43 protein-coding genes and 1 rRNA gene are annotated in these 45,204 nt (G+C 46.6%); 19 read left to right on the top strand and 25 right to left on the bottom strand.

All coding sequences use genetic code 11. From position 1 onward, the window contains the following. The 3 genes from FTU54_RS11650 to FTU54_RS15320 all read right to left on the bottom strand — a co-directional run. Positions 1-118 (bottom strand): 16S ribosomal RNA (locus FTU54_RS11650); the annotation flags it as partial. A 441-nt stretch (positions 119-559) separates the two neighbouring features. Then, positions 560-2,464, bottom strand: a complete 1,905-nt coding sequence (locus tag FTU54_RS11655; protein ID WP_180074783.1) for a bifunctional UDP-sugar hydrolase/5'-nucleotidase — start codon at positions 2,462-2,464, stop codon at positions 560-562. 107 nt (positions 2,465-2,571) lie between these two features. Continuing rightward, positions 2,572-2,703 carry a hypothetical protein gene (locus tag FTU54_RS15320; protein WP_257220596.1) on the bottom strand — a complete coding sequence of 44 codons (132 nt, stop codon included), beginning with the start codon at positions 2,701-2,703 and terminating at the stop codon, positions 2,572-2,574. A gap of 171 nt (positions 2,704-2,874) precedes the next feature. Between FTU54_RS15320 and FTU54_RS11660 the strand changes: the two genes are divergently transcribed. Next, positions 2,875-3,054 carry a hypothetical protein gene (locus FTU54_RS11660; RefSeq protein WP_180074784.1) on the top strand — a complete coding sequence of 60 codons (180 nt, stop codon included), beginning with the start codon at positions 2,875-2,877 and terminating at the stop codon, positions 3,052-3,054. A 325-nt stretch (positions 3,055-3,379) separates the two neighbouring features. Here the strand turns inward: FTU54_RS11660 and tyrS are convergent, their stop codons facing one another. After that, the gene (tyrS, locus tag FTU54_RS11665; RefSeq protein ID WP_005181149.1) at positions 3,380-4,612 is read right to left on the bottom strand and encodes a tyrosine--tRNA ligase; all 1,233 of its coding nucleotides are present in this window, start codon (positions 4,610-4,612) and stop codon (positions 3,380-3,382) included. Positions 4,613-4,675: 63 nt separating this feature from the next. Here tyrS and FTU54_RS11670 point away from each other — a divergent pair, with 63 nt between their 5' ends. After that, a complete protein-coding gene (locus tag FTU54_RS11670) occupies positions 4,676-5,803 on the top strand; it encodes an anhydro-N-acetylmuramic acid kinase (protein WP_005181147.1) in 1,128 nt (375 codons plus the stop codon). 73 nt (positions 5,804-5,876) lie between these two features. Here FTU54_RS11670 and erpA read toward each other — a convergent pair whose 3' ends face one another. The 4 genes from erpA to FTU54_RS11690 form a co-directional block, all read right to left on the bottom strand. After that, positions 5,877-6,212 (bottom strand): iron-sulfur cluster insertion protein ErpA, encoded by a 336-nt coding sequence (erpA, locus tag FTU54_RS11675; RefSeq protein WP_005181144.1) that lies wholly within the window; start codon positions 6,210-6,212, stop codon positions 5,877-5,879. Between the two features lie 116 nt (positions 6,213-6,328). Continuing rightward, entirely contained in the window at positions 6,329-7,303 is a 975-nt protein-coding gene (locus tag FTU54_RS11680; RefSeq protein ID WP_171066731.1) for a putative solute-binding protein, read from the bottom strand. 346 nt (positions 7,304-7,649) lie between these two features. Next, a complete protein-coding gene (locus FTU54_RS11685; RefSeq protein WP_180074785.1) occupies positions 7,650-8,660 on the bottom strand; it encodes a putative solute-binding protein in 1,011 nt (336 codons plus the stop codon). 257 nt (positions 8,661-8,917) lie between these two features. Next, positions 8,918-9,925, bottom strand: coding sequence for a putative solute-binding protein (locus tag FTU54_RS11690; protein ID WP_034598267.1), 1,008 nt, complete (start codon positions 9,923-9,925; stop codon positions 8,918-8,920). A 232-nt stretch (positions 9,926-10,157) separates the two neighbouring features. Between FTU54_RS11690 and FTU54_RS11695 the strand changes: the two genes are divergently transcribed. Then, positions 10,158-12,095, top strand: coding sequence for an ATP-binding cassette domain-containing protein (locus FTU54_RS11695; protein WP_160242679.1), 1,938 nt, complete (start codon positions 10,158-10,160; stop codon positions 12,093-12,095). Between the two features lie 89 nt (positions 12,096-12,184). On the opposite strand, the gene FTU54_RS11700 is transcribed toward FTU54_RS11695, so the two are convergent. The 3 genes from FTU54_RS11700 to FTU54_RS11710 are packed head-to-tail and all read right to left on the bottom strand — an operon-like array spanning position 12,185 to position 14,812. After that, a complete protein-coding gene (locus tag FTU54_RS11700) occupies positions 12,185-13,567 on the bottom strand; it encodes a transposase (protein WP_160242678.1) in 1,383 nt (460 codons plus the stop codon). Between the two features lie 4 nt (positions 13,568-13,571). Then, positions 13,572-14,171: an IS607 family transposase gene (locus FTU54_RS11705; RefSeq protein ID WP_004280831.1), complete on the bottom strand. Its 600-nt coding sequence runs from the start codon at positions 14,169-14,171 to the stop codon at positions 13,572-13,574. Further along, complete coding sequence (locus FTU54_RS11710; RefSeq protein ID WP_160242677.1) at positions 14,171-14,812, bottom strand: hypothetical protein; 642 nt, start codon at positions 14,810-14,812, stop codon at positions 14,171-14,173. Before FTU54_RS11710 ends, FTU54_RS11705 begins: the two co-directional genes overlap by 1 nt. A 317-nt stretch (positions 14,813-15,129) precedes the next feature. On the opposite strand from FTU54_RS11710, the gene FTU54_RS11715 reads away from it, so the two are divergent. Beyond that, positions 15,130-16,293 carry a zinc-dependent alcohol dehydrogenase gene (locus tag FTU54_RS11715; RefSeq protein ID WP_180074786.1) on the top strand — a complete coding sequence of 388 codons (1,164 nt, stop codon included), beginning with the start codon at positions 15,130-15,132 and terminating at the stop codon, positions 16,291-16,293. Positions 16,294-16,345: 52 nt separating this feature from the next. Here the strand turns inward: FTU54_RS11715 and gyrB are convergent, their stop codons facing one another. The 4 genes from gyrB to dnaA all read right to left on the bottom strand — a co-directional run bounded on the left by gyrB (position 16,346) and on the right by dnaA (position 22,602). After that, positions 16,346-18,814, bottom strand: coding sequence for a DNA topoisomerase (ATP-hydrolyzing) subunit B (gyrB, locus tag FTU54_RS11720; RefSeq protein WP_104470783.1), 2,469 nt, complete (start codon positions 18,812-18,814; stop codon positions 16,346-16,348). A 42-nt stretch (positions 18,815-18,856) separates the two neighbouring features. After that, positions 18,857-19,939 carry a DNA replication/repair protein RecF gene (gene recF, locus FTU54_RS11725; protein ID WP_005181126.1) on the bottom strand — a complete coding sequence of 361 codons (1,083 nt, stop codon included), beginning with the start codon at positions 19,937-19,939 and terminating at the stop codon, positions 18,857-18,859. A 24-nt stretch (positions 19,940-19,963) separates the two neighbouring features. Continuing rightward, positions 19,964-21,112 carry a DNA polymerase III subunit beta gene (gene dnaN, locus FTU54_RS11730; RefSeq protein ID WP_168394138.1) on the bottom strand — a complete coding sequence of 383 codons (1,149 nt, stop codon included), beginning with the start codon at positions 21,110-21,112 and terminating at the stop codon, positions 19,964-19,966. 110 nt (positions 21,113-21,222) lie between these two features. Next, positions 21,223-22,602: a chromosomal replication initiator protein DnaA gene (gene dnaA / locus FTU54_RS11735; protein ID WP_005181121.1), complete on the bottom strand. Its 1,380-nt coding sequence runs from the start codon at positions 22,600-22,602 to the stop codon at positions 21,223-21,225. Between the two features lie 660 nt (positions 22,603-23,262). Between dnaA and rpmH the strand changes: the two genes are divergently transcribed. From rpmH to FTU54_RS11765, 6 genes are all read left to right on the top strand, one after another. After that, complete coding sequence (gene rpmH, locus FTU54_RS11740) at positions 23,263-23,397, top strand: 50S ribosomal protein L34 (RefSeq protein WP_000831329.1); 135 nt, start codon at positions 23,263-23,265, stop codon at positions 23,395-23,397. A 28-nt stretch (positions 23,398-23,425) separates the two neighbouring features. Then, positions 23,426-23,818: a ribonuclease P protein component gene (gene rnpA / locus FTU54_RS11745; RefSeq protein ID WP_005181120.1), complete on the top strand. Its 393-nt coding sequence runs from the start codon at positions 23,426-23,428 to the stop codon at positions 23,816-23,818. Between the two features lie 9 nt (positions 23,819-23,827). Then, entirely contained in the window at positions 23,828-24,148 is a 321-nt protein-coding gene (yidD, locus tag FTU54_RS11750; RefSeq protein WP_045795963.1) for a membrane protein insertion efficiency factor YidD, read from the top strand. 5 nt (positions 24,149-24,153) lie between these two features. Continuing rightward, on the top strand, positions 24,154-25,923 hold the full coding sequence (gene yidC / locus FTU54_RS11755) for a membrane protein insertase YidC (RefSeq protein WP_075168111.1): 1,770 nt from the start codon (positions 24,154-24,156) through the stop codon (positions 25,921-25,923). Between the two features lie 95 nt (positions 25,924-26,018). Further along, on the top strand, positions 26,019-27,374 hold the full coding sequence (gene mnmE, locus FTU54_RS11760) for a tRNA uridine-5-carboxymethylaminomethyl(34) synthesis GTPase MnmE (protein WP_163143529.1): 1,356 nt from the start codon (positions 26,019-26,021) through the stop codon (positions 27,372-27,374). A 274-nt stretch (positions 27,375-27,648) separates the two neighbouring features. Next, a complete protein-coding gene (locus tag FTU54_RS11765; RefSeq protein WP_005181102.1) occupies positions 27,649-27,984 on the top strand; it encodes a DUF1622 domain-containing protein in 336 nt (111 codons plus the stop codon). Between the two features lie 117 nt (positions 27,985-28,101). Here FTU54_RS11765 and FTU54_RS11770 read toward each other — a convergent pair whose 3' ends face one another. Next, positions 28,102-29,244, bottom strand: coding sequence for an MFS transporter (locus tag FTU54_RS11770; RefSeq protein ID WP_104484548.1), 1,143 nt, complete (start codon positions 29,242-29,244; stop codon positions 28,102-28,104). A gap of 139 nt (positions 29,245-29,383) precedes the next feature. Beyond that, the gene (locus tag FTU54_RS11775; protein WP_005181098.1) at positions 29,384-29,650 is read right to left on the bottom strand and encodes a metal/formaldehyde-sensitive transcriptional repressor; all 267 of its coding nucleotides are present in this window, start codon (positions 29,648-29,650) and stop codon (positions 29,384-29,386) included. Between the two features lie 54 nt (positions 29,651-29,704). On the opposite strand from FTU54_RS11775, the gene dmeF reads away from it, so the two are divergent. Both dmeF and FTU54_RS11785 read left to right on the top strand, forming a co-directional pair. Continuing rightward, positions 29,705-30,700 carry a CDF family Co(II)/Ni(II) efflux transporter DmeF gene (dmeF, locus tag FTU54_RS11780; protein ID WP_180074787.1) on the top strand — a complete coding sequence of 332 codons (996 nt, stop codon included), beginning with the start codon at positions 29,705-29,707 and terminating at the stop codon, positions 30,698-30,700. A 90-nt stretch (positions 30,701-30,790) separates the two neighbouring features. Continuing rightward, on the top strand, positions 30,791-31,492 hold the full coding sequence (locus FTU54_RS11785) for a DsbC family protein (RefSeq protein WP_180074788.1): 702 nt from the start codon (positions 30,791-30,793) through the stop codon (positions 31,490-31,492). A 72-nt stretch (positions 31,493-31,564) separates the two neighbouring features. Here FTU54_RS11785 and FTU54_RS11790 read toward each other — a convergent pair whose 3' ends face one another. From FTU54_RS11790 to FTU54_RS11810, 5 genes are all read right to left on the bottom strand, one after another. After that, positions 31,565-31,825 (bottom strand): GlsB/YeaQ/YmgE family stress response membrane protein, encoded by a 261-nt coding sequence (locus FTU54_RS11790; protein ID WP_005181091.1) that lies wholly within the window; start codon positions 31,823-31,825, stop codon positions 31,565-31,567. Positions 31,826-31,991: 166 nt separating this feature from the next. Further along, the gene (hpt, locus tag FTU54_RS11795; protein WP_005181088.1) at positions 31,992-32,519 is read right to left on the bottom strand and encodes a hypoxanthine phosphoribosyltransferase; all 528 of its coding nucleotides are present in this window, start codon (positions 32,517-32,519) and stop codon (positions 31,992-31,994) included. A 70-nt stretch (positions 32,520-32,589) separates the two neighbouring features. Then, positions 32,590-32,745 (bottom strand): hypothetical protein, encoded by a 156-nt coding sequence (locus tag FTU54_RS11800; protein ID WP_005181085.1) that lies wholly within the window; start codon positions 32,743-32,745, stop codon positions 32,590-32,592. Further along, on the bottom strand, positions 32,732-34,048 hold the full coding sequence (gene guaD / locus FTU54_RS11805) for a guanine deaminase (protein WP_180074789.1): 1,317 nt from the start codon (positions 34,046-34,048) through the stop codon (positions 32,732-32,734). Before guaD ends, FTU54_RS11800 begins: the two co-directional genes overlap by 14 nt. Positions 34,049-34,311: 263 nt before the next feature. Beyond that, on the bottom strand, positions 34,312-35,277 hold the full coding sequence (locus FTU54_RS11810) for a TerC family protein (protein ID WP_163143371.1): 966 nt from the start codon (positions 35,275-35,277) through the stop codon (positions 34,312-34,314). 384 nt (positions 35,278-35,661) lie between these two features. Here FTU54_RS11810 and FTU54_RS11815 point away from each other — a divergent pair, with 384 nt between their 5' ends. Together FTU54_RS11815 and FTU54_RS11820 are read left to right on the top strand one after the other, a co-directional pair. Then, a complete protein-coding gene (locus FTU54_RS11815; RefSeq protein ID WP_158650617.1) occupies positions 35,662-36,027 on the top strand; it encodes a GNAT family N-acetyltransferase in 366 nt (121 codons plus the stop codon). Between the two features lie 38 nt (positions 36,028-36,065). After that, complete coding sequence (locus FTU54_RS11820) at positions 36,066-36,347, top strand: GNAT family N-acetyltransferase (RefSeq protein ID WP_180074790.1); 282 nt, start codon at positions 36,066-36,068, stop codon at positions 36,345-36,347. Between the two features lie 95 nt (positions 36,348-36,442). Here FTU54_RS11820 and FTU54_RS11825 read toward each other — a convergent pair whose 3' ends face one another. Together FTU54_RS11825 and mpl are read right to left on the bottom strand one after the other, a co-directional pair. Next, entirely contained in the window at positions 36,443-37,528 is a 1,086-nt protein-coding gene (locus FTU54_RS11825) for a zinc-dependent alcohol dehydrogenase family protein (RefSeq protein WP_180074791.1), read from the bottom strand. A 247-nt stretch (positions 37,529-37,775) separates the two neighbouring features. Further along, positions 37,776-39,143: a UDP-N-acetylmuramate:L-alanyl-gamma-D-glutamyl-meso-diaminopimelate ligase gene (gene mpl / locus FTU54_RS11830; protein ID WP_005181071.1), complete on the bottom strand. Its 1,368-nt coding sequence runs from the start codon at positions 39,141-39,143 to the stop codon at positions 37,776-37,778. A gap of 254 nt (positions 39,144-39,397) precedes the next feature. On the opposite strand from mpl, the gene FTU54_RS11835 reads away from it, so the two are divergent. Beyond that, positions 39,398-39,736, top strand: a complete 339-nt coding sequence (locus tag FTU54_RS11835; protein WP_005181069.1) for a DMT family protein — start codon at positions 39,398-39,400, stop codon at positions 39,734-39,736. A gap of 2 nt (positions 39,737-39,738) precedes the next feature. On the opposite strand, the gene FTU54_RS11840 is transcribed toward FTU54_RS11835, so the two are convergent. Continuing rightward, positions 39,739-41,019: a DUF2254 domain-containing protein gene (locus FTU54_RS11840; protein ID WP_180074792.1), complete on the bottom strand. Its 1,281-nt coding sequence runs from the start codon at positions 41,017-41,019 to the stop codon at positions 39,739-39,741. Positions 41,020-41,307: 288 nt separating this feature from the next. On the opposite strand from FTU54_RS11840, the gene purE reads away from it, so the two are divergent. The 4 genes from purE to FTU54_RS11860 all read left to right on the top strand — a co-directional run bounded on the left by purE (position 41,308) and on the right by FTU54_RS11860 (position 44,980). After that, positions 41,308-41,820, top strand: coding sequence for a 5-(carboxyamino)imidazole ribonucleotide mutase (gene purE, locus FTU54_RS11845; protein WP_005181065.1), 513 nt, complete (start codon positions 41,308-41,310; stop codon positions 41,818-41,820). 15 nt (positions 41,821-41,835) lie between these two features. Continuing rightward, a complete protein-coding gene (locus FTU54_RS11850) occupies positions 41,836-42,957 on the top strand; it encodes a 5-(carboxyamino)imidazole ribonucleotide synthase (protein ID WP_104488335.1) in 1,122 nt (373 codons plus the stop codon). A gap of 14 nt (positions 42,958-42,971) precedes the next feature. After that, positions 42,972-43,214, top strand: a complete 243-nt coding sequence (locus FTU54_RS11855) for a hypothetical protein (protein ID WP_104470775.1) — start codon at positions 42,972-42,974, stop codon at positions 43,212-43,214. 482 nt (positions 43,215-43,696) lie between these two features. Beyond that, positions 43,697-44,980 (top strand): lytic murein transglycosylase, encoded by a 1,284-nt coding sequence (locus FTU54_RS11860; protein WP_075175487.1) that lies wholly within the window; start codon positions 43,697-43,699, stop codon positions 44,978-44,980. The last annotated feature ends 224 nt before the right edge of the window (positions 44,981-45,204 follow it).

Raw genomic sequence — 45,204 nt, forward strand, 5'->3', positions numbered from 1 at the left:
AGCATTACTCACCCGTCCGCCGCTAAGCTAAGGTGCAAGCACCCTCGCTCCGCTCGACTTGCATGTGTTAAGCCTGCCGCCAGCGTTCAATCTGAGCCATGATCAAACTCTTCAGTTAAAATCATTTCGAACTTTATAAGTAAAGTTCTTAAACTTGGCTCATCAATTTTCTGACTTAAATTTCGCTCAAATAAACTTCGAGTAATTTAAACCAATCAATTAATGAAAATATATTCGATTAATCAACCAGTAAAAATCCACACAAGTTGTTCTTCATAATCTCTTAATGATCTTTCCAACACCTCGTCAGTGCCAGAAGCTGGACTCAAAACACTCGACAACTCAGCACTTCGTGCTTCGTTCGTTTTCGTTTATCTCGTCGGTATGGGGTGCATTCTAGAGGATTTCAGAATCATTGCAAGCCCCAATTCACTTTATTTTTCACGTATGTATCTTTTTTCTACGAAACGGCTAAAAAAACCGGTTTTTCACTTATTTTTTGCACAATTCAAAAGAAAAAATCCCGCGAACGGGATTTTTTGCTGTCTTTCTTTTTATCTTATTCAGTAAATTTCTGCGTGCTGTAATCCGCTGTTGGCAATTTACCGAGCGCTTTTTGTCCGGTTGTTCCCGGTAAACGCTCCACATATTGTAAAAACGCTTCGGCATAATCAAGGCCCACGTCCATACGGCGCTCGCCTGTCACCTCTTTCATGCTGCTATAGTAGTCCTGTCCATTGGCCAGGAAGTCGATAGTCACCACTTTATAGGTTCGATCCAAGACCAGTGCTTCATAACTACCGCTTGTATTACGCACTTCCAGCTGGCTAATACGCTGCCCTTTGGCCTGGGTTAAATCTACCTGCCAGCGTAAACCACCAGTATATGGATAACTGCCAGTATTTCTCTGCTCGACCACACCGCTAATCGCATCTTCCAGCGTGGCTTTAATTTCTGCACCAGTCATATCCAAACGGACCAGTGTATTTTTAAATGGCAGTACCTGATAGATTTTCTCTACGGTGACTGGACCTGCCGCGACATCCACACGCACCCCACCACCATTCTGGAATGACAGATCGGCATCAAAGTACACTTTACCTTGTTGCAAGAAGGCTTCGGCAATCATCTGCTGAATATCGCCGCCATGGGCAATGACATGCGGATTCTGGTTACAGATATCGCCCAGACTAGAACGGCTGGTATCACGCTGTATCCCCGGTACACGGCGTAAACACAGGTTATCGGTTGCCTGAGCCACCACCGTGCTGGCAAAATTCTGTTTCTGTTGTTGATATGGCAGCAGCACATTTAAGGTCGCGGTATATGGGCTGACCACCTGCATCGGAATATTCGTCGCTTTAAAACGCTCCAGTAGCGCCGCCTGTTCGGTTGCATTTAAGGCTTCGAACTGTTTGCTCTCGGTATTTTCACGCTTAAAGTCATCGCCCACTAAAATGTGCGGTGTGCCACTACACTGTTCCACCTGACCTTGCGGATTAAACTTGACCTTTAAATCACCCACCACATAGCTGTACTGCCAGGCCTGGGCAATACAGACCAGATCACCATCTTTATTTCGCGCTTGGGTCGGATACGCACCACTCGGACTCAGGCCGACCGCCTCTAAACTGTCCGGACCTAATAAGGTATGTGAATCACCGCCGACAATCACATCGACATCGGTTAAAGCCGCAGCCAGTTGCTGATCCAGGGCAAAACCAGTATGGGTTTGCAGGATAATCTTGTGAATACCCTGAGCTTTCAGACGATCAATTTCCTGTTGAGCCGCTTCAATTTCATTGGCAAACGTAGTGTCACTGTTCGGCTGAGAGGCATTTTTGGTTTTGTCGGCAATGGTCAGACCAATAATGGCAAACTTTTCACCGTCACGTTCAAATATAAAAGACTTTTCAATGCGCTGAGTCTGATACAGCGGCGAAGATGAGCCGAAATTCACATTGGCCGATACAATACGGGTCGGTGTGGCACAGTTACCGGCATCCAGATAGTTAATAAATTTCTGTAGGCCTGCATCTTTGGCATCAAATTCATGATTACCCAGCACAAAACTGTCAAAGCAGACCGTATTCATGGCATCTGCATCCGCCTTACCTTCAGAAAGGTTGAAATACAGATCACCAGTAATCGCATCACCACTGTGCAGTTTAATCACATTCGGATATTCCTCTGCCAGACGGTTGATTAAACCGGCGACGCGGGCAAAACCACCCCGGCTGACGCTATAATTTTCTTCCTCAGCCCCTTGTGCCAAGCTAAAGTTCCAGTGCTCTTCATCTAAATGGGAGTGATGGTCATTGATATGCAGAATATTCAGTTCAACGGCTTTACCCTCGACTACTGGTGTCGGTGTAGTAGTCTGACGGTCATTATCCCCGCAGGCTGTCATGAAAACAGAAAGACAGGCTATTGATAATATGGTTTTTTTATTCAATACGTTCATCTGGCAATTACCCTGAGACTCAGTGTTTTAATCGGAATTGTCTGATTGAGTCTGTGGCCTGAACATGTAAGACAGATGAAAAAACGATCAAGATTTCATGACAATAGTTAAACCCGTTCGCGAATATGCTGCATGACTTCTAAGACCAGTGCCTGTTTACCGCGATAATCTTCGGCAGCAAACAGCAGTCTGGCTTTGCGCGGCAGTTGCTCGTGAATCAGGGCAAATAGCTGATACATGGCCGACAGCTCTAATTGCTCAAACAGTGTCTTGACCGGTTGATAGGCAAACTGCTTTTCACTTTGCGGCTGATATTAAAAAAGAGCTAACTCGCCCTTAAAAGAGCGAGAATGCGCTCTTAGTTTTGGTCATTCAAACAGGAAACGTAAAATGGCATCCAGCTGCTGATCATGGGTATCGGTATTATAGGAATACATACGCTCCCTCTGGCTCGAGTTTATTTTTTATATGGAAATGATGATCCGGATTTATTTATACGCCGGATTTTTGCAGCGGGCAACCATGGGCAGACACCGCTCGAGCTGCTCAAAAAACCGCTTTTTTCAGGTCAAAGGCTAAATTTTGGATAAAAAAAAGAAAGAGATCTCTCCCAAAATCTCTCCCTCGGAGTTGAATCTTTTACGGATCCATATGTTATTGTCATTATTATTTTCAGCTATTTCCGCGCTTCTTGGGGATGAAACGTCATCAAATAGCAATTTACCCTCTAGATATGTAGACACCACATATTTAGACGGATAAATCTTAAACATAAAATATGACAAAATCAAGACAATCGGAAAAATTTAATTCTTGTTTTTATAAGGTTTTTTTTAAATTTAAATATCTTATAAGCAATATCATAAAAAAAGCAGACCGAAGCCTGCTTTTTAATTCAAATACTTAACTGCATTTTTAGTCGGTAAAGGTGACTTTGGCAATGGCCTTTTTACTGGCCTGCACAATCAAGGTCACGTTTTCTTTTACCGAGAATGAGGCATCGACTGGTTGCCAATCAACTTTCACTGCACCACGACCGACAGCATCTTTAGCCTGTGCCGCGTTTTTGGTTAAACCTGCTGCACGTAAAATAGAAGCAATGAAAATCTCGCCGCCATATTCGCCACGTGAAATGGTCACTTCTGGTGTGCCTTCTGGCAATTCACCTTCGGTAATCAGGTTACCGGCACCTTTATGCGCATTGGCTGCAGCTTCCGCACCGTGGAAACGCTCGACCAGTTCCAGCGCCAGAATCTTTTTCACATCCTGCGGGTTACGACCTTCAGCCACTTCTTTCAGTAATTGCTGGATTTCTGCCACAGACTTGAAGCTGAGCAGGTCAAAATAACGCTCAATCAGTGAATCCGGCATAGACAGCACTTTTTGATACATCGCGCCTGGGGCATCAAATACACCAATATAGTTGCCTAATGATTTCGACATCTTGTTGACGCCATCTAAACCTTCCAGAATTGGCACGGTAATACACACCTGTGCTTCCTGGTTATAACGGCCCTGTAAGGTACGGCCCATTAGCAGGTTAAAGGTCTGGTCGGTGCCACCCAACTCTACGTCAGCTTCTAAAGCCACCGAGTCATAGCCTTGTACCAGCGGATACAGGAATTCGTGAATCGCAATTGGTTGCTGGTTGTTATAACGCTTGGTGAAGTCATCACGCTCCAGCATACGCGCCACGGTTTGCTGTGAGGCCAATTGAATTAAATCGGCCGCAGTTTTGCTGGCAAACCATTCCGAGTTAAACACCACTTTGGTTTTGTTTGGATCGAGAATCTTGAACACCTGTTCCTGATAGGTTTTGGCATTTTCCAGTACCTGCTCGCGTGACAACGGCGGACGGGTCGCGCTCTTACCGGTCGGGTCACCAATCATGGCAGTATAGTCACCAATCAGGAAGAAGACCTCGTGCCCCAAATCCTGGAACACTTTCAGCTTGTTAATTAAAACCGTATGACCCAAATGCAGGTCAGGTGCAGTCGGGTCAAAGCCCGCTTTAATTTTTAAAGGACGGTTCTCTTTTAATTTCTTTAGAAGATCTTCTTCAGAAATAATTTCATGCGTACCTCGTTGGATGAGGGCAAGTTGTTCTTCAGCTGGCAAGAAATTTGACATCACAAAACCCAAACACATCAGTTATTCAATTTGTGCGATATACTAACACTTTTTCAGCACATTGCAGGCTTAAGAATAACCATGACAGCGATCTATATTGGGGTAATGACCGGCACAAGTATGGATGGTGTCGATATTGTTGCTGCTTCTTTTGATCCTTTACAGCTTCATGCCACCCTGACCCTGAGCTTCGATCCCGATTTACGCGATGAACTGATGGCCCTGACCCTGCCGGATGACAATGAAATTGACCGGATGGGCAAGGCCGATGTGGCGCTGGCGCAAATGATTGGACATGGCATTAACCGCCTGATTGAAGAACACCAGCTTGATCGCAGCCAGATTCGTGCCATTGGTTCACATGGCCAGACCATCCGCCACCGGCCTGAACATGGCTTTACCCTGCAAATTGGTGATCCAAATATTATTACCGAAATAACCCAGCTGCCGGTGGTCTCGGATTTCCGCCGGCGTGATATGGCTGCCGGTGGACAAGGTGCTCCGTTGGTACCAGCTTTTCATCAGGACGTGTTCCAGCATGACAGCATCCACCGGGTGATTCTGAATTTGGGCGGGATTGCCAATGTCAGCATGTTGCCTGCCGGACAGCCGGAAAAAGTCTATGGTTTTGATACCGGCCCGGCCAATATCCTGATGGATGCCTGGTGTGAACGCTACACCGGCCAGCCTTATGATGAAAACGGCAACTGGGCGGCTTATGGACAGCCAATTCGCAGTCTGCTGGACCGGCTACAGGCACATGAATATTTTTCCAAAGAGCCGCCAAAAAGCACCGGCCGTGAAGATTTCAACCTGGAATGGTTGGATGAACAGATTGCCGACTGGCGCAATGACCTGGCCTATCAGGAACTGGAAGATACCCCGGAAAATGTGCAGGCCACCTTGTTAAAACTGACCACCCGCGCGATTAAAAAAGCCATTTACCGCTCGGGCATGGACACCGGTGAAGTCTATGTTTGTGGGGGCGGTGCCTATAATTCCTATTTACTGGAACAGCTGCGCTGGCGCTTACGCAAACATGAGTGGAGTGTACAGACCACGGCAGATTTAGGCATTAACCCAACCTGGGTGGAAGCCACTGCTTTTGCCTGGTTGGCGATGCGTTTTCTCAACCAGCAAAGTGGCAATTTCCCGGCTGTGACCGGGGCCAAAGGCTACCGGATTTTAGGAACATTGACCGCAGTCTAGGCCAATCTCTTTGTATTAAAAAAGATATTAAAAAAGCCCTCAAAATAGAGGGCTGAGTATTTTAAAATTCTGCTTAAATCGAGAAAGAAGAACCACAGCCACACGTAGTCGTGGCATTCGGATTTTGAACCACAAAACGTGAACCTTCCAGACCTTCTAAATAGTCCACCACTGAACCGACCAGATATTGATAGCTAAGTGAATCGACCAGCATTTTTACGTCACCATTCACGAATTCAGCATCATCTTCATTCATGCTTTCAGCAAAGTTAAAGCCGTAAGAGAAGCCCGAACAACCACCACCGGTCACATAAACGCGTAACATTAAATCTTGGTTGCCTTCACTGTCACGCAATTGGCGTACTTTGTTCGCAGCATTGTCAGTCAGCACAAGGGCTTGGGCATTCATGTCGGATTCCTCGTTCGATTCAAATGTCTTTTAACAGAAAAGACCACATATCAAGTATAACATACCCAATATATGGTCAGTCATGTTCAATTCAAAGTCAATTCAGACTAATTTTATCAAGATTGTTTGTAATTCTCATCCTGCAGGCCGCATTCGAAGTTTTTCGGGTCCTGCTTACAGCGGAATTGCCACAGCAGCTTCATCATGCGTTTGTCATAAATGCCACGTTTGGTCAGGTCAATCCGCGCCTCACGCATCATCTTCTGATAGCCCGGTTTGTCGGCTGCCGGAATATTCATCCAGTATTTTTGCGGAATATCGGCTTTCATTTTACCCAAGATGTTAAAGGCACGCGGTAATTGACCTTTGACCCATTCCCGTGATTTCTGGCCAAAACCGGCCGGGAACTTGTTCGGGCGAATAATAATATTGCCAGTCACCTGTAAAATCGGATAATTCACAATCGCGCCTTTACTGCCCAGGCCCTTATGCAGCTCCAGTGGCTTAAACACGGCGGCCGGCGCACCAATAATATCGACCTGACCGTTATTGAATTTACTGCCGAAGTTGGTGACATCTGAACTGACTGCCTGCGCGCCAATCTGCTGCACCATAATTTTTTGTGCCTGGTCATAATCCAGGACCGCAATTTTTTTACCGGCAGCTTTGGCCACGGTATTAATACTGCGGTCATTGACCATTAAAAAGGCATCACCGACAGGCACTACACCAGCCACTTCATACTGGCCTTGAGTCATAAAGCGGGAAAATTTCGGACTGGCCAGTCCCTGCATGACTTTGACCGCCAGATTTAAATCGGGAATTGCACCAATCGCATCCAGAGAACCGGTAAAGCTGTTAAATTGACGCCCGCGCATACCGGTGACACTAATCCCGTCACATTTACCGGCTTTAAAATCTTCGGCAATTACCGCTTCATTCTGCCCGACGCGCAGTTCAATATCGGCGCCCCAGGCTTTGGCCGCCAGCTGATAGTCCAGCATCAGCGCATACACATCACCACTTTTTCCCACCAAATCAAAGACACACACTGTCTGCTTGGCCTGTGCTGCAGTCGCACCGAGTCCCATCACTGCAGCCAGTGCGATGCCTTGAGCATAATATTTCATTGATCTTTCCTTTATCGCTGTTCTTGTTGTTTTCAGTTGTACTGAATCGTGTTTAATGTTTTAAAAAGCTATTTTAGCGCATCCATCCTTGTTCTTTTTACCCTTGGAGATCACGCTCTCCTGCTCCTCCTGTCTGTATGCCTTGGATGAAACAACTCATCTCTATTTTTTAGGCTTGGACAAAGATGAAGCTATTATTTTTGATTAGCTTACGTGATTTGACCTGAACTGCAATGGCCCAAGTGACAAGGTTCCAGATGCAACAACCCGGCACAGATGCCGGGTTGTTTTTCCTTAAAAATGAAGCTTATTCACCGCCCAGTGAACACTCGAAGTTGGCTTTATCGACAGAACAGCGGGCACGTTTGAGTACGCTCATCATCGACGCATCATAAATACCGCGCTTGGTCATATCCATCCGCCCTTCACGTAACAGTTTCTGGTATTTGGTTTTCTCTTCCGCGCTCAGGTTCATTTTGTATTTGGCTGGAATGCCTGCTTCCAGACGTTTAATCATGCCCAAACTTTTTGGCAGGTTTTTCGAGAACCAGTCACGCGATTTCTGGCCAAAACCAGCCGGGAATTTCTCCGGACTAATTACTAAATCAGCCGTGACATGCAGTACCGGGAAATTAAACATGGCGCCTTTGCTGCCCAAGCCTTTATAGATTTCCAGCGGCTTATAGGCATAGGCTGGCGCACCAACCATATCGACCTGGCCATTATTAAATTTCGCCACAAAGTTAGAGACATCGGAGATTACCGCCTGAGCACCGACACGTTGCACCATAATTTTTTGTGCATCGTCATAGCCCAGTACCGCAAATTTCTTGCCGGCAGCTTTTTCAATTGAATCAATATTCTTGTCACGGACAAAAATAAAGGCTGAACCTAAAGGTGAAATTCCCGCCACCTCATATTTTTTCCCCCCCAGATTGGTGACCATTTTGCCGGCATTACGTTTGTCCAGTGCAAAGGTAATTGCACGTTGGGCAATGGCATTGCTGGGCACACCGCCCAGCGCATCAATTGAACCGGCAAATTTATTGTACTGACGGGCACGCATCGCAGTCAGGAAAACCGCATCACATTTGCCAGCTTTAAAGTCATTATCGGCCACGGCTTCATCCTGACGGGGAATCAGGTTGATATCTGCGCCCCAGCCTTTCGCGGCCAGCGCCCATTCCTGGGCCATTTGATAAGATTCACCAGATTTGCCGAGTAAATCGAAGATACATACATCGACCTTGGCTGCCTGAGCATTGCTGGCCATACCCAAAGTAGCCAGTGTAGAAAGCGCGAGAATTGTTTTTTTCATTGTATTTGTCCTTACAGAATCGTCTTTCATCAAGAGTGTCCATACACTTGCTGAATATTAAGCAACTTGTTTTTAAAAAAATAGAGCTTTTACTCCAAATATTTTTAAATCGTGACCAATTCAATTTATACAGCTGCTGATCTCAAACCCACAAATTATAGAGATCAGCAGTATTTTCAATGGCTTAAAAATTTCAGGCAGCGCAGTGAAAATTTACACATCATGGCCATTTTTTTACAAACTTATAACCATTTTCTCTATTCGCCACCAAGTGAACATTCAAAATTGGTACGTTCTACCGTGCAACGTGCCCGTTTCAGGACCCGCATCATTGAGCCATCATAAATGCCTTTTTCGGTCAGTTCGATGCGGCCATCACGTAGCAGTTTCTGGTATTTGTCCTGATCTTCCTTGCTGAGTCGGGTGCGGTATTTATTCGGAATTTCCGCTTCCAGACGTTTCACCATGGCAAAGTTTTTCGGAATCTGCTGGACAAACCAGCGCCGGGACTGCACTGCAAAACCATCTGCGAATTTTTCTGGCCGGATAATCAGGTCCGCCGTGACATTGACCACCGGAAAATCAATCATGGCGCCGCGTGTGCCCAAACCTTTTTCAATTTCCAGCGGTTTAAAGGCATAGGCCGGTGCGGCCACAATATCAACCTCGCCCTGATTAAACTTGCGTACAAAATTGGAAATATCGGAATCGACTGCAATACCACCGACCCGCTCCACCATCATTTTTTGTGCCGGATCATAATGCAGAATCGCAAATTTCCGGTTTTTGATGTGCTCAACCGAGTTCATGGCCCGATCTTTAACAAAAATATAGGCCGAGCCAATCTGGCCGATGCCAGCCACTTCAAAGGTTTCCTGGCCAATCCGGGTCACCAGACGGCGGTTATTGCGCCGGTCCAGCACATAACTAATGGCTTTCTGGGCAATGCTATTACTTGGCACACCGCCCAGTGCATCAATCGAACCGGCAAATTTATTGTATTGCCGCGCCCGCATTGAGGTCATATAGGCACCATCACACTTGCCCGCCTTAAAATCGCGCTCGACCTGGGCTTCATCCTGATAGGCTTTCAGACTGACATTGCTGCCCCAGCGCTTGCTGGCCAAGGCCCATTCTTCCAGCAATTTATAGGATTCTCCGGCCCGTCCCAACAGATCAAAAACACAGACCTGCGGATTGGCCTGAGCCAGGCCACTGACGCCACACAAGGCCAGTGTCGACAACAACAAAACTCCGTTTTTCATTTTTGTCACCGTACATTTGTTTTTGTTTTTTATCAGAAATTTTAATATATCGGGCTTGGTTTTATAAAAAAACCCTGCATAGCCGCTTTCCGATAGATGACACGGCGCCCGCTTTTTCATTATTTTTTTCGATGTGTTGCTGTAGCACCTGAAATAAACTGCGCCAGCTTTTTGTTTTCCAGAGCGCATCCTTTAGAATAGGCGCATTCTGTTCCTGAGTTTAGTGAGTCCAATGATTCAATTTGACCAAGTCTCTTTACGCCGTGGTGGTCGTGTCTTATTTCAAAAAGCGTCCATGCAGATCCATCCGGGTTGGAAAGTTGGCCTCACCGGAGTCAATGGCGCTGGCAAATCGACCTTATTTGCCGCCTTATTGGGAGAACTGGGGGCAGATGAAGGCAGCCTGACCCGTCCGTCGGGCTGGACCGTTGCGCACATGGCCCAGGAAGTCAAAGCCCTGGATATGCCGGCGCTGGATTTTGTGTTATCGGGCGATGAAGAATACTGGCAGATTCAGAAACAGCTGGCACAACCTGAACAGCTCAGTGACAGCGAACTGGCACAATTACATGGCCGTTTTGATGAAATTCATGGCTATTCTGCCCCATCCAAAGCCGCCCAGCTGATGGCTGGTTTAGGTTTTATGGAACATCAGCTACGTCTGGATGTTTCCAGTTTTTCTGGTGGATGGCGGATGCGTTTAAATCTGGCGCGCACCCTGATGAGCCGCTCCGATTTACTGCTTCTGGATGAGCCAACCAACCACTTGGATCTGGATGCCATTTTATGGCTTGAAGACTGGCTCAATGCCTATGAAGGCACTTTAATCCTGATTTCACATGACCGCGATTTTCTCGATGCAGTGACCGATCATATCCTGCATATCGAAAATCAGGAACTGACCTTATATACCGGCAATTACTCGACCTTTGAAGTGACCCGCAGCGAACGTCTGGCCCAGCAGCAACAGGCCTTTGAAAAGCAGGTTGAAGCCCGCGCACATCTGCAAAAATTTATTGACCGTTTTAAAGCCAAAGCTACCAAGGCGCGTCAGGCGCAAAGCCGGATTAAACAGCTGGAAAAAATGCAGTTGCTGGCGCCGGCGCATGTCGATACCCCGTTTACCTTCACTTTCCGTGAACCCACCAAAATGAGTTCACCCTTACTGACTCTGGATCAGGCAGAAATTGGCTATCCGGGCAAAAGTATTGCCAGCAAAATCAGTCTGCAGATTACCCCAAGCTCGCGTATTGGCCTGCTGGGCATGAACGGCGCCGGTAAATCTACTCTAATTAAATCACTGGTTGGTGATTTAGCGCTTTTAAATGGCCAGCGCAAAGCCTCTGAACTGCTAAATATTGGTTACTTTGCCCAGCATCAGATGGATGCACTGGATGGCCAAGCCAGCCCGATGCTGCAATTGTCACGTCTGGCCGACAAACAGATCAGTGAAGCCACCCTACGTTCGTTCCTCGGCAGTTTTGGTTTTAGCGGCGAACGTATGGATACGCCGTGCGAAAGCTTCTCCGGTGGTGAACGTGCCCGTCTGGCCTTGGCCCTGATTGTCTGGCAGCGCCCGAATGTACTGATTTTGGATGAACCGACCAACCATCTGGATTTAGACATGCGTCATGCCCTGAGCATGGCCTTACAGGACTTTGAGGGCGCAGTGGTACTGGTATCGCACGAACGTCAGCTAATCGCCAGTGTCTGTGATGACCTGCTGTTGGTGCATGCCGGATGCTGTACTGAATTTTCCGGTGATTTGCAGGATTATGCCAAATGGTTACGTGAGGCCCGTCAGCAGCAGATCAATGCCCAAACCGCATTGGCACAGGCCAGCGCCAGTACCAACAAGACTGCCGCACCGGCCAAAGTCGATAAAGAAGCACAGCGCAAACTGGCAGCGCAGCGCCGTGAAGAAACCCGTCCGCTGCGGAAAAAAATTGAACAATGTGAAAGCCAGATTGAAAAAATCCAGCCCCGTCTGGCCAGTATTGAAGAACAGCTGGCTGACAGCAGCCTGTATGAAGCTTCGCGTAAAGAAGATCTGCTCAAGCTGATGAATGAACAGACCAGCTTAAAAGCCACGCTGGAACAGGCCGAAGAAACCATGCTGGAACTGATGATGGAACTGGAAACCCTGGAACAATCATTCCAGAACAGTTAATCCCGTTTCTTCCGAAACCTTCCCCTCAAGATAGCCCCAGTGGCTATCTTTTTATTTCCACTTTATGATCACTGTTCCTTAAAATGTAGTCAAACATAGTCAAGGAGTAATTCGCACTCTGTTAATGTCTTGTTGCCAAGCGTGTAACTAGAGCCTGAGTCGGTCAGTTCCGACTTGTAGCGGTCAGTCCGTTCTTGCAATATACGCTTTACAGTTTTGTAAGGCGTATAACGACTTATCTCATTGTCGTTTAATCTTGCAAGCACGTTTCTCGCAGCATTCCAATCAGCTTGCACAACTTCCCCATTGAAACGGTGAAAACGATCTCCCTTACGTGTACCTATTAAAAGGCCATGCAAGAAAGAATCACTTTGCGAAGTGTATGCAGAATTGACTAGATGCACCGTAGAACCTCTACGGTGAGATATACCTGTTAGGGCATCGGCTAATAAGCCTTTAACCCATGTGTTTAAACGTCTATTGGTATTTTTACCATAGCTACGCTTACTTTGGATTGGTGCGGTTAAATCCTCCGCAACAATCACTTTGGCTTTATCAACCAACTTGTGAGTTGCTGTAAATATCAATGTCTTGAGCTTTGCTTTCTGAGCATCTTGCCTTTTATCTAGCTTCTTGCGACCTAGATTATTTAACTCAATTTTCTGTTTCTTGTGCGGTTTGGCTTTAGAAATCGCTCTGAGCTTATTTCTACGTTTGTACTTTTGATTTAGGTAGTCTGATTCACTTGAGATCAATTTACCTAAACCATTGCCATATACTTCACCATCAGAATCCACAAAGGCTTCTGAATAACCTTTATCAACACCTACGGTTTCCTGACCACAATCCTGTGTTTCAACTGCATCATAAGTTGAGTGAACTTCAACATTACCGTTTTTTAGAATGATTCTAAGTGTGCCTTGTGGCGCAAAATCAACAGTGGTGTTTAGTGGAATTTTAATGGTTTGTCGAGGGACTAGACTTGGCACTTTAAGCCAACATTGACCGTTTAGCTCAAAGGTTTTACACATATCCGCACGAACAATAATTTGATTATGTGTGTGATTAACACCATGCTTAAAGTGATTACGCATTTGACGATGGAGGAAATTATCAGTCATCCATTCATCTTTTTTAAGCAAGGTGTATAGTCTTTTTTGTTCATTATTACAGGAGGTGCGTTTTCGGATCGCCTGCTTTACTTTGTCTTTTGATGCTTCTCGATAGGCTTTAATATCACCTACGCAATCACGTAGCGTTTCTTTCCACGCATTTGCAGAAACACCAAAGTCACGACTTTCTTTCATCCACGCATCACGAATGGTTCTGTCGCTGATATTTAAACCTGCAACAGCACCATATTTAGCCCACACTTCGCTACGAACACGACCAAGTAAAACAGCTTGTTTTTCAAGTTGCTTGTACTTTTGCACATTCAAGTTTTTACAGTGATGGATGCGTGTTAGTTTCAAAAAGTTATTCCTTACTATTCACTAATTCTTTAACTTTTTCTTTGTATTTTCTTAATCCATAAAGTCGAGAAGAAAAACAATGAATAATCGCTAACAGGTCTTGAGTTACTTCTTCCGTTGGGGAAAGAGATTCTTGATTCATAATAATAATTTTACAACCATGTCTTTCAGCAAAAGATTCAAACCACTCAAAACCAAAACGCACCAAACGGTCTTTGTGAGCAATGACAAGCATTGAAACTTTACCCATTTCAATATCAAGAAAAAGCTGATTGAATTTCTTTCTTTTATAATTCAAACCACTTCCAATCTCTGACACCCAATCATCAACAGCATAGCCATTTACAGTACAAAAAGTTTCTAAAGCTGACACCTGATTAGCTAAATCGGGCTTTTGAGCAACACTAGATACCCTTGAATAAACAATTACTGACGATTTAGCTTCCGTTGCTTTTATACCGATATATTCAAGGTATTGATCGTGCGTGTAGTATCTGCGATTTTTAGGATTTCGACATGCAACCAAAATACCTTCGGCATCCCATCTTTGTAGAGTTTTAACCGACTTCCCAATCATTTCACCGAATTTAGCAGGAGAATACATTAATCAATCTCCGCTAACTTCTTGAAATCCTCAAGTGTATAGTCTTTAAATATGGATTCATCACAATATATGGCTAGATCATTGTCTTCATCCCATCCACAGATAGGGCATGTATAAGGGGATGATGCGACTCCTAGCTGATTATATTTTAATAAAATATCGTCACAAACCTCATAAAGTTCTGAATCCTCATGATGATCAACAACTTCAAGGAAAATTAGTTCACTAATATTTTCTGCAAATTTTTTGTATTTTTCAGGCACTTCTAGTTGATATAGCTCTACTAAATCATCTAGTTTTTTAGCGCAAGCATCACCAAAAATCTCTAATAATTTTTCCTCATATTCTTGACAGCGCATACCTTGTCCTGAAACGTGAGTACATTCAGAAAAGCCTGTATTTGCATTAATAAAATCAGCATAGGTGGGGCATTTATCGGAGAGTGATTGATTTGTTTTTTCAGGGTACGAAGAACAATCATAGCCTAAATCTACAATATCGGTTTCATAGAAATCATTCTTTGACCACTCACCATAGACCCATGATGCAAATTCCTTAATAAACCCATCTTTATTTTCAGGGGATACAAAATAAGCAAGGTCTTGCTCTACTTTCTTTAAGCTTTCAGTCAAGTATTTCATTGCAAGTTTTTTTAAAATTTAATACCTAAATTGTATATGTTTGACTATATTTGTCAATATAATTATTTGATATAAATCACTCCTCTTTTTAGCCCGTCTGTTTTCTTTAAAAAGATCAAGGAGGATGCTCACCAATAGCTGTTTTCCTCTCCGTTTTAGCTCTGATTGCACTTACTGAACTGCAATATAAAGCCCTCTTGCACACAGCTTGGCCGGTTTTTTTATACATAAATTTACAGCCGCGCATCTCATCATGAAGAAATGTGGCCGGCTCAATGCGCGGGTCTGGCCTTCTGCTAGCCAAGAGAGGAAATTCTATGCGTGCCTTAACCTATCATGGAACCCGAGATGTAAGAGTTGAATCGGTGCCTGACCCAATTATTCAGGAACCGGATGATGTCATCCTTCGCGTCACCGCCACTGCCATTTGTGGCTCAGATCTGCATTTATATCGCGGTAAAATTCCGGCCACAGAACACGGCGATATTTTTGGCCATGAATTTATGGGCGTGGTCGAAGAAGTCGGCCCCGAGGTCACGGCAGTAAAAAAAGGCGACCGGGTGATTATTCCCTTTGTGATTGCTTGTGGTCACTGCTTTTTCTGTGAACATGAGCTGACTGCCTCCTGTGAAAATACCAATACGGGCCGCGGCGCCATTCTGAATAAAAAACAGATTCCACCGGGTGCAGCGCTGTTTGGCTACAGTCATCTTTATGGCGGCGTGCCGGGTGGACAGGCCGATTATGTGCGAATCCCCAAAGGCAATATCGGTCCTTTTAAAGTTCCCGGTTCACTGCCAGATGAAAAAGTGCTATTCCTGACCGATATTCTGCCAACCGCATGGCAGGCGGTGACCAATGCACAAATTGGCAAAGGCTCCAGTGTAGCCATTTATGGTGCCGGACCCGTGGGATTACTGTCAGCGGCCTGTGCACGGATGCTTGGCGCTGAACAGATTTTTATGGTCGATCATCACCATTACCGGCTGCAGTTTGCCCATGAAACCTATGGCGCGATTCCGATCAATTTTGATGAAATGGATGCGGCCGAATTTATTATTGACAATACCCCCGGCCATCGGGGTGTCGATGCGGTCATTGATGCAATTGGTTTTGAAGCCAAAGGCAGCATGATTGAAACCGTGATGACCAACCTGAAACTGGAAGGCTCCAGCGGCTTTGCCCTGCGCCAGTGTATTGCCGCAGTGCGCCGTGGCGGCGTGGTCAGTGTGCCGGGCGTCTATGCCGGTCCAATTCACGGTTTCCTGTTCGGTGATGCCTTTGATAAAGGCCTGACCTTCAAGATGGGCCAGACCCATGTGCATCGTTACCTGCCCGAATTACTGGAACGGATTGAAAATGGCGACCTGTCCCCCGAAGTGATTATTACCCACCGTATGAAACTGGCCGATGCTGCCGAGGGCTATCGTATTTTTGATCAACGCGAACAGGATTGCCGCAAAATTATTCTCACGCCCTAATCCATCGCGCCAACAAAAAAGCGCCCGCAGGCGCTTTTTTTAAATCATGCCCTTAGGCATCAATATCGGCATTCAGGGCGTTCTCTTCAATAAAAGCACGACGTGGTTCCACATCATCGCCCATTAAACATGAGAACATCCGATCTGCTTCAATCGCATCTTCAATGGTCACCTGCAGCATATGACGGTTTTCCGGGTCCATGGTGGTTTCCCAAAGCTGCTCGGCATTCATTTCACCTAGACCTTTATAACGCTGGATCATCATGCCGCGGCGTGAGTCCTGCAGAATATGCTGCCAGACCTGATGGAAGCTGTTGACCTGAATCTTGCGCTCGCCTTTTTGCAAGTACGCGCCTTCTTCAATCAGGCTAAACCAGCTCTTCGAGTTCTTCAGCAAACGTGCGTACTCACCCGAACCGAGTAAACCGGCATCCAGCAAATAGGCATGTGGCAGGTTATGCACATAAATGGTAATACGTGGCCAGTAAATCGCAGACTTCTGTCCTTCCGCATCTTCTTTGTCAAAGGTTTCGATGCTGAGTTCAGGACGTAAACTGCTTTGAGTGGCCGCGATATAGGCACACAGCTGCTCACCCCAAGCCTGTACATAATCCAGATCATGCGCCTGATCCAGCTTGAACGCCTCTTGCGCCAGCAAACCATCTAACAGGCTGGCTGGATAACGCAAGGTTAAACGGCTCAGGCTCTTTTGCGAGGTCTGATAATCGGCAATCACCGAAGCCAGTGCTTCACCACGAATCGCCGGTGCATCTGCACTGACATGCAGGGCCAGTTCATCAATGGCATTGGAAATCAGATAGGTTTCCAGCGCTTCATTGTCTTTAATGTACTGTTCCTGCTTGCCTTTTTTCAGCTTGTACAGCGGTGGCTGGGCAATATAGATATGACCACGTTCCACCAGCTCCGGCATTTGACGGAAGAAGAACGTCAGCAGCAAGGTACGGATGTGCGAACCATCGACGTCGGCATCGGTCATGATAATGATTTTGTGATAACGCAGCTTGTCCGGGTTATATTCTTCACGACCAATTCCGCAGCCCAGTGCAGTAATCAAGGTGCCGACCTCTGCCGATGAAATCATCTTGTCAAAACGGGCACGTTCCACGTTCAGGATCTTACCTTTTAGCGGTAAAATCGCCTGCATTTTACGGTTACGGCCTTGCTTGGCTGAACCACCCGCAGAGTCACCCTCGACCAGATACAGTTCCGATAAAGCCGGATCTTTTTCCTGACAATCGGCCAGTTTACCCGGTAAACCGGCAATATCCAGCGCGCTCTTACGACGGGTCATTTCACGTGCTTTACGCGCTGCATCACGGGCACGCGCTGCATCAATAATCTTGCCGGCAATCGATTTGGCCGCTTGCGGGTTTTCCAGTAAATATTCCGAGAAAGATTTATTCATGGCCTGCTCGACCGCAGGTTTTACCTCACTCGACACCAGTTTTTCTTTGGTCTGTGAAGAGAATTTTGGATCAGGCACTTTCACCGAAATAATTGCGGTCAAACCTTCACGTGCGTCATCCCCGGAAACCACCACTTTCTCTTTTTTGAGCAGGTTTTCGTTTTCCATGTAGCTGTTTAAACCACGGGTCAACGCGGCACGGAAACCGGCTAAATGGGTACCGCCATCTTTTTGCGGAATATTGTTGGTAAAGCAGCGCACATTTTCCTGATAAGAATCATTCCATTGCAACGCAACTTCAACTCCAATGCCATTTTCTGCCTGCACGGTAAAATGGAAAATATCATTCAGATGGTTTTTGCCTTCGTTAATATATTTCACGAACTCAGACAGACCACCTTCATAGTCATAGATATGTTCCAGGTTAATACGTTCATCTTTCAGGACAATACGTACACCGGCATTCAGGAACGACAGTTCACGTAAACGGCGCGCCAGAATATCGACATTAAAAATGGTCTGGCTGAAAGTCTCGGCGCTTGGCCAGAAACGAACCATGGTTCCGGTCTCTTCTGTTTCACCAACCACAGTTAATGGATATTGCGGATCACCATGACGGTATTCCTGCTGATGAATCTGACCGGCACGTTTAATGGTCAGTTCCAGTTTGCTCGACAGGGCGTTTACCACCGATACCCCGACCCCGTGCAGACCGCCCGACACTTTATAACTGTTGTCGTCGAACTTACCGCCGGCGTGCAGGATGGTCAGAATCACCTCGGCAGCCGATACGCCTTCTTCCGGGTGAATGTCGGTTGGAATACCACGACCATTATCGGCCACAGATACCGATTCATCTTCGTGAATAGTAACTAGAATCTCGTCACAGTGGCCGGCCAGCGCTTCGTCAATCGCGTTATCGACCACCTCGAACACCATGTGGTGTAAACCGGTACCATCATCTGTATCACCGATATACATGCCCGGGCGTTTACGAACAGCATCTAGGCCACGTAATACTTTGATACTAGAGGAATCATAAGCCTTTTCATTGGTTTGTTCTGTTTGAGTGGCAGATTGATCTTCTGAACTCATGGTTTCTCCCTAGTAAAAACTGGTCTATCCAAAGATAAAAAACTATTGCACAACAACTTGAACAGTACCGTTTTCAACATTGAATAATTGATAGGAAATAGACAAATCATGTAAGTGATTCTGCACTGATTCATGGTCTAAGGTGGTAATAAAAACTTGACTACCAAGTTGGCTCAATCGCTCAATTAAACGTCGTTGTGCGGTTAAATCTAATTCTGCTGTCAGATCATCTAATAATACCACAGTTTCCTTATTGCACGCATGCAGCATTGCAATCTGTGACAGTTTTAAAGCCATGATCAATAACTTTTTTTGTCCACGTGACAGCACAACATCGGCATCGCCCGTCGCTGTTTTTAAACGTAAATCTGCGCGATGCGGTCCATATTCGGTATAGCGGCGTTCCACATCTTTCTGATGATGATTGACCAAATCGCTCATCAAGCCCGGTTCCGGATGAAATCCGGGATGGTATTCCAGCCGGATATTTAAATCAGGCAACAGCTGCTGTAAATCCTGCTGAAAATAATGCTGCCACTGCTCGATAATACTGTAGCGTTGCAGATGCAGCATTTCACCATACTGGCTCAGCATCTGGTTCCACGGTTCTAGTTCTGCCAGGCTTAAATGACGCCGGGTTTTTAGTAAGCTGTTACGCTGTTTTAAGGCCCGCGAATAGTATTGCCAGGCATGATAAAATTCTGGTTCCACGTGGAACATCATCCAGTCCAGCAGCTGTCGCCTTGGTTTAGCGCCGTGGTCGATAATATCGGTACTTTGCGGATCAATCAGTTGTAGCGGCAGCAGTTTGGCCAGCTGCCCCTGGGTGGCAATATGATCACCATTGACCTTAATCAGTTGTTCCCCAGACAGCAGTTTTTGCATGCCGATTTTTTCGGTGGGCGACTGGGCAAATACAATCGCATCTTGGGCATCATGCTGAATATAGTTTTTGGGGATATGGGTACGGAAGGAACGACCGGTGGCCAGTAAATGAATGGCCTCCAGAATCGAGGTTTTACCGGAGCCATTGGCACCATAAAAGACATTAAACGGCTGCAACCCGACGAGTGCAACCGCTTTTAAGTTTCGAACACGTTCTATATTTAAACGCGTAATATGCATAATCGTGTCAGATCACATACAAGCTTAGACACGCATCGGCATCACAACATAGGTTTGATCTTGCTGCGCTGGGTCTTGCACCAGTACCGACTGGTTGGCTTCGGTCATGGTCATCGCCACATCATCACCATCCAGTGCACCTAATACATCCAGCAGATATTGAGCATTGAACGACATTTCCAGCGGTGTATTGTTGTATTGCACGGCCAGGTCTTCAATCGCTTCATCCTGCTCCGGGTTGTTGGCACGTAATTGCAGTGAATCTGCATTAAAGTTCAGGAATACGCCGCGTAATTTTTCATTACTTAAAATCGCCACACGCTGTAACGACTGCTTGAACACGTCATGTGCAATCATCACCACTTTATCACCACCACGTGGAATCACACGGCGGTAATCCGGGAATTTACCGTCAATTAACTTGGTGGTGAAACGTACGGTAATATCGCCCTGCTCTTTGTCACGGCTCGGCACGGAAATGGTTACATTTAACAGTTCACGGCCAATTAACAAAGACAATTGCTCATCTTCAATACTCAGCAAACGCTGTAATTCACCCACAGCTTTACGTGGCACAATCGCCTGAATCGGTTGTGTCGCATTTGAAGAGGCACCGGTTTCACATAATGCCAAACGGTGGCCATCGGTAGTCACAGCGCGCAGCTGGTTTTCATCAATTTCCAGCAAGGTGCCGGTCAAATAGAAACGTACATCCTGCACCGCCATGGCAAAGGCAGTTTTTTCAAATAAACGTTTTAATTCACGCTGAGTCACCGCTACCTGTGTGCCTTGAGTATTTTCAGTGGCCAATAACGGATAATCTTCGGCTGGTAAAGTCCCCAACACGAAACGGCTGTTGCCCGATTTTAAAATACAGCGCTGATCTTCAGTAATCTGCAGGTCAATTAAAGCCGCAGTCGGCAAAGATTTACAGATATCCATCAGTTTACGTGCCGGCACCGTGGTCTCACCCGCCTGTAAACATGCACCTTCAGCCAGAACCGTACTGGCCACCAGCTCCACTTCCAGATCGGAACCGGTAATGGTCAGCGCCTGTTCAGTCACCTGAACTTTCACGTTAGATAAAATGTTTAACGTATGGCGACGTTCAACCGCTCCTACAACATGTGATAGAACATTGAGTAAGCTTTCTTTGGCGATTTTTAAACGCACGGTACATTCCTCTAACAACTGAAGATGATGAAGATAAAAATTAATTTTTTAGCAGTGTACTATGCGGCAGAATATGCCGCATTGCAAGAACAGAATTTGACCAAACCGGCCTAACTTTGCAACAGGCGTTGCAGGTTTTTATAGTCCTCGTTGAAGATTGGATCTTCTTCGCGCAGGCTTTGTACTTTCTCGCAGGCATGCATCACGGTACTGTGGTCACGACCACCAAAAGCCATGCCAATTTCAGGGAAACTGTCCCCGGTCAGTTCACGGGCCAGCCCCATCGCCAGCTGCCGTGGACGGGCATAAATCCGGGTACGTTTTGGCCCGACCAGCTCTTTGAGTGGAATACGGAAATATTCACTGACCACACGCTGGATATTTTCGGTACTGATGGTACGCGCACGAATCGCCAGCACATCTTTTAGAGATTCACGCACCACATCCAGATCAATCGCGGTGCCTTTAAAACGGGAAATCGCGACCACCTTATTTAAGGCGCCTTCCAGTTCACGCACGTTGGCGACCACCTGCTGGGCAATAAACAAGGCACAGTTGCGCGGTAAATCGACGCCACTGCTTTCGGCTTTCTTTAATAGAATTTCAATCCGGGTTTCAATATCGGGCGGTTCTACCCCCACCGACAGGCCCCAGGAAAAACGCGATACCAGACGTGGGTCCAGTTCGGTCAGTTCTTTTGGATAACGGTCCGACGTCAGAATAATCTGCTTGGATTCATCCAATAAGGCATTAAAGGTATAGAAAAACTCCACCAGACTGGCTTCTTTACCGGCCAGCAAATGAATGTCATCCACCAAGAGCAGATCAAGTGAACGGCAATTTTTCTTGAATTCTTCAACCTTGCCCTGCTGTAGCGAGCTAACAAAGTCATGTACAAAGCTTTCAGCAGTCATATACATGACCCGGGCATTCGGCTTGGCCTGCAACAAGGCATTCCCCACCGCTTGCATCAAGTGGGTTTTACCCAGACCGGTCGGGCCATATAAAAATAGCGGGTTATGTTGTGAGGCGCCCAGATGGGTCAATACTTTACGGCAGGTTTCTGCCGCCATCTGGTTAGAACGGCCTTCTACAAATAAAGAAAAGGTAAATAAAGGGTTTAACTGACGCTTGCGGCTGTTTTTGCTGCCACTCTCTTCTTTGTCCTTTTTTGGACGGCTGACCGGTGCCGGTGCTGACTCTAAAGCAGCGGTGGTGGTCGCTGGCTGTTCACTGGCCGATAAAATGGCGCCCGGACGGGAATCGACCAGGATTTCAACTTTACGTACCCGTCCTTCAGACAGTTGTTCGGCCAGAATCGTGATCAGCTCAAGATGATGTTCCTGAATATAGCGGGTCCAATACGGGTTCGGTGCATATAAACGTAAAGTATCTTCTGATTCTTCTGCAACTAATGGGCGAATCCACATCGTAAAGACATTCCCAGAGAGCTCTTGTCGCAAGCGATTTAAGCAGTCCGTCCAAAGCATGTGAAAACCCCTATTTATTCCATTTTAAATTTAAAACGCATTCGTCCGCTGCAAGCGGGTCGCCATTCTAACCAAGTTATCCACATCTGTCATGAGAAATTGAGCGAATTTAGCCAAAAAACAAACATCAAGATCTAAATTTAAATTTAAAAGCTGGTGTGGATAAGTTTATCCGCAAGCTGTGGATAAAATATAGCATAAAGTTATCCACAATGTATTAAAAATATAAAAACACAGTTATCCACATGCAAAGTCTATGTTTTTTAAATTTAAAAATTGCTTTTCCACATAAAAAAGCCACCCTAATAAGAATAAATTTAAATTTATAAATTTGAATTTATATATTAGAGCGTGCTCGGATGTGGATAAACTGAAAATAAATTTAAATTCGAATTTAAACCTGCAGAGAATAAATTTATTCACATGGTCTTGTGGATAATTATGTGAATAATATTGTTTATAACTTATTTTATATGTTTTAACAATAGGATAGCTTGTGAATAAGCCAGAATATGTACAATTGCCTATTCCTGGATAAACTTAAGGCCTTTTATAAAAATTAGGCTTATTTAAAGGAAAACCGTGTTTTTGATTGACAGCTCAAGCAATGAGCACTAAAATCGCGGACCTTTATAGAAAGATCATTTTTGGAGTTTCGACATGAAACGTACATTCCAACCATCTGAATTAAAGCGTAAACGCGTTCATGGTTTCCGTGCTCGTATGGCTACTAAAGCTGGTCGTCAAGTATTAGCTCGCCGTCGTGCAAAAGGTCGTCACAGCTTAACTGTTTAATCAGTCACGCTGCATCGACTTGGGTGTTATGACATCACTTTATGGCTTCAGCACAGAGCTTCGTATACGCTGTGCTGCCGATTATAAAGATGTGTTTGATGGTGCGCTTTTTAAAGTGCATCAACCCCATTTCTTATTTCTGGCAAAACCGTCCGAACTGCTGAACAGCCGTTTGGGTATTGTTGTTGCCAAGAAAAAAGTGCGTCGTGCACACGAAAGAAATCGAGTAAAACGACTTGCTCGCGAAAGTTTTCGCCTGCATCAACAGCAATTGGCTGTACTGGATATTGTGGTGATGCCCAAAATGGGGATTGAAACAGTGCCAAATGCAGAGTTACATCAGCAATTACAATTTGCTTGGCAGAAATTGCACCGCCTTGCCAAAAAGCATTCTAAAATAGCTCCCTCCCCACATCAGTAGAGATGACCAATGGTACGTTTACTGCATTGGTTGATTCGTTTCTATCAGATTGCGATTAGTCCGCTTCTTGGACCACGTTGTCGCTATATTCCAACCTGTTCTCAATATGCCCTGGAAGCAGTTCAGATCCATGGGGCCGGACGTGGTGTGTGGCTGGCGACCAGACGTATCTGTCGTTGTCATCCGTGGGGTGGTTCGGGCTATGACCCTGTACCGGCCAAAGCAATTCGTTTTATTTCATTTCAGCAAATAGATTCTCAAACGGGTCACATTGCTGTACCCTTTCGTGAACGTTTATTGAACCAAAATCACTCTAACCACTTGGGGTAATAGATATGCAACAATGGGCCAGGATTGCAATTCTCGGGGCCATGTTTGTTGTCGCTTATTTGCTCATTTTGGCTTGGCAAAAAGATTATGGAAATGCTGAAACCCAACCACAGCAACAGGCTGCGGTGGTTTCACATGAAGTGTCTGCAGATTTGCCAAATGGCCAAACCGCTACAGCAGCTTCTGATGTACCGCAGGCAAATATTTCAGCGCAGCAGACTCAAACCACAGATGCCACTGCACCTGTAAGTCAGCAGCTTATTTCAGTACAAACTGACCTTTATCATCTTTGGATCAATCCAAAAGGTGGTGATATTGTTCGTGTTGAATTACTCAATCATGACAAAAATAAAGACAGTGATGCACCGTTTGTAATGCTTGAAAGCGATGACAAACGTACCTATGTCGCTCAGTCAGGCCTGATTGGTCTGAATGGACCAGACAGCAGCCGTAATGGTCGTCCAAACTATGAAGTTGAAAAATTAAGCTATAGCCTGGAAGATGCCAAAGCCGTTCAGAATCAGGACGGTGAAGCGGTGAAAGTGTTAAATGTACCAATGGTGTACAAAACTGCTGACGGTGTAGAAATTATCAAGACCTTCAGCTTCAAGCAAGGCGAATATCCGATTGTGGTTAACCACAAAGTGGTAAACCGCAGTGGCCAGAACTGGCAAGGTCAAATGTTTGGTCAGATCAAACGCGATAACTCGGATGATCCGGGTAAATCGGACCAGGGCATTTTCACTTTGGGTACCTTCCTGGGCGGCGCCTGGGGGACACCGGATGAACACTACAACAAGCTGAAATTCGACAACTTCACTGAAGAAAAACTGAATGTTGAAGCGACTGGCGGCTGGGTTGCGGTGGTACAGCACTACTTCGTGAGTGCATGGGTGCCGGGTAACCTGAAACTGACCCAGGCCGATGGCCAACCGTATAGCGCCAAGCTGGAATCGCGTAAATCAGGCGATAATATGAATATTATCGGCTTTACTTCGCCAACCATTAATGTACCGGCAGGTACAGTGGCAGAAGTCGATGCGACCTTCTATAGCGGTCCAAAAATCCAGTCAGAGCTGAAAGATCTGGCCACTGGTCTGAATCAGACTGTGGATTATGGCTGGTTATGGCCAATTGCCAAACTGCTGTTTGTAGGCTTGGAATTCTTCCACGGCTTAGTGGGGAACTGGGGCTGGGCAATTATTCTGTTGACCATTCTGGTGAAGCTGATTCTGTGGCCATTATCGTCGAAGAGCTACCGTTCTATGGCGAAAATGCGTGTGATTGCACCGGAAATGCAGCGCATGAAAGAAGAGTTCGGTGAAGACCGGATGCGCTTCTCGCAAGAGATGATGGCCCTGTACAAACGTGAACAGGTTAATCCGTTGGCCGGCTGTTTACCGCTGTTACTGCAAATGCCAATCTTCCTGGCCCTGTACTGGGTACTGATGGAATCTGTAGAGCTGCGTCATGCGCCATGGTTACTCTGGATTCAGGATTTATCGGCAATGGACCCTTGGTTTATCTTGCCGCTGATCATGGGTGCGACCATGTATATTCAGCAAATGCTGAACCCGCAGCCGACCGATCCTATGCAGGCTAAAGTCTTCCGCATTATGCCGGTCATCTTTACTGTGTTCCTGCTGTTCTTCCCGGCGGGTCTGGTGTTGTACTGGATTGTCAACAACCTGATCACCATCTTGCAGCAAGGCCTGATCAACAAATCTGTTGAGAAAGACCGTGCCAAACGTGATGAAGCGACCCCAGTCAACTAAGTTGTACTGACGAGCTGAATAAATCCGCTTAAGATGATACTCTTAGGCGGATTTTTTTTGGCCCGACTTTAAGCATTGCAACAGGTGAATTTATGCTGACCCAAACCACAACAATTGCTGCGATTGCTACTCCACCCGGGCGTGGCGGTGTGGGGGTGATTCGCCTGTCTGGTCCTAAATCCTATGCCATTGCTGAAGCCTTAACCCAAAAGCAGCTGCCGAAAGCCCGTTTTGCCGGCTTTCGTCAGTTTTATGAGGCTAGCGGTGAGGTGATGGATGAAGGTTTAGTGATTTGTTTCCCCAATCCGAACTCTTTTACCGGTGAAGATGTGGTGGAACTGCAAGGTCATGGTGGCCCTGTCATTCAAAATGCCCTGCTGGCACGTTTACTGGAACTCGGCGCGACCGCAGCCAAAGCGGGTGAATTTTCCATGCGCGCCTTTGAAAATGGTAAGCTTGATCTGGTACAGGCCGAAGCGATTGCCGACCTGATTGACGCGACCTCGCAGGCTGCAGCACGTTCTGCGGTACGTTCTTTACAAGGTGCATTTTCAACCAAGGTCAATACGGTTTTAGAAAAACTGATTCATCTGCGTTTGCATGTGGAAGCAGCGATTGATTTTCCGGAAGAAGAAATTGATTTTCTGGCCGATGGTAAAATTCTGGCCCTGCTGGATGATGTTGCCAGCTCAGTCACCGCGGTACAGCAATCGGCGCGTCAGGGACAATTATTGCGCGAAGGCTTGCAGGTGGTGATTGCCGGTAAACCCAATGCCGGAAAATCATCTTTACTGAATGCTTTAGCCGGGATTGAACGGGCGATTGTGACCGATATTGCTGGTACCACCCGTGATGTGCTGCATGAAAAAATCACCTTAAATGGCTTGCCGATTACCCTGACCGATACCGCCGGTTTACGGGAAACCGGTGATGTGGTGGAAAAAGAAGGCATCCGCCGCGCGATTAAAGAAATTGAACAGGCCGATTTATTGCTGCTGGTGTATGACTTAAGTCAGGGTGAAGATCCACTGGCCTTGGCCCAGGAATATTTTGCCGATCATCTGGAACCCAAACGTCTGATGCTGATTGGTAATAAAGCAGATTTGACTGGTGCTGAAGCCGTTATTGGTGATTATCAGGGCTTTCGTCATATTACCGTGTCGGCCAAGCAGGAAACCGGTGTTCAATCGCTCATAGATGCGATTACAGCCCATGCAGGCTTCCAGCCGGAAGAAGATACCTTTATTGCCCGAACTCGTCATTTAGACGCAATGAAACGCACCCAGTACTATCTGGCCGAAGCGCGCGAGCAGCTGGTAGATTATCATGCCGGTGAGCTGGTGGCTGAATCCCTGCGTCTGGCGCAAAATGCCCTAGGTGAAATTACCGGAGATTTTAGTGCCGATGATCTGTTGGGTAAAATTTTCGGTTCTTTCTGTATTGGAAAATAAGCGTAGTACGCTCTGAGCTTGCTATGCATTTAAAAGCATCAGGTGTTAGCCACCTGGTGCTTTTTTATTGCTTTTTATCAGGCAATCTCGTCATTTCAGCCTAAAGGGTTTCGTATACTCTAAGGGAACAGCCTGTCACATCGTATGCGGCAGTTTACATCTTGCCATCCGCCCTTCTATTGCCCGATATTCAGGCTATGATGAGTGAATAACCTACAAGTTGTTTCAATAAAATCCTGAATGCAGTCTATAAAAACACTGCCGGAGGTGTGGCATGCTGGAGGTGGTTGATTTACGTGAGTCACTGGTTGCTTTAGTGAGTGTGCTGCAGCTGTTACTCGAGTTTATCTCGGTGGTCTGTGTAGTGATTGGTCTGGTCAAAACCTTAATGGTGCTGGTCCAGTTAAAATCCGGCCGCAGTGCGCGCTATTGTTTTGGCAATTGGCTGGCCACTGCGCTGGAGTTTCAGCTGGCCGCGGATATTCTGGCCACCACGGTCGATCCGGATATGGACAGCCTGATCAAACTGGCGATTATTGCGGTCATTCGGACCTTTTTAAACTACTTTTTAATGAAAGAGCTGGAACATCAACCCGGTACAGAGAAATAAAACTATTCAATCATCTGGTGGATGTTGATATGGTCAGCATCTGATTGGCAGCGCAGTCTGTCCGCACCCAGGATCAGGCCGAGGGTGCCTGATCATCCCCGACTCAACAGCATTAATTTAAAAGGTTAGCACTTTACGCTGCTGCCAGATCAGGCTGAGGCAAAGCAGCCCAATCAGCATGCAGAAGCTGATAATACCCACACTTAAGCCAAAATGGTCTGATAAATAGCCCACCGCAATAATCGGTACAATGGTGCCCAGATAGGCAATAAACAGATAACTGGACATAATTGCAGCGCGGTTGTGCGGCTGACTCATCTGGTGAATCAGGCCAAAGGCGCCCAATAAGCTCAAGCCATGCCCAATTCCGACCAGCACATCACTGACAAAGAACAGCGGGCTCCATTGCAGCGACATACACAGTCCCAGCAGAAGCAGGCTGCCGAGCAGCGCATAGAGCCCCCAGCGCAAGGCCGTGGCAGGCAGTACACTACGGGCAAAAAACTGGACGATGGCTGAAATAATTAAAATCGCAGAAATTGCTACACCACTGACCAGTGGTCCATGCCAAGGCAAAATATCCTGCACAAACGACGGCGACAGCGAAGCAAACAGACTAAAGCCGGCAAAGGCACAAAACGCAGCGAAACTGACCAGAAAAAAAGCAGCCTGATACGGCGCATCCGGGGTTTGCAATTTGGGATAAACCGAAAAGGGCTGCTGTTCAAAGGCAGGCTGTTTTAGCTTGAACAGGCCCAGCCCACAGAAAATGGCACTGACAATCACCGGAAGATAAGGCGTGACCAGCGGCTGCTCGGCAAACTGGGCAATTACACCGCCCAGAAATGGCCCTAAACCAAAGCCAATTGCGGTAATAATCGAGCTGAGCTGCGGCGCCAGCAGTTTATGGCTATCGGGCACTACATTCATCAGCCCCAGCATGGCAGAGGTGGTAATCAGTCCCGAAGCAATCCCAATAATAAAGCGGCCGAGGCCCAAATACAGCGCTGTCGGTGCCCAGGCTGACAGTATCAGTCCAACCGTGACCAGGGCAATACCGACCTGCAAGCTGCGGACAAAACCAAAGCGGTTACTGGTTCGTCCCAGAAACAGTAACGTAGCCAGACAGCCGAACATATAGGCCACAAACAGATAGGTAATATGACTCGGCAGCAGCTGCCACAGCTCCTGATACAAGGGATATAAAGGACTGGCCAGTGCGGTTCCAACGGTACCAATACACAGCGCCAGGCTGACCATTAAAAACGGCTGCCACGATTGAGCGTTTGACATGAGAGAATAAAAAAATACCTCAGCTTTTTGGCTCAGGTATCATGATATGAGAAAAGATCGTTTCAGTGTAAAGGCAGGAATTTTGTGGGTCAATCGAAAGATGGGCTTAGGTATAGCGTTTTAACAATTTTAAAAATTCATCCAGTTCGACTTCATTGACCTCGACCTCATCGCCAATGACATGATGGCGCAAATGCGATTCAATCAGCTCATTCATCAGCCCGTTAACCGCGCCTTTAATCGCAGCCACCTGCTGTAATACTTCGATACAGCTTTTTTCCGGATCATGAATGGACTGTTCCACCGCACTGATCTGACCTTGTAAACGCTTGATGCGATTTAAAACTTTTTTATCTGTATGTAAATGGCCCACACTTCACCTTAATTTCAAATATACTATGGGGGAGTATATTGGACGATTCTCCCCATGCAAAATCATGTTTCTCACCGTACCCATCACCATCAGTTTGATGAAGGCAATCCACTGGCCCAGAAGCGTATATTATATGCTGCGATATTAACCGGTGTCATGATGCTTTTAGAGATTATTGGCGGCTGGATTTTTAACTCGATGGCACTTCTGGCCGATGGTTGGCATATGAGCTCGCATATGCTGGCTTTGGGGCTGGCCTATGTGGCTTATCGGGCGGCGCGTCATTATGCCCAGGATGCCCGTTTTAGCTTTGGTACCTGGAAAATTGAGATTCTGGCCGGTTATAGCAGTGCGATTTTATTGCTGGTGGTGGCCGGTTTTATGGCGTTTCATTCGGTAGAACGCTTATTTTTCCCGGTTAATATTCATTATAACGAAGCCATTCCCATTGCGATTTTAGGCCTATTGGTCAACTTGATTTGTGCCTGGTTACTGCATGATGATGGTCACCATCACCATCACCATCACCATCACCATCACCATGAGTCGGGGCATGGACATGCGCATGCACATACAGCTGGAGCACATGATTTAAACCAGAAAGCTGCGTTTATGCATGTGGTGGCCGATGCTGTGACCTCCATTTTTGCGATTGTGGCCTTAATTGCCGGCAAGTTCTGGGGCTGGGATTTTCTTGATGCGGTACTGGGTATTGTGGGTTCGATTCTGGTGGCGCGCTGGGCCTGGGGCCTGATTCAGGAAACTGGACGCACCTTGATGGATGCCGAAATAGATCATCCGGTGGTGGAAGAAATTCGCGAGGTGATTGCCGAGCTGCCAGGAATGGTCAATATCACCGATCTGCATGTCTGGAAAGTCGGTCGTGACAAGTTTTCCTGTATTCTGGCCGTAGAAACTGAAGATGAATTAAATGCCGATCAAATCCGCACGGCCCTGTCAGTGCATGAGGAAATTGTGCATGTCTCAATTGAAATTAACTCGATTTATCCGGTTTATGTTCCACGTGAAACGTCGTTGTCTATGCTGTAGTGATTCGGTAAATTTCTCTGATAAAAGTGGAATCTTTGTCCCGATTTAAGATTAGAATCGGGCAAGGATTGATAAAGACAAGATTTCACTATGTTTAAACATGCATTCTTGCTGGCCGCGCTCGCGATGAGCTCAACGCTGGCACTGGCCAATGTCGACACGGTCAAAGCCAATTTAAAGCAGCAGCATCCAAACCTGGATATCCAGAATATTCAGGCCACTGAAATGCGCGGGATTTATAGCGGTTCAATGCAGGGTCAGGTGGTCTATCTGAATGAAGATGCCAAGCATATTCTGGCCGGTTCCATGATCCGTTTAAGCGACCAGCAGAATTTGACCAAAGCGCTGCTGGTACAACAAAACAGCATCGACTGGAAAAAACTGCCGCTACAAGATGCTTTAAAAACGGTTCGAGGGACGGGTAAACGTCAGCTGGCCATCTTTTCTGACCCAAATTGCCCGTATTGCAAACAGCTGGAAGTAGAGCTGAAAAAACTCAATGATGTCACCATTTACACCTTTATTTTACCGTTAAAGGCACAATCGGTACGCCCTTCACAGCAGGTGTATTGTGAAGCCAATCCGGCCCAGGCCTGGGAAGACCTGATTGCCAAAGGTCTTAGCCCGCGCACGAGCCAGTCCTGTGCCAATCCGATTCAGCGTAATCTGAAACTGGTGAAAAGCCTGGGATTAAACGGCACACCGGCCATTATTTTCTCGAATGGTTTTAAGGTGATGGGCGCCTACCCTGCTGCGCAGATCGAGCAGATTTTCAAGGAATTTGGACTCTAAGCTCAGATTGTTAAAAGTCAGATTTTAGACCATAAAAAAGCACCGGCGAATGAACGGTGCTTTTTTATTGATTTAAACGCGATGTGAGCGTTTGGAAATCATGTTATAGATAAACAGAATAATCAGCGCACCAATTACTGAGGCAATAAAGCCGGCAGCTGAGTTTTCATCATACAGACCGAGGAAGCGACCGCCGTAAGTGGCCAACAGAGAACCGGCTATCCCGAGTAAGGTGGTCATAATAAAGCCTGCTTTATCATCACCTGGATGGATGGCACGGGCGATAAGACCTGCAATAAAACCAATCACGATAGCCACAATAAGTGTCCACATCTCCTGTCTCCTTCTTGTTATGGTTTATCAAGTTGAGTTGTTGCTATTTGATTTATTTTTCAGGATTTTTGAGAGGACAAACAGTAGAGTCCTGCTACAGATTGTAGTTTTTTTGTCCGCTTTGTCGTAAAAAAAGTGGCTGAACGCCACTTTCTTTTGCGGTTGCTTACAGACCAATTTCACCAATAAACGGGATATGGCGATATTTCTGGTCATAGTCGAGGCCATAACCGACAATAAATTTGTCTTCTACTTCAAAGCCCAGGAATTTAACTTCCAGTTCAATTTCACGGCGTGACGGTTTGCTGACCAAGGTACACAGCTCAATCGAATTTGGTTCACGGGTTTGTAGAATTTCCAGTACTTTGCTCAGGGTATTGCCAGAGTCGATAATATCTTCTACCACCAGCACATCTTTGCCACGAATTTCGCCGTCGAGGTCTTTCAGGATTTTTACATCACGCGAAGACACAGTACTGCCGCCATAACTTGAAACGGTCATAAAGTCCAGTTCATGCGGTTTTTCAATGGTCCGGCATAAATCGGCCATAAACAGCACAGAACCGCGCAGTAAACCGATTAATACCAGTTCCTTGTCACTGTTGGCGTAGTGCGCATTAATCTGTTTACCAAGTTCTTGAACTTTCGCATGAATTTCTTCAGCAGAAATCAATACTTTCATATCAACGGTCATGGGTAGATCCCTAAAAGAGCAAAAAATAAAAAAGGTGTTGACCTGCAACACCCCAAAATATGCCTTAATTTTAATACATCTTGCGGTCAGATGCATCCTCTTTGCTGTCTAAAAAAACAGCATTTTTGACCGGGTGGTCTCTTTTCAGCAATAAGGCCAGACCAATCAGCGTGAGCGCCACCCGCCATTTCGGTTGCGCCCGGCGTATAGGTTTAGTCGCGGACATAGGCACATTGTCCATAAATATAGGTGGCCTGAATATTACGTTCATCGCCCATGGTCATGAGCGCAAACAGGCTGTCTTCCAGGCCTTTGCTGTGCTGCTGGCGCAGGGCCTGCAAGGCGGTAGCGTTTAAATCCAGCACAATAAAATCAGCTTCTTTACCGATATTGAAATTGCCGAGCTTGTCATTCAGATCCAGTGCTTTGGCACCGCCTAAAGTGGCATGATACAGCGCTTCATAGGCCGACAGGTTTTGCTCAAGTAGCTGCTGGACTTTATAGGCTTCGCTAATGGTGCGCAGCTGGCTAAACGAGGTCCCTGCCCCGATGTCGGTGCCCAGGCCCATTTTGACCTGTTTCTGCCAGGTCTGATGAATCGGGAACAGGCCACTGCCCAGGAACAGGTTGGAGGTCGGACAAAAGGCAATCGCGGAATCGGTCTGGTGCATACAGTCCCACTCCTGCTCTTCCAGATGCACACAATGCGCAAATACCGAACGTGAACCGGTCAGCCCATAATGATGATAGACATCTAAATAGCCTTTTTGCTCCGGGAACAGGCTTTTGACCCAGGCAATTTCATTTTTGTTTTCACTTAAATGGGTATGTAAATACACATCCGGATATTCAGCTTTCAGCTGCTGCGCTTTTTCCAGTTGTGCCGGCGTTGAGGTCGGCGCAAAACGCGGGGTAATCGCATATAAATTACGGCCTTTTCCATGCCACTTTTCAATCAGTGCTTTAGATTCCTGATAGGCGCGTTCTGGCGTGTCACAGAGTTCCTCGGGTGCATGACGGTCCATCAGCACTTTACCAGCAATCAGGCGCATCTGGTGCTGTTCTGCGGCTTCAAAAAGGGCATCGACAGATTCAGGATGCACGGTACAGAACACCAGTGCCGTGGTGGTGCCATTTTTCAGCAGTTCCTGCACAAAAAATGCAGCAATCTTGTCAGCATAGCTTTTATCAGCAAACTGCATTTCGGTTGGAAAGGTATAGGTATTCAGCCATTCCAGCAGCTGGGTGCCATAGGCGCCCACCATTTCGGTTTGTGGGAAATGAATATGGGTATCAATGAAGCCGGGTATAATCAGCTGATCGGGATAATGCTGCACCGAAACACCGGCCGGAATATGCACCTGCCCCTCTTCCCAGGGACCAAACCAGTGAATTTTCCCGTGTTGGGTAATTAATAAACCATCTTCTACATAGCGCACTTGGTCGTGAATATCACGCGCTTGAGCAACTGTATTCTGAATATCGAGGAAGCGGCCGCGAATTGCCGTCGTTGCAATGACAGAAGACATGAAAAACCTGCACTTGTTTAATTTTTTCGGTTGATTGTAGCTGAAAAGCGCTGCCCTGTATGGAAAATCCAACATTCAGTCACAGACATTGGGTGTCATGCAAAACTGTTGCCAGTTTGGGTGAAATACAAGATGTCCACTGGGTCAACTCTAAAATATTCAGTTAAATCGAGTACTTATACGCTGATATTTAAGAGTAATCCCTGAATATGGAAAATAAAAAAAGCCCGTATGCAACGGGCTTTTTGATCAATCAGTCCACTTTAGAGCGTGGTTTCATGATGCTTGCGGCTGTGACGAATCGACAGCCAGGCGGTAATTGCCAGCACAATCACAATAAAGCTTAGGGAAATCCAGATTGGCATGTGGAACACATCCAGCATCAGCATCTTGAAGCCAATGAACACCAGAATAATTCCCAGCCCATACGGCAGATAATGCATTTTGGTGGCTGCACCGGCCAGCAGGAAGAACATGGCGCGTAAGCCTAAAATCGCCATCAGGTTGGCGGTCAAGACAATAAAGGGATCACTGGTCACGGCGAAAATTGCAGGAATTGAATCCACAGCAAAAATCACATCGGAGGCTTCAACCAGAATCAGCACCAGAAAGAGTGGCGTGGCCCAGAGTAAGCCCTCTTTACGTACAAAGAAGCGGCTGCCTTCCAGCTGCGGGGTAATCCGCATATGTTTGCGTAACCATTTCAGGATCGCCATATCTTCGATATTGCTGTCTTCATCGTCCTGTCCACGCAGGAATTTAAAGCCGGTATAGACCAGGAAGGCACCGAACAGATACAGAATCCAGGAGAATTCCTGCACAAACCAGGCGCCAATAAAAATAAAGATGGTACGCAGCACAATAGCGCCCAAAACGCCATACAGCAGGATTTTACGTTGTAACGCTGGTGGAATGGCAAAGGCAGCAAAAATCATCAGCCAGACAAAGACGTTATCAATGGCCAGTGATTTTTCCAGTAAATAACCGGCCAGATATTCCATCACCTTGGTATTGGCGACATCCAGTCCGGCAGTCTGATTCAGATACAGCCATAGGCCACCACCAAACAGCATGGCCACGCTGACCCAGGCGATACTCCAGTAAGCGGCGGTACGCACCTGGACGGTCTGGCCTTCTTTTTGTTTAAAGCCCAGAAAGTCGATGGCGAGCATGACCATAACAATCGCAAAAAAGGCCAGATACAGCCAGATATTGCCGATAGATTCCATACAATCTCCACATCCGACAATTGGCCATAAAAAAACCTTGACCCGTTGCCAGATGAAATAAAAACATCCATAACAACGTGATCAAGGTCTTGCCTACATTGCCCTGCCTGTGCAGATTCAATGCTCAGATACCGACTTTTTGCAAAGTGTAATGACGATAGTCTGACAGGTTAAAACCAGTGAGTTTCATCTGGCTTTTAACGCTTGGAGGAGGCTACTCCCCTTGTTCAACAATTCTGTGTTGGGGGAATGCCCCAAAGTCGACAGAGAATTGCATATTTTTAAGTAAAGTGCAAATGGTCGAATGTAAATGAGCGCGTGCTACAGTGTATTCCTCGTCAAGAAAAAAGCGACTGTATGCAATTGTTTCAACATGCAGTGAAAATGTTAGATTACAGATCAGATGCTATATTTTTTTCTGCAGAAAGCAGATACTCAAAATTCAGATGGGAGGATATGATAAAAATGATGGTGCAACACGAAAACAATGACAGCAAAGGGGCCTTTTTTGTTGAAGCCAATGGCGAGCGTCTGGCTGAGATGACCTATTCACGTGCTGGCGAAGATAAAATCATTATTGACCATACCACGGTCAGTGAACAGTTACGTGGTCAGGGTGTGGGACGTCACTTAGTTGAAGCTGCGGTCAATTATGCCCGCGAACAGCAGATCAAGATTATACCGCTCTGCCCTTATGCCAAAGCGGCTTTTGAAAAAGACCCGTCGATTCAGGATGTACTTCAACCCTAATTCATCAGATGACACATAAACTTTAAGGCAGGACAGCAATGGATATTCAACATCAAGAGGCAAAACGTGGCGGTGCATTTTTTATTGAACGGGATGGACAGCGGATTGCTGAAATCACCTATCAATGGCAGGACGCACATAAAATTGTCGCCGACCATACCTGGGTAGATGATTCATTGCGTGGCCAAGGCATTGCTCGTCAATTACTGGATGTACTGGTCGAGTTTGCCCGGGAAAAAAAGCTCAAGATTGTACCGGTCTGTTCTTATGTTGAAGTCATGTTTCGACGTGAGCCCAGCCTGGCCGATGTCGCCGCTTAAATCTGGCACTTGAACCTGCAGCTGACTTTGTAATGCCAGCTGAAATATAAAAACCACGAGCATGCACTCGTGGTTTTTGATTGCCGATAAAGACCTTAGCTGTAATCAATGATCACTTTCAGGGCTTTTTCATCTGAAGCGTGTTTAAATACCTCATAAGCCTTTTCAAACTGGTCAAATGTAAAATGATGGGTGGCCAGACGTTCCATCGGCAGTTTGCCGGCACAGCAGCTTTTGAGCAGCATGCCGGTGGTATTGGCATTGACCAGACCGGTGGTAATGGTCAGGTTTTTAATCCAGAGTTTATTTAACTCAAAATTCACCGATTTGCCGTGTACTCCGACGTTGGCCAGATGACCACCCTCTTTGACGATATGCTGGCAAATATTCCAGGTGGCTTCTACCCCCACGGCTTCCATGGCGCAATCGACCCCGCGGCCATCGGTAATCTCCAGAATGCGCTGAATGGCATCTTCTTTGGCCGAGTTAATGGTATGGGTCGCGCCAAGTTCTTTGGCCATGGCCAAGCGGTTATCATCCATATCTACCGCAATAATCTGCGCTGGAGAATAGAATTGTGCAGTCAGCAGACAGCCCATCCCAATCGGGCCGGTACCAATAATGGCAATGGTATCGCCGGGTTTGACATTGCCATATTGCACGCCAATTTCATGCGAAGTCGGCAACCCATCTGATAAAAATACCGCGACCTCTTCATTCAGTCCTTCTGGCAGCGGATAAAGCGAGGTATCAGCAAATGGGGTGCGTACATATTCGGCATGGGTGCCGTCAATCATATAACCCATGATCCAGCCGCCTTCATTACGGCAGTGTGCATAGAGCTGTTTCTGGCAGTTTTCACAGGTACCGCAGCGGCTGACGCAGGAAATAATCACCCGGTCGCCCGGTTTGAAATTTTTGACTGCCGTACCGACCTCTTCAACAATCCCGATGCCTTCATGGCCGAGAATACGGCCATCAAACTGGCCGGTTTTTTCGATTGCGGTGCTTTCAAATTCCGGGTTTTTGCCTTTCCAGATACCAAGGTCGGTACCGCAAATCGTTGACTTGGTCACGCGGATGATGGCATCAGTGGGTTGCAGAATCTGGGGACGTGGACGCTGTTCAAAACGGATATCATTGGCGCCATGATAAACCATGGCTTGCATTGTCTGGGACATGGTGGTCATCCTCTTGTTGTGCTTATTGTGGGACAGCCTGCGCCTTTTCACCTCATCAGGAACCGTTATAGCACAGGATGTGATCGTTCTAACTTAACAGGAGTTGATGACAAGTTCATCTCTAAAAAACCGTTTTTATTCATATATTTATATTTATTTTAATCTATTGAATTGTATGACAATAAAACAGGGCTGCAGTATTCTAACTACAGCCCCGTTGAATGATGTTTCAGGTCAATAAACGTGCTTAAGCCGATTTTAATGCGCTTAATAATTTCTGGTGCAGACCACCAAAACCGCCATTAGACATGATCACCACCGCATCGCCCTCGCCTGCTTCCTGGCTGACGGTATGAATAATGTCATCCAGCGTCCGGGCAATTTTGGCCTTGTTTGGTGCCGCAGCCACCACCGGTTGTAAATCCCAGTCCAGTCCTTCCGGTTGATACCAGATTACTTCATCGGCCAGACGCGCTGAATGTGCCAGTCCATCTTTATGGCTGCCCATACGCATGGTATTGGAACGAGGCTCAATAATCGCCCACAGTTTACGTTCACCTAAACGTTTGCGAGCGCCTTCCAGGGTGGTGTCAATTGCCGTCGGATGATGGGCAAAGTCATCATAGACCTCAATGCCGCGTACGGTATCGAGCAGTTCCATACGGCGTTTTACCCCGCCGAAATTGGACAAGGCCGCACAGGCCGTTTCAATCGATACACCAACATGCGCCGCCGCGGCAATGGTTGCCAGGGCATTGGCCACTGAATGCTGGCCGGTCATGTTCCAGCAGACTTCGCCCTGAACCACACCATCTTGCAGCACTTTAAAATGTGAGCCATCGGCCTGTAACTGCTCGGCAGATAGCGCGGCCTGGGCATGTGCAGTCAGTGAGGTGCGGACCACCGGTGTCCAGCAGCCCATTTCCAGCACTTCATCAATATGGGTTTCGGTAACCGGTGCAATAATGCAGCCTTCACTTGGAATGGTACGCACCAGATGATGGAACTGTTTTTGAATCGCCGCCAGATCATCAAAGATATCGGCATGGTCAAACTCCAGGTTATTTAAAATGGCAGTTTTCGGATGGTAATGCACGAACTTGGAACGCTTGTCAAAGAAAGCAGAATCGTATTCATCGGCTTCGACACAGAAGTATTTGCCACCACCTAAACGCGCGCTTTCTTTAAAGCCAAGCGGAACGCCGCCAATCAAAAAGCCCGGTTCCAGACCGGCCTGATCCAGCACCCAGGCCAGCATGGTGGTGGTGGTGGTTTTACCATGGGTGCCGGCCACGCCCAGAACATGCTTGCCTTGCAGCACATGATCGGCCAGGAATTGTGGACCTGAAACATAAGGCAGACCGGCATTGAGCATATATTCCACCGCATCAATACCACGTTTCATGGCATTACCGACAATCACCAAGTCCGGATGCGGCTGTAAATGGCTGCGGTCATAGCCCTGCATTAAGGTAATGCCTGCATTTTCCAGTTGGGTCGACATCGGCGGATAAACATTCTGGTCGGAACCGGTCACGGTATGTCCCAGATCACGCGCCAACAAGGCCAGAGAGCCCATAAAAGTGCCACAAATACCCAAAATATGCAGATGCATCCGCTGTTACTCCACTGCGTGTAGGACCGTACCATTCTTGTTGATGGCCTGGTCATGATGTATTGAATTGTCAGCAACGATAGCAAGGCTGTTTCGGAAAAGATAGTCATTCTTGTAGGGATTCGTTGACTGGAATCCGAAAAAATCAGGCATTTTCCAGGTGGATGCTGACCGTGAAAAAAATCCGCACGGCTGCACTGCTTTTTTGGCCTGAAACCGTACAATAGGCTGACATTTTCTGGATACTGCCGCCTATGTCCTTCCCTTTACTGCTGTTAATTATTTCCAACTGTTTTATGACTTTGGCCTGGTATGGACATCTGAAATTTTTGCATGGCGCGCCGCTGTGGCAGGCCATTTTGTTTGGCTGGATGATTGCCCTGCTCGAATACGCCTTTATGATTCCGGCCACGCGCTTACTGGCCCAGCATGGCTGGTCACTTGGGCAAATGAAAATTACCCAGGAAGTGGTGACCCTGCTGGTCTTTGTGCCGTTTATGCTGTATCTGTTCAAGCAGCCGTTTAAACTGGATTATCTCTGGGCTGGTCTGTGCCTACTCGGTTGTGTTTACTTCGTTTTTCGCAGTAGCTAAAGTTATTCTGGTTGTGGCAGATGTGGAAAAAGTGCGGCGAAATCTGCTTGAATCAGCGCCCGTTCTGGTGCGAAATCAAAGTGATGTAAACAGCGTTGTAGCACCTGCATCGCCATCTGCGTGGCCGCCTGTCTGAGTTCCGGTTCCGGCACATTCTGCGCAATCATCGACAGGCATTTCAGCAGGCGCTGATTTAACTCCAGATTCTGGGCACAATCGCGGGCCAGCGGCATAAAGCTGCCATAAATCAGGTCTTGCAGATCAAAGCACTCAATACTGAGATGCGGATAATCACAGCGCGTCGCCTCCGGGTCCGGGCGACTGTCAATCAGAATCCGGGTCAGCGCATTCAGCGCGCTAATGCCAGAACCGACATCATTAATTGCACTCGACATGGCTTTTTGCCCGACCTCACTCATCACCAGCAGACAAAAACGCGGATCCTGTAGAAAACTGCGATTGGTTTCAATAATCAGATGCTGCAGAATCTGATCGCGGATCTGCTGTTGCTGTTCTTCGGACAGCGCCTGCGGGCTATAGACCTCGACCAGCGCAGTCATCGGATCTAAAAATTTTCCCGGCATAGATGGCAGATGTAAATGCAGTTGCTGCTGCGCGGCAATCTGCTCCAGTCCGGCCAGATCGACATGGTTAAAATAGCCGGTTGTGCTGCTATAGACGCAAAAGCTGGGCGTAAAAGCAGGCTTCTGCCCTGTTGCCCCCAAGTCCGGTTGATGCCGGAACTGGCCCAAGGCCTTTTTGGCCGCAGTTTCAATCTTGTCGATGGTGGTGGTTAAATTGCCGAGTTTAGACAGGGTTTGTACCCAATGAATCAGGGTGTAAATCAGGTACATCAACACCAGAATAGTACTGATAAACAACACAAAACGTCCCGATGGACCGTAGTACTCCAGCCCCAGGGCAATTTTGGCAATCACTGCATAAATAAAGGCGGAAATAAAACTGGAAATGGCCAGCCGGGTGTTGTCATCGCTCATCATCAAGCTATAGGCACGTGGTGTGCCGCTGCTTGAAGCCGAAGCAAAAGCTGCCACCATAATCGACAATGAGAAGGTCGTCACTGCCAGCATGCTGGAGGCAATAATATCCAGCAAGCTGCCCAAGGTGTCGATGCTGATATTCGGTACCGTACTGGCCGGAATAAAATACTGGCTGGCGATGGCAAATAATGAAAAAAATGTCGCAAAGATGGCACCCAGCGCCGGCATCAGCCATAAGTTTTCTGAAGGGTTTTGTAGCCAGATTTTAAGTTTGAACCACATGGAAACTGCCCTGAAAATATCTTTAATCTAATCTTAAGTTATTCATTACAAAAAGCTTTATCTTGATAGTTATAGCGTTTTTTTCACCGCTGTATGTCCTCTTTTTGTATTTTTGGCCTATTGCCATCATTGTATTTTCTTCAGTTTTACAAACAGATAATTTTAATCTTTATTCTTGCGCCGAACTTTAGCCAGCCGGTTTTTCAGTCTATAATACGGAGCTTATTCATTAAAGCTTGGCTCTCGTCGAGATTTATCTTTTTTCACTTAGTCTCTGGAACATTAGCAATGAATGCGGCCGCAGCACAAGACGCTCCTCTCGTTGGAATTATTATGGGTTCTCAATCTGATTGGGCAACTCTCGAACACACTGCCAATATGCTCAAGCAGCTTGGTGTCCCATTTGAAGCGGAAGTGGTTTCTGCGCACCGTACCCCAGACCGTTTATTCGAATATGCCGAAACTGCGCGTGATCGTGGTATTCAGGTGATTATTGCCGGTGCGGGTGGCGCTGCCCATTTACCGGGCATGTGCGCAGCCAAGACTGATCTTCCAGTGCTGGGTGTGCCGGTTAAATCTTCTATTTTAAATGGTGTCGATTCACTGCTGTCGATTGTACAAATGCCGGCCGGAATTGCGGTGGGTACCTTGGCAATTGGTCCGGCCGGTGCCACCAATGCTGCCATTATGGCTGCCCAGATTCTGGGTTTAACGCGTCCAGAGATTGCGAAAAATGTCGCTGATTTCCGTGCAGCGCAAACCGATAAAGTGGCCAGCAACAATATTCCGGGTCAGGCGTAATACGGGACATTCCTTATGAATAAAACCATTGGTATTTTTGGTGGTGGGCAGCTTGGTCGTATGATGGCGCAAGCCGCGTTACCACTCAATATTCAATGTACTTTCTTTGAAGCCAGTGCAGATTGCCCTTCTGCGGCTTTAGGTACGGTCTATTCAAACGCAGCTGAACACGGTTTGCAGGATTTTATCCAGAGTGCAGATGTATTTAGCCTGGAATTTGAAAATACCCCGCTGGCTGATGTCGATGTCTTGACCCAAAGTAAAGCGTTGCATCCGCCGCGTCAGGCGCTGGCGATTGCGCAAAACCGTCTGCAGGAAAAAGCCTTATTTGATGCACTGCAGATTCCGGTGGCGCCGTATAAGGCGGTTGATTCGCTGGACAGTTTACAGGCGGCGGTAGCTGAATTAGGTCTGCCGATTGTACTGAAAACCGCAACTGGCGGTTATGATGGTAAAGGTCAGTTTGTGCTGCGTAGTGCTGATCAGATTGATCAGGCCTGGGCAGAACTCGGCCCTGCCGGCTTGCTGATTGCAGAAAGTTTTGTCACCTTCTCGCGTGAAGTATCAATTATTGCGGTACGTGGCCAAAATGGCGATGTGAAAACCTGGCCATTGGCTGAAAACCATCACCATCACGGGATTTTGTCGCACTCGATTGTACCGGCACCGAACAGCACTGACTTGCAACCGGTGGCGCAAGACTATATTACACGTTTGCTGAATCATCTGAACTATGTTGGTGTGTTGACACTAGAACTATTTGTCACTGAAAAAGGCCTGTATGCCAATGAAATGGCACCACGCGTGCATAATTCAGGGCACTGGTCGATTGAAGGCGCAGTCTGTTCACAGTTTGAAAACCATGTCCGTGCAGTGGCTGGTTTGCCGCTCGGTTCGACTGAGGTGGTGCGCCCGACAGTGATGGTGAATATTATTGGTCAGCATCCAAAGTCGGAAGATGTGTTGGCGTTAAATGGTGCACATCTGCATTTGTACAATAAAACTGAACGCGAAGGCCGTAAAATCGGGCATATTACCCTAATGCCAAACGACAGTCGCGAACTGACGTCACTCTGCCGTCAGCTGGCGAAAATTTTGCCAAATCCGCTGGCCTTGAGTGAAGATATGAGCATTTAACTGCAGATTCGTTTATGAAAACAGCGGTCCCTCAGCGGGCCGCTTTTTTTATGCCAGAAATTCGGGCAAGATTGCGCTCTTTTTTCGCCAGCTGCCATTGGTCGGCTGGTTCAACAACAGGCTTGATTGCTTCAGTCCAGATCTTTTATAACTATAAATGGCTAAAAAATAAACATAAATACAGAGCATCTGAAAAAATTAAAAATGAATTCAAACACAGATTTTATTTTAAATTTAAATCTGAATATGCAGTTTGAATTTAAAATATCCGCTGAACTTTAAATTCAAAATTATGAATTCAAATCTGTTTGTAGTTTTAAATTTAAAATTTGAATTTAAAACCTGCGAAATAAATTCAAAAACTGCAATTTAAATTTAAAAAGTACAGATTTACGGTCCGGTGGATGGGTTTTGTGGATAAGTTTTCCTGAAATAAATTTAAAAATGATGATTTAAATTTAAAACCAGCGCTGTTTTGCAGGTGTGGATAACTTTACTGGTTGAAGTCTGAAAAAATGAATTTAAAAGAATGAATTTAAATTTAAAAAATAAGAAAACCTAGATTTGAATTTAAAAATACTCAAGATTAGATCTGTGGATAAAATTTTTTAAATTCAAAACTGAAATATGAATTTAAAATGAAGCAAAATAAATTTAAATTTACGTTTTTACCCTGTCATTTTATGGCCCAGCTGTTATGGTAAAACCAGTTTTAAATTCAAATGACATAAGGGATAGTATGCATCGCTTTGCTTTTGTTTTCGGATCTTTGGCATTGGCTGCATCTCAGCTACATGCAGAACTGATTATTAACGGTCAGCCGGTCACCACCACGGCGCCGGTGCCAAGCACCATCCAGCCTCAAAATAATTTCCAGGCCTGTCTGGCCAATTTACGCGGTCAGGCCATGGCCAAGGGCGTCAGTGGCAGTACTTATGACCGCTATACCCAAAATTTAACGCCAGATTATTCCGTGATTGAACGCCTGAATTATCAGCCGGAATTTTCGACGCCAATCTGGGATTATCTTTCCGGTCTGGTCGATGAAGAACGCGTACAACTGGGCCAGCAAAAACTGGCCGAGCACCGTGAGGTACTGAACCGGGTTGCAGCAGCTTATGGTGTACCGCCAGAAACCGTGGTCGCGGTATGGGGTGTAGAAAGTAATTTTGGTGATATTTCTGGCCGTTATCCGTTATTGCAGGCTTTAGGTACTTTAAGCTGTGAAGGCCGTCGTCAGAGTTATTTCCGCGGCGAATTCTTTGCCGCCATGCGTATTTTACAACGCGGCGATGTGCGTGAAGATCAGCTCAGAGGCTCATGGGCCGGGGCATTTGGTCATACCCAGTTTATGCCATCGACCTATGAAGAACTGGCAGTGGATTTTGATGGTGATGGCCGCCGTGATCTGGTCTCAAGCACCACTGATGCCTTGGCATCAACCGCCAATTTCCTGAAAAAACGTGGCTGGCAAAGCGGACAGCCGTGGGGCTTTGAAGTGAAATTGCCCGCAGGCATGTCAGTCAGTGGAGAAGGGCGCCGCAATAAAAAATCCTTAAGCAGCTGGGTCAATCGTGGGCTAGTACGAGCCGATGGCAGTGCCTTGATTCAGGGCAATCTTTCAGGCAGCAGTCAGGCCGGTTTGCTGACACCGGCAGGCGGCAATGGCCCGGCTTTCTTGGTGTTTAAAAACTTTGATGCCATTTACAGTTATAACGCCGCGGAAAGTTATGCCTTGGCCATTGCGCATTTATCCGACCGTTTACAGGGCAAAGGCCCGTTTGTGACGGCATGGCCTACCGATGATCCGGGCACTTCACGCGCAGAACGTCGTGAAATCCAGCAGTTTTTATTAAATCGCGGTCATGATATTGGTGCGGTAGATGGCCTGATTGGTGATAAAACCCGTCAGGCGATTCGTCAGGAACAGATCCGCCTGGGCTTAAGTCCCACCGGGCGTGCCGGACAGCAGGTGTTACGCGCTTTTCGTAATGAAAATGCCAAACTGATGATGCTGCAATAAATAAATATGCAATAAAAAGGGCGCCTTATGGCCACTGCTGTCCCATAGTTTGCTTTAAATAAAAAAACCTGAGTCCTAACAGTTAAAATATGAGTGCAAACAAACACTTTAACGACCAGGATTCAGGTTTTGTCACATCAGAATACCGTATTTCATGAGCTAATTAAACCTGTTGTGCGACAGGATTTTGAACAACTTGCTAAAGTACACCATGTTGGACAGAA

Source organism: Acinetobacter sp. YH12116, from assembly GCF_013418895.1.
GTDB classification, from domain to species: Bacteria; Pseudomonadota; Gammaproteobacteria; order Pseudomonadales; family Moraxellaceae; genus Acinetobacter; species Acinetobacter indicus.

What these genes read in the sequence shown, in the direction of transcription:
- FTU54_RS11765 (WP_005181102.1), top strand. Translation starts at nt 27,649, where the DNA reads ATGCTGGAGGTGGTTGATTTACGTGAGTCACTGGTTGCTTTAGTGAGT.
- FTU54_RS11770 (WP_104484548.1), bottom strand. Translation starts at nt 29,244, where the DNA reads ATGGTCAGCCTGGCGCTGTGTATTGGTACCGTTGGAACCGCACTGGCC.
- FTU54_RS11660 (WP_180074784.1), top strand. Translation starts at nt 2,875, where the DNA reads ATGGGTATCGGTATTATAGGAATACATACGCTCCCTCTGGCTCGAGTT.
- FTU54_RS11690 (WP_034598267.1), bottom strand. Translation starts at nt 9,925, where the DNA reads ATGAAAAACGGAGTTTTGTTGTTGTCGACACTGGCCTTGTGTGGCGTC.
- rnpA (WP_005181120.1), top strand. Translation starts at nt 23,426, where the DNA reads ATGACATCACTTTATGGCTTCAGCACAGAGCTTCGTATACGCTGTGCT.
- tyrS (WP_005181149.1), bottom strand. Translation starts at nt 4,612, where the DNA reads ATGTGTTTGGGTTTTGTGATGTCAAATTTCTTGCCAGCTGAAGAACAA.
- FTU54_RS11815 (WP_158650617.1), top strand. Translation starts at nt 35,662, where the DNA reads ATGTTAGATTACAGATCAGATGCTATATTTTTTTCTGCAGAAAGCAGA.
- FTU54_RS11785 (WP_180074788.1), top strand. Translation starts at nt 30,791, where the DNA reads ATGTTTAAACATGCATTCTTGCTGGCCGCGCTCGCGATGAGCTCAACG.
- FTU54_RS11820 (WP_180074790.1), top strand. Translation starts at nt 36,066, where the DNA reads ATGGATATTCAACATCAAGAGGCAAAACGTGGCGGTGCATTTTTTATT.
- FTU54_RS11790 (WP_005181091.1), bottom strand. Translation starts at nt 31,825, where the DNA reads ATGTGGACACTTATTGTGGCTATCGTGATTGGTTTTATTGCAGGTCTT.
- FTU54_RS11705 (WP_004280831.1), bottom strand. Translation starts at nt 14,171, where the DNA reads ATGTATTCTCCTGCTAAATTCGGTGAAATGATTGGGAAGTCGGTTAAA.
- purE (WP_005181065.1), top strand. Translation starts at nt 41,308, where the DNA reads ATGAATGCGGCCGCAGCACAAGACGCTCCTCTCGTTGGAATTATTATG.
- FTU54_RS11680 (WP_171066731.1), bottom strand. Translation starts at nt 7,303, where the DNA reads ATGGGACTCGGTGCGACTGCAGCACAGGCCAAGCAGACAGTGTGTGTC.
- FTU54_RS11825 (WP_180074791.1), bottom strand. Translation starts at nt 37,528, where the DNA reads ATGTCCCAGACAATGCAAGCCATGGTTTATCATGGCGCCAATGATATC.
- FTU54_RS11670 (WP_005181147.1), top strand. Translation starts at nt 4,676, where the DNA reads ATGACAGCGATCTATATTGGGGTAATGACCGGCACAAGTATGGATGGT.
- hpt (WP_005181088.1), bottom strand. Translation starts at nt 32,519, where the DNA reads ATGACCGTTGATATGAAAGTATTGATTTCTGCTGAAGAAATTCATGCG.
- dmeF (WP_180074787.1), top strand. Translation starts at nt 29,705, where the DNA reads ATGCAAAATCATGTTTCTCACCGTACCCATCACCATCAGTTTGATGAA.
- FTU54_RS11855 (WP_104470775.1), top strand. Translation starts at nt 42,972, where the DNA reads ATGAAAACAGCGGTCCCTCAGCGGGCCGCTTTTTTTATGCCAGAAATT.
- yidC (WP_075168111.1), top strand. Translation starts at nt 24,154, where the DNA reads ATGCAACAATGGGCCAGGATTGCAATTCTCGGGGCCATGTTTGTTGTC.
- FTU54_RS11715 (WP_180074786.1), top strand. Translation starts at nt 15,130, where the DNA reads ATGCGTGCCTTAACCTATCATGGAACCCGAGATGTAAGAGTTGAATCG.
- FTU54_RS11860 (WP_075175487.1), top strand. Translation starts at nt 43,697, where the DNA reads ATGCATCGCTTTGCTTTTGTTTTCGGATCTTTGGCATTGGCTGCATCT.
- FTU54_RS11655 (WP_180074783.1), bottom strand. Translation starts at nt 2,464, where the DNA reads ATGAACGTATTGAATAAAAAAACCATATTATCAATAGCCTGTCTTTCT.
- rpmH (WP_000831329.1), top strand. Translation starts at nt 23,263, where the DNA reads ATGAAACGTACATTCCAACCATCTGAATTAAAGCGTAAACGCGTTCAT.
- FTU54_RS11685 (WP_180074785.1), bottom strand. Translation starts at nt 8,660, where the DNA reads ATGAAAAAAACAATTCTCGCGCTTTCTACACTGGCTACTTTGGGTATG.
- recF (WP_005181126.1), bottom strand. Translation starts at nt 19,939, where the DNA reads ATGCATATTACGCGTTTAAATATAGAACGTGTTCGAAACTTAAAAGCG.
- guaD (WP_180074789.1), bottom strand. Translation starts at nt 34,048, where the DNA reads ATGTCTTCTGTCATTGCAACGACGGCAATTCGCGGCCGCTTCCTCGAT.
- mpl (WP_005181071.1), bottom strand. Translation starts at nt 39,143, where the DNA reads ATGCATCTGCATATTTTGGGTATTTGTGGCACTTTTATGGGCTCTCTG.
- dnaA (WP_005181121.1), bottom strand. Translation starts at nt 22,602, where the DNA reads ATGCTTTGGACGGACTGCTTAAATCGCTTGCGACAAGAGCTCTCTGGG.
- erpA (WP_005181144.1), bottom strand. Translation starts at nt 6,212, where the DNA reads ATGAATGCCCAAGCCCTTGTGCTGACTGACAATGCTGCGAACAAAGTA.
- FTU54_RS11850 (WP_104488335.1), top strand. Translation starts at nt 41,836, where the DNA reads ATGAATAAAACCATTGGTATTTTTGGTGGTGGGCAGCTTGGTCGTATG.
- FTU54_RS15320 (WP_257220596.1), bottom strand. Translation starts at nt 2,703, where the DNA reads ATGTATCAGCTATTTGCCCTGATTCACGAGCAACTGCCGCGCAAAGCC.
- FTU54_RS11840 (WP_180074792.1), bottom strand. Translation starts at nt 41,019, where the DNA reads ATGTGGTTCAAACTTAAAATCTGGCTACAAAACCCTTCAGAAAACTTA.
- gyrB (WP_104470783.1), bottom strand. Translation starts at nt 18,814, where the DNA reads ATGAGTTCAGAAGATCAATCTGCCACTCAAACAGAACAAACCAATGAA.
- FTU54_RS11710 (WP_160242677.1), bottom strand. Translation starts at nt 14,812, where the DNA reads ATGAAATACTTGACTGAAAGCTTAAAGAAAGTAGAGCAAGACCTTGCT.
- FTU54_RS11800 (WP_005181085.1), bottom strand. Translation starts at nt 32,745, where the DNA reads ATGTCCGCGACTAAACCTATACGCCGGGCGCAACCGAAATGGCGGGTG.
- yidD (WP_045795963.1), top strand. Translation starts at nt 23,828, where the DNA reads ATGGTACGTTTACTGCATTGGTTGATTCGTTTCTATCAGATTGCGATT.
- FTU54_RS11810 (WP_163143371.1), bottom strand. Translation starts at nt 35,277, where the DNA reads ATGGAATCTATCGGCAATATCTGGCTGTATCTGGCCTTTTTTGCGATT.
- FTU54_RS11695 (WP_160242679.1), top strand. Translation starts at nt 10,158, where the DNA reads ATGATTCAATTTGACCAAGTCTCTTTACGCCGTGGTGGTCGTGTCTTA.
- FTU54_RS11835 (WP_005181069.1), top strand. Translation starts at nt 39,398, where the DNA reads ATGTCCTTCCCTTTACTGCTGTTAATTATTTCCAACTGTTTTATGACT.